This window comes from Streptomyces sp. NPDC032161 (assembly GCF_040636995.1).
Classification (GTDB): Bacteria; Actinomycetota; Actinomycetes; order Streptomycetales; family Streptomycetaceae; genus Streptomyces.
Genome location: NZ_JBEZVN010000007.1, coordinates 173015 through 230685 on the forward strand (window position 1 = coordinate 173015; position 57671 = coordinate 230685).

The 57671-nt window shown below is 70.6% G+C and carries 48 protein-coding genes, 1 tRNA gene and 1 pseudogene (2 of these 50 running past the window's edge); 16 read left to right on the top strand and 34 right to left on the bottom strand.

Annotated elements, in window-relative coordinates; genetic code table 11:
* Both AB0E67_RS17995 and AB0E67_RS18000 read left to right on the top strand, forming a co-directional pair.
* Positions 1–250, top strand: the 3' portion of a protein-coding gene (locus tag AB0E67_RS17995) for a metallophosphoesterase (protein WP_362027421.1). The gene continues 689 nt to the left of window position 1, outside the view; 250 of the gene's 939 nt are visible here — the last part of the coding sequence; its start codon lies off the left edge, out of view; it ends in the stop codon at positions 248–250.
* Between the two features lie 129 nt (positions 251–379).
* A tRNA-Pro gene (locus AB0E67_RS18000) sits at positions 380–453 on the top strand.
* 218 nt (positions 454–671) lie between these two features.
* Here the strand turns inward: AB0E67_RS18000 and AB0E67_RS18005 are convergent.
* The 7 genes from AB0E67_RS18005 to AB0E67_RS18035 form a co-directional block, all read right to left on the bottom strand.
* Positions 672–1211: a Pycsar system effector family protein gene (locus tag AB0E67_RS18005; RefSeq protein ID WP_362027424.1), complete on the bottom strand. Its 540-nt coding sequence runs from the start codon at positions 1209–1211 to the stop codon at positions 672–674.
* 88 nt (positions 1212–1299) lie between these two features.
* On the bottom strand, positions 1300–2709 hold the full coding sequence (locus AB0E67_RS18010; RefSeq protein ID WP_362027427.1) for a DUF4407 domain-containing protein: 1410 nt from the start codon (positions 2707–2709) through the stop codon (positions 1300–1302).
* 4 nt (positions 2710–2713) lie between these two features.
* The gene (locus tag AB0E67_RS18015) at positions 2714–3787 is read right to left on the bottom strand and encodes a hypothetical protein (RefSeq protein ID WP_362027430.1); all 1074 of its coding nucleotides are present in this window, start codon (positions 3785–3787) and stop codon (positions 2714–2716) included.
* Positions 3784–6060 carry a hypothetical protein gene (locus AB0E67_RS18020; protein WP_362027433.1) on the bottom strand — a complete coding sequence of 759 codons (2277 nt, stop codon included), beginning with the start codon at positions 6058–6060 and terminating at the stop codon, positions 3784–3786. Before AB0E67_RS18020 ends, AB0E67_RS18015 begins: the two co-directional genes overlap by 4 nt.
* Positions 6053–6865 (bottom strand): hypothetical protein, encoded by an 813-nt coding sequence (locus tag AB0E67_RS18025; protein WP_362027436.1) that lies wholly within the window; start codon positions 6863–6865, stop codon positions 6053–6055. Before AB0E67_RS18025 ends, AB0E67_RS18020 begins: the two co-directional genes overlap by 8 nt.
* A gap of 90 nt (positions 6866–6955) precedes the next feature.
* Positions 6956–7762 carry a Crp/Fnr family transcriptional regulator gene (locus tag AB0E67_RS18030; RefSeq protein WP_362027439.1) on the bottom strand — a complete coding sequence of 269 codons (807 nt, stop codon included), beginning with the start codon at positions 7760–7762 and terminating at the stop codon, positions 6956–6958.
* A gap of 339 nt (positions 7763–8101) precedes the next feature.
* Positions 8102–8701: a short chain dehydrogenase gene (locus tag AB0E67_RS18035; RefSeq protein ID WP_362027442.1), complete on the bottom strand. Its 600-nt coding sequence runs from the start codon at positions 8699–8701 to the stop codon at positions 8102–8104.
* A 121-nt stretch (positions 8702–8822) separates the two neighbouring features.
* Between AB0E67_RS18035 and AB0E67_RS18040 the strand changes: the two genes are divergently transcribed.
* On the top strand, positions 8823–9689 hold the full coding sequence (locus AB0E67_RS18040) for a LysR family transcriptional regulator (protein WP_362027445.1): 867 nt from the start codon (positions 8823–8825) through the stop codon (positions 9687–9689).
* 83 nt (positions 9690–9772) lie between these two features.
* Here the strand turns inward: AB0E67_RS18040 and AB0E67_RS18045 are convergent, their stop codons facing one another.
* Positions 9773–10276, bottom strand: a complete 504-nt coding sequence (locus AB0E67_RS18045; protein ID WP_362027448.1) for an FBP domain-containing protein — start codon at positions 10274–10276, stop codon at positions 9773–9775.
* Positions 10277–10630: 354 nt separating this feature from the next.
* On the opposite strand from AB0E67_RS18045, the gene AB0E67_RS18050 reads away from it, so the two are divergent.
* Together AB0E67_RS18050 and AB0E67_RS18055 are read left to right on the top strand one after the other, a co-directional pair.
* Positions 10631–10801: a hypothetical protein gene (locus AB0E67_RS18050; RefSeq protein WP_362027451.1), complete on the top strand. Its 171-nt coding sequence runs from the start codon at positions 10631–10633 to the stop codon at positions 10799–10801.
* Positions 10802–11405: 604 nt separating this feature from the next.
* Positions 11406–12209 (top strand): SGNH/GDSL hydrolase family protein, encoded by an 804-nt coding sequence (locus AB0E67_RS18055; RefSeq protein ID WP_362027453.1) that lies wholly within the window; start codon positions 11406–11408, stop codon positions 12207–12209.
* A 284-nt stretch (positions 12210–12493) separates the two neighbouring features.
* Here the strand turns inward: AB0E67_RS18055 and AB0E67_RS18060 are convergent, their stop codons facing one another.
* The gene (locus AB0E67_RS18060) at positions 12494–13330 is read right to left on the bottom strand and encodes a class I SAM-dependent methyltransferase (protein ID WP_362027456.1); all 837 of its coding nucleotides are present in this window, start codon (positions 13328–13330) and stop codon (positions 12494–12496) included.
* A 350-nt stretch (positions 13331–13680) separates the two neighbouring features.
* Between AB0E67_RS18060 and AB0E67_RS18065 the strand changes: the two genes are divergently transcribed.
* Positions 13681–15552, top strand: a complete 1872-nt coding sequence (locus AB0E67_RS18065) for a prolyl oligopeptidase family serine peptidase (RefSeq protein ID WP_362027578.1) — start codon at positions 13681–13683, stop codon at positions 15550–15552.
* A 368-nt stretch (positions 15553–15920) separates the two neighbouring features.
* Positions 15921–16889 (top strand): SURF1 family protein, encoded by a 969-nt coding sequence (locus AB0E67_RS18070; RefSeq protein ID WP_362027459.1) that lies wholly within the window; start codon positions 15921–15923, stop codon positions 16887–16889.
* A 128-nt stretch (positions 16890–17017) separates the two neighbouring features.
* Here the strand turns inward: AB0E67_RS18070 and AB0E67_RS18075 are convergent, their stop codons facing one another.
* From AB0E67_RS18075 to AB0E67_RS18105, 7 genes are all read right to left on the bottom strand, one after another.
* Entirely contained in the window at positions 17018–18652 is a 1635-nt protein-coding gene (locus AB0E67_RS18075) for a hypothetical protein (protein WP_362027462.1), read from the bottom strand.
* On the bottom strand, positions 18649–19227 hold the full coding sequence (locus AB0E67_RS18080) for a SigE family RNA polymerase sigma factor (RefSeq protein WP_073788253.1): 579 nt from the start codon (positions 19225–19227) through the stop codon (positions 18649–18651). The genes AB0E67_RS18075 and AB0E67_RS18080 overlap by 4 nt, the downstream gene beginning before the upstream one ends.
* A 488-nt stretch (positions 19228–19715) precedes the next feature.
* Positions 19716–20780 (bottom strand): aspartate-semialdehyde dehydrogenase, encoded by a 1065-nt coding sequence (locus AB0E67_RS18085; protein WP_362027465.1) that lies wholly within the window; start codon positions 20778–20780, stop codon positions 19716–19718.
* Positions 20777–22048: an aspartate kinase gene (locus tag AB0E67_RS18090; protein WP_351525212.1), complete on the bottom strand. Its 1272-nt coding sequence runs from the start codon at positions 22046–22048 to the stop codon at positions 20777–20779. The genes AB0E67_RS18085 and AB0E67_RS18090 overlap by 4 nt, the downstream gene beginning before the upstream one ends.
* A 600-nt stretch (positions 22049–22648) precedes the next feature.
* On the bottom strand, positions 22649–23308 hold the full coding sequence (locus AB0E67_RS18095) for a DUF5063 domain-containing protein (RefSeq protein ID WP_362027468.1): 660 nt from the start codon (positions 23306–23308) through the stop codon (positions 22649–22651).
* Positions 23309–23427: 119 nt separating this feature from the next.
* Entirely contained in the window at positions 23428–24027 is a 600-nt protein-coding gene (recR, locus tag AB0E67_RS18100) for a recombination mediator RecR (protein ID WP_073788246.1), read from the bottom strand.
* Between the two features lie 389 nt (positions 24028–24416).
* Positions 24417–24752, bottom strand: coding sequence for a YbaB/EbfC family nucleoid-associated protein (locus tag AB0E67_RS18105; RefSeq protein ID WP_362027472.1), 336 nt, complete (start codon positions 24750–24752; stop codon positions 24417–24419).
* A gap of 357 nt (positions 24753–25109) precedes the next feature.
* Between AB0E67_RS18105 and AB0E67_RS18110 the strand changes: the two genes are divergently transcribed.
* Entirely contained in the window at positions 25110–25892 is a 783-nt protein-coding gene (locus AB0E67_RS18110; RefSeq protein WP_362027474.1) for an SLATT domain-containing protein, read from the top strand.
* 253 nt (positions 25893–26145) lie between these two features.
* Here the strand turns inward: AB0E67_RS18110 and AB0E67_RS18115 are convergent, their stop codons facing one another.
* The 3 genes from AB0E67_RS18115 to AB0E67_RS18125 form a co-directional block, all read right to left on the bottom strand.
* Entirely contained in the window at positions 26146–26796 is a 651-nt protein-coding gene (locus tag AB0E67_RS18115) for a hypothetical protein (protein WP_362027477.1), read from the bottom strand.
* Positions 26797–27176: 380 nt separating this feature from the next.
* The gene (locus AB0E67_RS18120) at positions 27177–28028 is read right to left on the bottom strand and encodes a GntR family transcriptional regulator (protein WP_362027480.1); all 852 of its coding nucleotides are present in this window, start codon (positions 28026–28028) and stop codon (positions 27177–27179) included.
* Positions 28029–28330: 302 nt separating this feature from the next.
* Positions 28331–29707: an aspartate aminotransferase family protein gene (locus AB0E67_RS18125; protein WP_362027483.1), complete on the bottom strand. Its 1377-nt coding sequence runs from the start codon at positions 29705–29707 to the stop codon at positions 28331–28333.
* 670 nt (positions 29708–30377) lie between these two features.
* Between AB0E67_RS18125 and AB0E67_RS18130 the strand changes: the two genes are divergently transcribed.
* Positions 30378–32471, top strand: coding sequence for a protein kinase (locus tag AB0E67_RS18130; protein WP_362027486.1), 2094 nt, complete (start codon positions 30378–30380; stop codon positions 32469–32471).
* A 239-nt stretch (positions 32472–32710) separates the two neighbouring features.
* Positions 32711–33271: a DinB family protein gene (locus tag AB0E67_RS18135; protein WP_362027489.1), complete on the top strand. Its 561-nt coding sequence runs from the start codon at positions 32711–32713 to the stop codon at positions 33269–33271.
* Positions 33272–33410: 139 nt separating this feature from the next.
* Here AB0E67_RS18135 and dnaN read toward each other — a convergent pair whose 3' ends face one another.
* A complete protein-coding gene (gene dnaN, locus AB0E67_RS18140) occupies positions 33411–34538 on the bottom strand; it encodes a DNA polymerase III subunit beta (protein WP_362027492.1) in 1128 nt (375 codons plus the stop codon).
* A gap of 470 nt (positions 34539–35008) precedes the next feature.
* On the opposite strand from dnaN, the gene AB0E67_RS18145 reads away from it, so the two are divergent.
* Positions 35009–36892: a helix-turn-helix domain-containing protein gene (locus AB0E67_RS18145; RefSeq protein WP_362027494.1), complete on the top strand. Its 1884-nt coding sequence runs from the start codon at positions 35009–35011 to the stop codon at positions 36890–36892.
* A gap of 115 nt (positions 36893–37007) precedes the next feature.
* On the opposite strand, the gene AB0E67_RS18150 is transcribed toward AB0E67_RS18145, so the two are convergent.
* Both AB0E67_RS18150 and AB0E67_RS18155 read right to left on the bottom strand, forming a co-directional pair.
* Entirely contained in the window at positions 37008–37898 is an 891-nt protein-coding gene (locus AB0E67_RS18150; protein WP_351521161.1) for a glycoside hydrolase family 19 protein, read from the bottom strand.
* A gap of 165 nt (positions 37899–38063) precedes the next feature.
* The gene (locus AB0E67_RS18155; RefSeq protein WP_362027497.1) at positions 38064–39002 is read right to left on the bottom strand and encodes a glycoside hydrolase family 19 protein; all 939 of its coding nucleotides are present in this window, start codon (positions 39000–39002) and stop codon (positions 38064–38066) included.
* A 231-nt stretch (positions 39003–39233) separates the two neighbouring features.
* Here AB0E67_RS18155 and AB0E67_RS18160 point away from each other — a divergent pair.
* Positions 39234–39655: pseudogene (locus AB0E67_RS18160) on the top strand (phosphate ABC transporter substrate-binding protein); the annotation flags it as partial.
* Positions 39656–39707: 52 nt separating this feature from the next.
* Here AB0E67_RS18160 and AB0E67_RS18165 read toward each other — a convergent pair.
* A complete protein-coding gene (locus tag AB0E67_RS18165; protein ID WP_362027500.1) occupies positions 39708–41078 on the bottom strand; it encodes an AAA family ATPase in 1371 nt (456 codons plus the stop codon).
* Positions 41079–41198: 120 nt separating this feature from the next.
* Positions 41199–42482: an adenylosuccinate synthase gene (locus AB0E67_RS18170; protein ID WP_360113863.1), complete on the bottom strand. Its 1284-nt coding sequence runs from the start codon at positions 42480–42482 to the stop codon at positions 41199–41201.
* 186 nt (positions 42483–42668) lie between these two features.
* Here AB0E67_RS18170 and AB0E67_RS18175 point away from each other — a divergent pair, with 186 nt between their 5' ends.
* A complete protein-coding gene (locus tag AB0E67_RS18175; protein ID WP_362027503.1) occupies positions 42669–43631 on the top strand; it encodes a diacylglycerol kinase family protein in 963 nt (320 codons plus the stop codon).
* Positions 43632–43712: 81 nt separating this feature from the next.
* Here AB0E67_RS18175 and AB0E67_RS18180 read toward each other — a convergent pair whose 3' ends face one another.
* Entirely contained in the window at positions 43713–44258 is a 546-nt protein-coding gene (locus AB0E67_RS18180; protein ID WP_362027506.1) for a MarR family transcriptional regulator, read from the bottom strand.
* 117 nt (positions 44259–44375) lie between these two features.
* On the opposite strand from AB0E67_RS18180, the gene AB0E67_RS18185 reads away from it, so the two are divergent.
* The 3 genes from AB0E67_RS18185 to AB0E67_RS18195 all read left to right on the top strand — a co-directional run bounded on the left by AB0E67_RS18185 (position 44376) and on the right by AB0E67_RS18195 (position 47553).
* The gene (locus tag AB0E67_RS18185; protein WP_362027509.1) at positions 44376–45452 is read left to right on the top strand and encodes an ABC transporter ATP-binding protein; all 1077 of its coding nucleotides are present in this window, start codon (positions 44376–44378) and stop codon (positions 45450–45452) included.
* Positions 45453–45463: 11 nt separating this feature from the next.
* On the top strand, positions 45464–47083 hold the full coding sequence (locus AB0E67_RS18190; protein ID WP_362027581.1) for an ABC transporter permease: 1620 nt from the start codon (positions 45464–45466) through the stop codon (positions 47081–47083).
* A 143-nt stretch (positions 47084–47226) separates the two neighbouring features.
* Entirely contained in the window at positions 47227–47553 is a 327-nt protein-coding gene (locus AB0E67_RS18195; RefSeq protein WP_362027512.1) for a hypothetical protein, read from the top strand.
* Between the two features lie 146 nt (positions 47554–47699).
* On the opposite strand, the gene AB0E67_RS18200 is transcribed toward AB0E67_RS18195, so the two are convergent.
* From AB0E67_RS18200 to AB0E67_RS18240, 9 genes are all read right to left on the bottom strand, one after another.
* Positions 47700–48965, bottom strand: a complete 1266-nt coding sequence (locus tag AB0E67_RS18200) for a cytochrome P450 (RefSeq protein WP_362027514.1) — start codon at positions 48963–48965, stop codon at positions 47700–47702.
* A gap of 86 nt (positions 48966–49051) precedes the next feature.
* On the bottom strand, positions 49052–49768 hold the full coding sequence (locus AB0E67_RS18205) for a response regulator transcription factor (RefSeq protein ID WP_362027517.1): 717 nt from the start codon (positions 49766–49768) through the stop codon (positions 49052–49054).
* Positions 49765–51309 carry a histidine kinase gene (locus AB0E67_RS18210; RefSeq protein WP_362027520.1) on the bottom strand — a complete coding sequence of 515 codons (1545 nt, stop codon included), beginning with the start codon at positions 51307–51309 and terminating at the stop codon, positions 49765–49767. The genes AB0E67_RS18205 and AB0E67_RS18210 overlap by 4 nt, the downstream gene beginning before the upstream one ends.
* Before the next feature lie 326 nt (positions 51310–51635).
* A complete protein-coding gene (locus AB0E67_RS18215) occupies positions 51636–52511 on the bottom strand; it encodes an alpha/beta hydrolase (protein WP_362027523.1) in 876 nt (291 codons plus the stop codon).
* Positions 52512–52726: 215 nt separating this feature from the next.
* Positions 52727–54013: a kynureninase gene (gene kynU / locus AB0E67_RS18220; protein WP_362027526.1), complete on the bottom strand. Its 1287-nt coding sequence runs from the start codon at positions 54011–54013 to the stop codon at positions 52727–52729.
* Positions 54006–54854, bottom strand: coding sequence for a tryptophan 2,3-dioxygenase family protein (locus AB0E67_RS18225; RefSeq protein ID WP_360113839.1), 849 nt, complete (start codon positions 54852–54854; stop codon positions 54006–54008). Before AB0E67_RS18225 ends, kynU begins: the two co-directional genes overlap by 8 nt.
* A gap of 303 nt (positions 54855–55157) precedes the next feature.
* Positions 55158–55571: a DUF3151 domain-containing protein gene (locus AB0E67_RS18230; protein WP_073788317.1), complete on the bottom strand. Its 414-nt coding sequence runs from the start codon at positions 55569–55571 to the stop codon at positions 55158–55160.
* Between the two features lie 100 nt (positions 55572–55671).
* On the bottom strand, positions 55672–57441 hold the full coding sequence (locus AB0E67_RS18235; RefSeq protein ID WP_362027530.1) for an MFS transporter: 1770 nt from the start codon (positions 57439–57441) through the stop codon (positions 55672–55674).
* Between the two features lie 216 nt (positions 57442–57657).
* Positions 57658–57671, bottom strand: the 3' end of a protein-coding gene (locus AB0E67_RS18240; RefSeq protein ID WP_362027533.1) for a MalY/PatB family protein. The gene runs 1189 nt beyond the window's last position; only the last 14 of its 1203 coding nucleotides appear in the window; the start codon falls outside the window, past its right edge; its stop codon occupies positions 57658–57660.

Consider the following 57671-nt stretch of genomic DNA (forward strand, 5'->3'; position numbering starts at 1 on the left):
CCGGGACGGTTACCCCCTGATCCTGGCCGGTCACACTCACGGTGGCCAGCTCTGCGTCCCCTTCTACGGGGCCCTGGTCACCAACTGCGACCTGGACACCGATCGGGTCAAGGGCCTCTCCTCCCATGCCGCCGGTGGCCACCGGTCCTACCTCCACGTCTCCGCGGGCTGCGGCACCAACCGCTACACCCCGGTCCGCTTCGCCTGCCCCCCGGAGGCGACCCTCCTGACCCTGACGCCCCGCGACTGATGCCGTGCCCCACGCCCGGCGCCGACGGCGGCCGCCGGGCCCGGCCTCGTGAGCAGGACATAAACCGGATTTCGCCTGCGGGCCTGGGTGGGCTAAAGTAATCGATGTCGCCGGGAGACCGGCGACGATCGGGGTGTAGCGCAGCTTGGCAGCGCGCTTCGTTCGGGACGAAGAGGTCGTGGGTTCAAATCCCGCCACCCCGACAGGTGAAATACCAGGTCAGGGGCCTGATCCGCGAGAGTGGGTCAGGCCCCTGAGTGGTTTTCCAGCCGAGCAGACATCGGTCGCACACCCTCCAACGCATGGCCTCACCAGTGCCAGCGTCAGAGAGAGTGCCATCGCCGACGTCGGTGACTCCCGGGCGGGACCAGCGCTTCGCGTTGCCATCGGATGGCCTGCCCTCCGTCCTGTCCGGGTTCCGCTAAGTCGACGCTCCTGTCACTATGCCCAGCAGCGTGAGGGCGAAGAAGACCGCGGCCCAGGCCAGTGCGTGCCGTATACAGCGGAATTTGATCCAGGCGATGTGGGACAGGGTCGCCAGTTGGCTCAGGTCCCGGTACACGGGGTCGGTACGGTGGACCGCCCGCTCCATGTGTGTGACCGACATCGCCAGCCTCACGTCACCGAAGTAGTGAGTACGCGAGTGGCGGGGGCTTCCAAGCCGTGGAGCCACGGCCAGACCCAGCAGGACGACTGCTGGTACGCAGGCGGCACATCCCACCCAGAGAAGGAGCTGCGGCACGACGGGATAGTTCCGCAGGGCGATGATGCCGCTGCCGATCGCGCCGAGCAGGGCGGTCAGGGCGGCGCCCAGGGACGCCAGCATGAGGCCGGCCTTGTTGTCGGCCCTTGCGAGTTCCTCACGAGCCTCGGACAGCAGGACTCTCGCGAGTCGCGCACCATGGCCAGCCGCCGCGTTGGTGCCCATATCCGTGTCGGCGTCGCCTCTGGGTGTGGTCATAGCTCGCACTCCTTCCGTCAGTGTCTGGCGGCCGCCCCGGCGCGCGGGGCGGCCGTGGTGTTGTGTTCCTGGTGGAGGGCTGATGCGTTCAGACCGTCGACGAGCGGCGGATCTCGTCCTCCAGCGAGTTCACCGCTTGTCGGACCCGGATGTTCATCGCTGCTGCGTGCTCCCGGAACGCCGCCTCCGACTCGGCGCGGTGGCACCGGACCTTCTGTTCGACGGTGTCCTGGGCGATCTCGAGGTCTGCGATGGCCCGACGTTCGGCAAGCCGGACTTCCTCTCCATGAATCTTGACCGCGCTGTTGCTTTCGCTGGTGAGCATCCGGTCGTACGCGGTCTCGCCGGTCAGGTACTTCACCAGCACCGGGAGCACGTCCAGGAGCACGAACAGCAGGCGCACCAGCCAGATGCCCACGAACAACACCGGATTCCCACTCGCGAGTTCATCAAGCGTCCGGATCCGTTCCAGGACACCGATCTCCTTCTGCTTGGCGCGTTCCTCGTCCAGCCGCCGCTCGATGTCGTCGGCCCGTGCCTTGAGGAAGGAACCACGTGACGAGGTCAGCCCGGCCTCGATCTTCGAGATACGGGTGTTCATGCCAACAAGGCGCTTCTCGTTCTCACTGGTGCGATGGGTGGTCCGGTAGTCCTGTGCCTTGTCGCGCAGACGCAGGCACTCGGACGTCCGCTGATACAAGCCGGTGGCGGCTATGCGGATCAGTCGGCGGCATTCGTCCCGTACCTCGGAGTCGATGGCTTCCAGTCTGGTGGTGTCCCGGTCGACCCGCTTCTGCAAGGCGGCTGCGTCCGAACGCAAGGCGGTCAATTCCTCGACCCGTTCCGCTGGCGTCGCGCGGAAGGAGAGGACGTACCGCCTGTCGCAGCCTTTCAGGGCAACGATCTGTGTCGTGGGTGGCACCGGGTTGCAGCGAACCAGGTTCGTGCGCAACCTGTCGATGACGTCGGTGCGTTCGTCCGCGACGCGTTCCTCGATGGCTGTCTGGAAAATGCGCAGCACCAGCGGCTCGGCGATCACAGCACCGAGCAGCAGGGCGATCAGCAGGCGCGTGAGGAGAGGCCCGACCCGTCGCCGCATGTTCGGCTGCGGTGTGACCAACCAACGGTCGAGGTTGAGCACGAACAGCATCCATATGATGGTCGGAACCAAGGCAGCGACGGAAACCCCACCAAGTGCCTCAGCCGCGAAGTTCCACATGGAAAACGCTGCAATGACGGAGGTACCGAGCACCACCCCGCCGAGGGCCGTGTACTTGCTCCGCTCGTACTTGACTCTGGCCAGCAGTTCCTCGTCAACGCCGGTCAGGGCACGCAGACGTCGTGCGGCGCCGGAATCAAAGCGCCGACGGGTGGTCTCGGCCGGGGCACCACCGCCGGTATCGCGGAAAGCGGTTCGGTCGTTCGCAGTATGAGAAGCGACTCCATCGCCGGTGTTCTGGCTGCCCACCACGCCGGAAGCAGTCACATGGTTCGTCAAGGAGTCAGCCAATGAGATCGTCCTCGTCCTTGACGAAACCACCTTGCGGGTCGCACGAGCCGTCCGGGCCCGCTGCCGTACGGCCGGGACGTGCCTGTCCCGGCCCGACCATACGGGCAGTGTCCACAGCGGCTCCGATGCCGGGCGTGGCCTGGCCGCGCGTCTCGCGCAGAACCTGCTCCAGGACCTGGTGGTAGTCGACATACTCGCTGCCGCCCATCTGTCGCAGCAGCGTCAGCAGCATTTCGCGGCGCATCTGTGCGTCCGCCGTCTCCAGAGCCTGCGCGTGGGTCCGCTCCGCAGTGTCTGCCTGGTGACGGCGGGCCGACTCCTCGTCGGTGATTCGGTGGACGCGCGCTGCCACTTCGGTGACGTCGATCTCCTTCCGGGCAATACCAAAGGCGTCCACGTGGTCGGACCCCTGGGAGAGGAGTTCCGCGATCCGGAGTGCGTCCTGGGTCTCGAAGTCACGTTGTCCCCGCTGGAGTTCCCGGGCACGCCGCTCGTCACGCAGCTTCTGTTCCCAGTCCCGCAGGTCGTCCGACGCGTGTACCTCGGCATTGACGAACTCGACGCTCATACCTGCGACACGTGGGGGCACTATCGCACTGTAGGCAGTCATACGGTGGCTGGCCTCGATGCGCACCGCGTTGATCTCTTCCACGCGGTGCCCGGCGCTCACCCTCGGCAGGTCGCTGTCTCCCATCAGATAGGCCCGCAAGGGAACAGTGACGTCGACGATGCCCTGCCTGGCGATAACGGTCGGGTCGGTCACCTGACAGGTGAAGGAGGCCCGCATCGTGAAGTTGTCCGCCTCGCTCACCGACGGCAGTGGTCGCTCCACATCGACCAGGCGGGCCCGGGTGTCGACCAGGCTGACCGAAGAGGCGTCGAGCACGTCGGGGTGAGACGGGTCGAACACCATGCCCTCGGGAAACGTGCGGTAGTTCCCCCCGACCCTGAGGACGTATACGGCTCCGGGCGGCAGCGACGGCACGTCGTCGCGACGACGACGGCGAGACCACCACGTGCCCTGGACGGTGGCCAGGATGTGCTCGGCAATAACCGGGTAGTTCACTTGCTTCGGCCTCCTTGAGCAGAAGGGAAAGGAACGACGGATACGACGGAGGTGGTGGAATGCTGGGAGCCCGCCAGCGCCCGGCCTCGCAGGGATCCGAGGAGCACCTGCGCCAACTCACGTGCACCGGGGACCGCGTAGTCGGGGTGCTTCAGCGCGATGGACAGGTGGTAGCACAGGGCTGCCCACTGCCGTTGGCTCATGGCGTGCCGCATGGATTCCCCGAGTTCGCGTACGGCGCCGGTGACGGACGGATCGTCCCGCAGCTGCACCAGCGTCCTGCACAGTGCGCTGACCGCCCGGCTCCGGTTGGTGCTGTGCAGGACATCGGCCCACAGCGCCCCAAGATGGCGCTCACTGTCCGGGACGGCACGCAGCAGTGCGGCGGTGAGGGGCTCGGTGGCATCCAGCCGGACGGCTTCGAGGAGCTGGACAGCGGTCTTCAGCGCTATCGATCGTTCCCGGGAGCCCGGCGCTGCCTTCGCGATCACGGTCCGTACATACCGGAGGATGAACAGGACGCGTTCGGAGTCCTGTTCAGCGGTCTGCAGCAGCAGTACCAGGGAACGGCGCGCAGAAGACGCAATCCGCTCGCCCCGGTGCGTCAGGAACCACAGCCAGTTGAGTGCCTCCAGACGGTAGAACGAACCCAGGCGACCGGTCAGTGCCATGGCCGCTGTCACGGCACGCCCGGCACCACTTCTGTCTACCCAGCCCAGGACGATGTTCAGGGCCTGCGGGGCGAGATGTTCGACGTCGCACATGAATTGGAGCGTCAGCGCTGCGGTCACCCGCTGGCTGGTGATGCCCTCGGACCACACCTTCAGCAGGTTCTCATCGACATCGACCAGCGCGTACCGGGCCAGGAGTGCGACGCCCCGGGCCACCTCCGTCCGGGTGTCCAGGTCGCCCTGCAACGCGAGATCGTTCAGCCACTGGCGCAGCGGATACCAGAGCCCGTAGCCGTACAGGTCGTGCAACTCTGCGATCACGAGCTCGCGGATGCGCGGCGAGGTGAAGACCAGGCGCCGCTCACTGCGGCCGGCATCCCGGCCCGGGCCAGGACGGTACTCGGTCGTCACGAGGCCCACTGCTCGATCTCTCCACCGTGCCCGGGACTGGTCGGCCACCGCGCCGCCCAACGACGTCCCTGTCGAGCCGTCCGGTTCCACGACCGGCGTCTCGCCGCTCTGCTCCCAGCTGCGCACATGAGCGGCAAGGGCGGCGCACTCCTTCTCGAATGTCCGCTCCGGGATGCCCTCCAAGAAGGCCAGGGCGGCGAGCGGAAGCAGGTCGTCCGCGGAGGGCTGCGTACGGAACCACTCCTGGACCTGCTCCCGGTGCCGGTCCCGCAGTGTGTCCAGCGCGGCCTCCAGGCCTTCCTGGGACAGAGCTACGGCCGCAGCGACGACGTCTGCCGGCCGCTGCTGTTCGCCGACCCGCTCCAGCAGTTCCCTCTCGGCGTCCGGCTCGACGCCGACATGCGGCAACTCGGCCCTGCAGTGTTCAAACAACTCCAAGGGGGCCGGTGCCTGCCACGACACACAGTGTTCCCTCAGTGCCAGCCGTCGGCGGGCCGTATCCCCTGCCGTGATCACCAGGTACGACCCTTTGCGGCGAAGCTCCTCACTCAACCGCCCGATGCCGAACGCCTGCACAGCCCCGATGTGCAGCTCGCCGACGTAGTCGAGGATGACGTACCCCTGTCCCGGCCTGAGGTCTCGCGAAACAGCCAGCTCGGCAAGGGCGTTGGCGGGCGACAGGCTGCGCAGTCTGGCTTCCTTGCCCAGGATCTCCCTGAGCAGAGCAAGGGAGCCAGCGCCCCGGCCGCAGTGGTTCGGACCCGTCAGCACCACGAGAGCGTTCTCGCGCAGCTTGCCGAACGCCTCGTCGTAGCAGGGCTGCGGCGGAACGAAGAACCGCAATGCCCGGTCCGTCTCCTCAGGGACTATGGTGCCGGGGGCGAGTCCGGAAGATGAGACGGCGCCGAAGCCGAAAGCTGCTCCAGAGGCATCGACGACACCATAGAAATTGTTGTTGACAAGCTGGTGGACGCGGCGCAGATCGTCATAGCCGCGGTCGTCCTCCTCCCGTTCGTCCTGCTCCTTGCGCCGCTCGAGGTCTGTGTCCGCTTCGGGATCCGGGCCGAGAGGATCTTCCCCAGCCTCCGGCGCACCACTAGCGCCGTCCTGCGTGGATGGTGCGACATCCTCGTCGAAGGTGGGACCGGACGGCACGTCCGGCACGTCGTCCGGATTTGAAGTCTCAGCCACCAACGCTCCCGAATCCGAAGACGGAACCCCGGGCGTCCATGGAGCCCTCCACGTTGGTGACATTGATCGATTCAGCCCGGTATTTCTGGCTGATCCCCCTGCCACCATCAGCGCCGCATGCGGCGACCGGTCCGGCCTGGCTCCGCGCAGGCTCCTCCGGCGCCGGAGCCGCAGGCTTCCCCGCTTCCACGGTTCCGGGCTGGAGTGAGGCAGTGGCCGGTGCGCCAAGCGCGGGCACACGCAGCCAGGCCGTACCCTCGTACTCCTTCACCTGGACGGATACCTGGGCGAAGTCCTCAACTCTCAGGGTTGTATGCCCGCCTGCCACCGTGGACCGGAAGACATCATCGGACAGCAACAACGCCAAGTCAGCATGAGGCCGCACGACCAGTGCGTCGTAGAGCTGAGGCGCGTTCAGCAGACGCGCCGTAGCCACGACGGCCGAACCGGCAAAGCCGTTCTCGGCCAACTCCACCAGGCCCAGGTGGATAACGGACCGTAGTCGCATCCGTGCCTCAGGCACCCGTTGGACGTTGTACTCACGCAGCTCGGCAACGAGGTGGCGGATGTAGTCGTCGACCAGACGTGACTCAGCACCGTCCAGAGGTCGCACCGCGAGCTGCTCGTCTCCCTTTCGCTGAATGTGCCACTGGGTGCGGTCGAGGCCGGCGCCCCTGGCAGCACGATCGAGGAGCCGCGGCAGGTCATGCTGGATTTCGGACTGCCTGCGGTCGTTCTTGCCGCCATACGCCTGTGCGTCAACGGCTATGCAGGTGCATGGATAGAACCCGGCCCACTCAACCACCCGATCATTCCTCTCTGAGCGAGGCATGGGCACGACGCCCACGAAGTGCTGCCCGAGAGGCTAGGAGAGAGAGCGTGCAGTGATCCCGTATCAATACGGGTTGTCAGCAACGACTTTGGCGAATTCGAGCAGTTTCGGAACGTCACAGATGGTTATGCTTCGGTAACTGCGCTCCACCAGCCCCTTGGCTGCCAGCGTGGCCAGACTCTTCTCAGCCGTGTTGAGGGCGAGTCCGGCCAACGACGCAAGCTCCCTCTGAGTGAGCGTCACTCCGAGCTCGCACCGTTTGCCGCCACCGTCCGGCACGGGCTGTGCGTAGGCCTGACTCAACTCGGCCAGGACCCGGGCCAGCCGGGTCAGCGAGTCGTACGCTTGAAAGTCGATCCGACGCCGGTTGGCCCAGCGCAACCGGGCACACAGCATGTGAAGAATGGCCCGCATGGCATCCGGGTGGCGGGTAAGGAAGGTTTCCAGCGCCCGCGCCTGGATGATCCGGGCGGTCACATCGCTGCACGCGATCACCATGCCGGACCTGGGGCGCTCCTCGAAGGCTGCCATCTCACCCACCAGGTCACCCGCTATACGGACGGCAAGCAGCATGTCGTAGCCGCTCTCCGCGCTGGCGACGACCTTCACGACACCGCTCGTGATCAACAAGATGTGCTTGCCCTCGTCTCCCTGCTGCAGCAGCGCGCGATGGGGCGGATAGGCGATCAGCGTGCCTTGCCCGAGCAGTTCATCGCGCGTCGTACTTCGCAACCGGCCGAGAAAGGTGGACGGCGGCCACCTATGGTTCACCAGTACCCCCGACGATCTCATTCCGCGGCGCAGCGGACGGTTCAAGTGCCTGACCATGCTGCCGTCGAGTCGTGTACCGGAAGATCGGCTGGTCGGCATGTGGCCAGTTTTAACGCTCCGCAGCCGAAGTTGACCGAATAGGCATTCTTTACGAGAGCAATTGGTTCATGGACAAGGAGGGAGAACCCCGCCCCCATGCCAGAGCCCACGGGCCTGACCGATCAGTGCTCTCGCAAAGGAAGGAGGTCGCTGGTCAGCCAGGTTTTCGGCGGGACCGTGAGCGGATAGAGGCAGCACCGGCCGACAGTAGCGATCCGGAGCGGCTGTATAAGCAAACATAGCTGGCTGCGTGTCAGGGCTTCTCCGGACGGCGTGAGCCGCAGCGGTCCGCCGCCGTGTGCTCGCGAACTCGAAGCTTCGAGGTGTGGTGGTCCAGGCCTACCAGATCCGGTAGACCTGCCCTGTCTGCGCACCCTCGATCGAGCGGACATACGCCGTCGCCACCCGGGCCACCGGGACCGCTTCCATGCCGACGAAGAAGGGTCCGTAGGCGGGCAGGGACTCCTCGGCCACCGTCGGGCTCACCGCGTTGATGCGCTGGGGCGGGAGCTCGATCGCGGCGGCCCGCACGAACGCCTCCACCGCGCCGTTCGCGGCGGACGCCGCCGCTCCGGCCACCACCGGCTGCTCGGCGATGATTCCGCTGACCAAGGTGAACGAGCCGGTCGGGGCCACATGCCGGGCACCCTGGCGCACCAGCTCCAGCTGGCTCAGCGCCTTGCCGCGGAAGGTCGTCACGAAGTCGTCGGCGGCAAGTTCGCCCAGCGGCCGGAACACGGCGTCGCCCGCCGTGATCGCCACCGCGTCCAGCGGGCCGGCCTCCGTGTACAGCCGGGCCACTGCCTCCGGGTCGGTGACATCGGCCACCAGGTCGCCGCCCGAGCGGCCCACACCGATCACCTCGTGCCCGCGTGCCACGAGTGCCCGGCGCACCGCGCCGCCCAGCATGCCGCCCGCGCCGACCAGAAGAATCCTCACAGCCCACCATCCATCACGCATCGGAGAACGAACCCGGGTGATCCGCCCGGGCATCCCCGACGCTACGGACCACGTTCCGGGCCCGGAAATGCCGTTTGGGCAGGGACTATGCTCCACAGGCATGGACAATGTGGAGCTGCGCCATCTCAGAGCGCTGGATGCGGTGGCCGCAGCGGGAACCATCACGGCCGCAGCGACGCGGCTGCACATGACGCAGCCCGCCCTCTCCCGCACGCTCACCCAGCTGGAGGCGCGCGTCGGGGTCCGGCTCGTCGACCGCTCCTCCCGGCACCTGGCCCTCACCTCGGCCGGAACGACCCTGCTCGGGCACGGGCGCGCGATCCTCGCCCACCTGGACGCGGCCCTTGCCGAAACCCGTACGGTGCCCCGCCCCCTGCGGATCGGGTACACCTGCGCGGTGCTCGGACGGCAGACCGTCCCGCTGCTCCGTTCCTGGCGCCGCGCACACCCGCACGTCCCGCTCGACGTGATCCGGCGGGACAACAGCACCGCGGGCCTCGCCACCGGGGACGCCGACGTGGCGATACTCCGCACCGTCCCCGCCGAGCCGCGCATCCGCACCGAGGCCCTCTACACGGAGGACCGGGTCGCCGCACTCCCCGACGACCACCCGCTCGGGGACCGGGACCAGGTGCTGCTGGCCGAACTCACCGCTCACCCGGACCTTCCGCTGGCCCTGTGGCCCGACACTGGTACCGCCTCACCGGACCTGTGGCCGCCGCAGCACCGCCCGGCCCGAACGGTCGAGGTGGGCAACGTGGACGAGTGGCTGAACCTCATCGCCACCGGCGGTGCCTTCGGCCTCGGCGCGGGCGGCACGGCGGAGAGTCACGGCCACCCGGGCGTCCGCTTCATCCCGGTCTCCGACGCCCCCGCCGCCACGGTCTACCTCGCCCGCCCCATCCACCCCACGCATCCGATGACGGAGGACTTCCTCGCGGCGGTTCGGGACGTGGTGAGCGGCTGAAGCCGGAGCCTGTGCCCGCTCCTCGCGCCCTGCTCGGCACGTAGGCGGGCGGCGTCAGCGGGCAGTCGTCGCGTCCGCCCGGTTCACCCCGCGGTGACCTTGGCCGCGAAGGCGTCCAGGTTCTCCGACATCCGGGCCAGGCGCTCGTCCAGACCGAGGCTCTCCTCGTACCGTCCGGCGCGCAGTTTCGGTTGCCGCTTGCCCCGCACGTACAGGGGGCAGGCGAGGTCCGCGCAGATGTAGATGCCGATCGTGTTGCCCTCGCGGCCGCGAGTGCCCGCCAGCGGAGCGGCGAGCAGAGTGACACCGGAGGAGGCGTGGCCGGTCAGGCAGATCTGGCAGAGGCTGGACTTCACGGCGCTGGTGCGCCGCATCGAAGGCACCCGCAGCGAGATCCCCACCGGGCCCTCCGCACGGGGCAGCACCAAGTGGGCCTTCAGCGGCGCTCCGGGATCCACCCATCCCAGGAAGTCCATGTCCTCCCAGGGGAGTTCGGCGAAATCGAGTGGCAGCCGGAGCCGGGCCGCGTCCCCCTTGGTGCAGTTCACGAAGGATGAACGGATCTGTTTCTCACTGAGCGGTTCCACAGCCGCCGACCATATGCCCAACGGGGGCGAACCGCATTCGAATATCGGCGGGAGCGTGCGGACCGGATCGCGGACGGCGAATGAGGCGTCGCACCGCCTGACGCACGACCTGCCCCGTCCTGCCGCCTGCCGCACGACCTGCCCCGCCCTGCCTTCTACTCCTGCCCCCGGCCCCTGCCGCACCGACCGTCGCACCACCTGCCGAGATCGGCACCCAGGGCACCGCCCCGGCGCCCGCCGCCCGCCGCCCGTCTGGAAGCACCCCTGCGACTCACGCCCGACATGCATATTTCGTACGTATATGCGAATCTGAGAGTGGCCCATCGTCCGAGATCCGCTACAGGAGGCACGATCGTGGGCAAGAAGCAGAGTCGGCAGAATCGCGGCGCCCGCACCGGTGGCCACGAACGCAGTACCGCTCCGGACACCAAGGAGAAGACGCAGCCGATCCCCACCGAGGGCACGGTGCGTTCGATCTCGGAGCAGGTCTCCCACCGGAAGCAGCGGAGGTTCGGCCACAATTGATCTCCGCAGGCCGCGACAACTGAACCCGTAGTTCCAGGCCCTCCGCCCTCCGCGGCGGCGCCCCGCGCAGGGGTGCCGCCGCGGAGGGCGGTTTTTTGATGCCCGCACCCGGCGGCCGGGCCCCGATGATTGGACCTTCCGCCGCCCGGGCCTCCCCCCGCTCGGGCCTTCCCTCGCCCGGCCCCCCTGCCGCCCGGCTCCGCCGACGCCCTGCCCCTCCCTCCCGTCACTTGGACCCCCGCAGCTCGGGGGTCCTGCCGCGTCGGGGCCTGCCACGTCGGGGTCCTGCGGCCCCGGGGGCCCGCCGCCTCTGGGCCTGCCATCCAAGGCCGATTCCGGCCTTGACGACCGGCCCCGACGCCCGGCACACCCCTCGCGGTGGCTCGACGGACGGCTGGGCGAGGTCGGCAAGTGAGCCGAAAAACACCTTTCTCAGGTGCGACCAGAGGTTTATCTACGCGCGGAGCTCGCACACCCGAACGATCATTCGGGCATATCAGACCAGTTCTTGCGCAGCTATTACCGGCCAGTACCCCGAGCTGCTAGAAACATGGCGCCCCATCAACCCCCCACCCATTCCCCACACTTCGGAGGGCTGACAGTCATGTCAGTACGGCGATTCTGGGCGTCCGCTTCCACTCTGGTCCTCGCCGCCGCGGCTGCTCTGGGCGTCGCCCAGCCGGCCTCGGCGAACTCCGCAGCCACCGGTGGCTACGTCGCTCTCGGCGACTCGTATTCCTCCGGCGTCGGCGCGGGAAGCTACCTTTCCGACAGCGGCGACTGCCGTCGCAGCACCAATGCCTACCCCTACCTCTGGGCCGCCGCCAACTCGCCCTCCTCGTTCACCTTCGTCGCCTGTTCAGGCGCCACGACGAGCTCCGTGGCGAGCACCCAGCTGGGTGCTCTCAACTCGTCCACCGGTCTGGTCAGCGTCACCGCGGGCGGCAACGACGTGGGCTTCGCCGATGTCATGCAGGACTGCGTGCTGTCCAGCGAGGCCACCTGCCTGAGCAGTGTCGGCTCGGCCGTGTCCCAGGTGCAGAACTCCCTGCCGTCACGCCTGAGTTCGCTCTACGGTTCCATCAAGACCCGTGCCCCCAAGGCTCATGTGGTGGTGCTGGGGTACCCGCGCTTCTACAAGCTGAGCGGCAGCTGCGTCGCCGGGCTCTCCGAGAAGAAGCGCGCGGCCATCAACAACGCGTCCGACGTCCTGAACGGGGTCATCGCCAAGCAGGCCGCCAACGTCGGGTTCACGTACTCCAGCGTGGTGGACGAGTTCACCGGGCACGAGCTGTGCTCCGGTGACGCATGGCTCCACAGTGTGTCGATCCCGGTCTACAACTCGTACCACCCCAAGGCGGCCGGGCAGTCGGGCGGCTACCTTCCGGCCTTCCGCTCGGCGGCGTAGCAGGCAGCCAGCGGCAAAGCCCGAGGGCCGAATTCACAGGGCCGAAGGCCCAAGGCTGGAAAGCGAAGGGCGAAAAGTCGAAAAGTCGCGTGCGGAAAGCGCGTGCGCCTGGGTACGGCGGGCGGGCCGGCCGGAAGCATGAGCCTCCGGCCGGCCCGCCACGGCCTTCGACCTCTGCCTCTTACGGGTCCGCGCCCGTACGCTCGGCGGCCCCGGCCGGAACCGGCCCGTGAGCGGGCGGGAAGCGGGTGGGCAGGGGGAGAGAGCCGGGGCGCGATGGGCCGTCAGGAATCCGACGGGCGCGACGCCTTGATCGAGTACATCAGCGGGATCCGCGGGCGGTCGGCGGGGAAGCGGTAGAAGCCGTCGCCCTGCCGCTCCAGCGCCGAGAACCGGGCGAAGAGCGAGACGTCGTGCTCGTGCAGGAACTCGATCCGCAGGCCCGTCGCGGCCAGCGCCGACACCACATCACCGATCGGGTGCTGCCATTCGACACTGCGGTTGTGGACGGTCGGCGCGTCGAAGTCCGTGTACGTGCCCGGGGTTTCTTCCACCCACGCGTCGCGACAGAAGTAGTCGTGGACGATCTCCCTGCCGGTCGAGTCGTCGAGGCAGTCGGTGATCGGATGGAACTCCGCGAGGTAGAGGAAACCGCCCGGCGCGACGAGCGACGCGGCAACCTCGGCCCAACGCCGAGTATCGCGAAGCCAGTTCAACGCGCCGATACCGGTGTAGACGATGTCGTACGAGGAGTCCGGGACGGCCTCGGCGGCGTCGTGGACGTCGGCGGTGACGAACGCCGCCCGTTCTTCGGGAAGTCCGATCTCGCGGGCCAGGCGACGCGCCGTCTCGACAGCCGGTTCCGAGAAGTCCAGCCCGACGACGCGCGCCGCGCCGTGCCGGGCCCAGGAGAGAGTGTCCACCCCGATATGGCACTGCAGGTGCAGCAGCGACTTGCCCGTGACGTCACCGACCTCCGCACGCTCGAAGTCGCGCAGGGCGTCCTTGCCCGCGCGGAAGGAGTCGAGTTCGTAGAAATCGCTCGCGGTGTGGATGGGGACCCGTTCGTCCCAGCGTGCGCGGTTGGCCTGGCGCCAGTCGGCGGGGGTCTCTGCATGCATGCCGCGGAGGTTATCCACAGGCTGAGGACGATGCGAACGAATTGTCGGCGTTCCGGCGCAGAATGGGGACCATGACTGAGATCACTGGCTCGACGGCTCCCATCTCTCGGGCGACCGCCCCCGCGCCCACGACCGAGTCCGGACAGGCGTCCTCGGCCGGGTCCGGGCAGGCGTCCTCGGCCGAGCACGGGCCGACGTCCCCGGCCGTGCCGGGGCGTGCGTCCGCGACCGATGCGCCCGTGGCGGGGACCGAGAGCCCGGTCGCCGACGGAGTCGGAGCAGCGCCGGTCGGCGATGCGGCTGGAGCGCATGCGGTCGGCGACGAGGGCGAGAAGGCGGCGGGCGCGTCCGTGCCGGTGTGGGAGCAGCGCTTCCGCGCGCCCAGGGTGTCGCTGCCCGACTGGGCCGAGGACGCGCCTGACCGCGCGCTGTTCGTCTCCAACGCGACAGGGACCTACGAGCTGTACGCGTGGGACCGCGCCACCGGTGAGCAGCGCCAGGTCACCGACCGGCCGAACGGGACGACGGAGGGCGTGCTGACGCCGGACGGCGAGTCGATCTGGTGGTTCGACGACACCGACGGGGACGAGTTCGGGGTGTGGATGCGTCAGCCGTTCCACGGCGCCGACGGCGAGGGGCCCGCGGACGAACCGGCAGCGCCCGGTCTCGCCCCCTCGTACCCGGCGGGGCTCGCGATCGGGCGGGACGGTACGGCGGTGATCGGCCGCTCGACCGACGAGGACGGGACGACGATCCATGTCGTGCGCCCCGGGGCCGCCCCGGTCGAGATCTATCGCCATCGCGAGTCGGCGGGCGTCGGCGATCTCAGCCATGACGGGATGCTGATCGCTCTGGAGCACACCGAGCACGGCGACGCGATGCACTCCGCGCTGCGTGTGGTGCGGCCCGACGGGTCCACGGTCGCGGAGCTGGACGACACCGAGGGAGGCACGAAGGAGCTGGGGCTGTCCGTGCTCGGCTTCGCGCCCGTCGCCGGTGACAACAGGCTGCTGGTCGGACATCAGCGTCGCGGGCGTTGGGAGCCGATGATCTGGGATCCGGTGACGGGCACGGAGACGGACCTCGGGATGGATCTGCCGGGCGATGTGGGCGCCGAGTGGTATCCGGATGCCTCCGCACTCCTGGTCGTACACGGGTTCGAGGCCCGCAGCGATCTGTGGCGGTACGAGCCGGGAGCGGGCGCGCCTCCCGTCCGGGTGGAGACCCCCGCGGGCTCGGTCTCGGGTGCCACGGCCCGGCCGGACGGCACGGTGGAATACCTGTGGTCGTCGGCCGCGCAGCCGCCCGTCATCCGGTCGACCTCGGGCGCCGTGGTGCTCGATCCGCCCGGCCGGAAGGCCCCGGCGTCCGTGCCGGTGGAGGACGTATGGGTGGACGGGCCCGGGGGCCGGGTCCACGCACTCGTGCAGCGGCCCGCCGCCCCGGCCGAGGGGCCGTTCCCCACGGTGTTCGAGATCCACGGAGGGCCGACCTGGCACGACAGCGACGCCTTCGCGTCCGGGCCCGCCGCGTGGGTGGACCACGGCTACGCGGTCGTCCGCGTCAATTACCGGGGTTCCACCGGGTACGGCCGAGCCTGGACGGACGCGCTCAAGCACCGGGTCGGCCTGATCGAGCTGGAGGACATCGCCGCGGTGCGGGAGTGGGCGGTGGCTTCGGGGCTCGCGGACCCGGCGAAGCTGGTTCTGGCCGGTGGCTCCTGGGGCGGCTATCTGACCCTGCTGGGCCTCGGCACCCAGCCGGAAGCCTGGGCGGTGGGCCTGGCGGCCGTGCCGGTCGCCGACTACGTCACGGCGTACCACGACGAGATGGAGGACCTGAAGGCGCTGGACCGCACCCTGCTGGGCGGCACGCCGGAGGAGGTCCCCGAGCGCTTCGCGGCCTCGTCCCCGCTGACGTACGTCGACGCCGTCCGGGCGCCGGTCCACATCTCGGCGGGGGTCAACGACCCGCGCTGCCCGATCCGCCAGATCGAGAACTACGTGGACCGGTTGAAGGGGCGCGACGCCGTGCACGAGGTCTATCGGTACGACGCGGGGCACGGCTCGCTGGTCGTGGAGGAACGGATCAAGCAGGTCCGCCTGGAGCTCGACTTCGCCCGGCGCCACCTGGCCAAGGACGCCCCTGCCCCTGCCCCTGCCCCTGCCCCTGCCCCTGCCCCTGCCCCTGCCCCTGCCGACACTCCCACGTCCGGCGGCTGAAGAAGGCACGGCGGCCGGAAGCCTGAAGAACGGTAGGCGGAGGACGGGAGACGGAAAGCGGGCGACGGATAGCGCAGGACGGGAAGTGGAGGACGGAAAGCGGGGACAGGAGGCGGAAGGCGGAAGGCGGGGACAGAAGCCGCGCCGGGTGGTGGGGACGACGCGCCGTGCGGGGGGCTCGGGGACGGTACCGTACGCGGACCCGGAGCGCGTCGGCCCCTGTCCGGCGTTACCGCGCCGGACCGCGCCCGACGGGGGCGGACCGTGGGCGCGAGGGGGCTGGACGTGGGTGGCGGGTCGCGGGGCGGAGGGAGCGTGGGCGGGACCCCGCGCCGGGGGACCGGAGCGAGGGACCGTACCGTGGAGGGGTGTACCGGTTCCTGCTGACCCCGCGATGGTGGGGGATCAACCTGTTCGTCGTGCTGGCCATCCCCTTCTGCGTCTTCATGGGCACCTGGCAGCTCGGCCGCTTCGAGGACCGTGTGCAGACGCACAACGCCGCCGAGAAGCAGCCCGCCCCGGGCACCAGGGCCGCGAAGCCGATCGACGACCTGCTGCCCGTCGACACGGCGACCTCCGGCCGTCCTGCCACCGCCACCGGTCGGTACGCCGACCAGTTCCTGGTGCCCGGACGGGAGTTGGACGGCAAGGACGGCTTCTACGTCCTGAACATGCTGCGTACGGACAACGGCAAGGCGCTGCCGGTCGTGCGCGGCTGGTTGCCGGGCAAGCCCGGCCACACCGCCGTTCCGGCCGCGCCGACCGGTACGGTCACGGTGACCGGCGACCTCCAGGCGTCGGAGAACGCCGGCACCGCGGGAGCCCATGCCACGGGCGGGCTCCCGGACGGCCAGCTCGGCATCATCGGCGCAGCGTCCCTCGTCAACCTCGTCCCGTACGACGTCTACGACGCGTGGGTGACGCTCCAGGACACCGGTGGCAGCGGCGTCGGTGCTCTGCGCCCCGTACCGGCCACCGTGCCGCAGGGCACCGGGCTGGACCTGAAGGCGTTCCAGAACCTCGGCTACACCGGTGAGTGGTTCGTCTTCGCCGGGTTCGTGCTCTTCATGTGGTTCCGGCTGATCCGCCGCGAGGCCGAAGCCGCGCGCGACCTGAAGCTGGGAATCGGCGCAGAAGCGGACACGGACGCGGGCACGGACGGGAGCACGGCTGCGAGCACCGACGCGGATGCTGATGCGGGTACAGATGCAGGTAGGAACGCGGATGCGGATGCGGCCGAGAGCTTGAGTTCGGGCGTGGGTGCGGGTGCCGCTGTCGCCGGGCCCACCGACCACGGCGTTCGGCCCGGTTCCGACGCGAAGACCGGCGGCGCCTGAACCGTCCGCATGTGCCCGGAGCCCGGGGCTTGGAGGCCGACGCCCGAAGTACGGGGGTCGGGCAGCGACAGGCGCGTGGGCACCTGGTGAACGTGAGGGCACGCGCAGGCTCGGCGCGTGCCCACGTGTCACGTCGTGGGGGCCAGCACTCCGGTCCGGTAGATCGTGCCGGCACAGGCGTTGGCGATCTTCGTCTCCGCGACCGGTGCTCCCGCCTCCGGGGTGTGCGTGACGGCGACGCTGCCGTCCTGCAACCCGCCGTCCTCTCCGCCGAGCTGCGCGACCGTCGCCACTGCCCCCTCGCCGGAACCCGTACCCGTGCCCGGACCCGCGCCGGCCGCAGTACCTCCGCCGGCGCCGCCCGTGCCCTCCGTCGGCGTCGGGCTCGGCGAACCCCCGACAGTCGGACAGGTGTCCCTCGGCACCCAGGCGAACCTCACCTCGTACGTCATGGACGGCTTCAGCGCCACGGCGTCCTGTTCCTGCGAGGGGTCGGGCAGTCCGGCCGCCGCGTCGCCGGCCGCGTGCCGGACGACCGTGATCTTGGCCGGGTCCGCCGCCCCCAACGCCTGGAAGCCCACGCTTCCGCCGCCGCTCACCGAGCACTCCGTGTCGGAGACGTTGGCGATCCGGAACGTGCCGTACACGGTGCCGTCGGCGCCCGCCGCGCCCGTCTGGGCCGAGGCGACACCGAGTTGTCCCGCGTCACAGGCCGGCGGGGCGGACGCCAGAGATGCGGCCGGATCGGAGACTCCCCCGGCCAGGTCGCCTTCGGTGCCCTGCCCACCGCTGCCGGACGGGCTGCTCGTGCTCACGGGATGGTCCGGATCCCGGTCGTCCTGGCCGTCGGTTCCGCCGCCGGGGGCCTTCCCGCTGCTTCCCGAGCCGTTCTCCGTACCGTTGCCGCCCTGCGCCTGTTCGCCGTGCCCGGCTATCGCGGGGTTGGCGGTGTTCGAACCGTCGGAGTTCGCGACGTGGACGAACGCGGGGATCGCGGTGCCGATGAGCAGCGCCGCCGCCGCCATTCCGACGACGGCCTGCCGCCGCCTGGCACGACGGGCGGGCACCGCCCGCTGCAGGTGGCCGAGGACGCCCTGGCCGGGCTCGATGTGCTGGACCGCACCGTGCAGCATGCGGCGCAGCGCGACCTCGTCCAGGAAGTCCGGCGCCTCCGTGCCGCCGTCACCGCGCCGGGAGCCGAAGCCCACGACCGTCACGGAACCCGTGTGCGTAGCGTCGCCACCGCCCGCGCCCACGTGCATGCCCGCATCCGCGCCACGGCCCGGGTCCGCCTCCGCCCCCGGGCTCACGTCCGCCCGTGCATGAGCCTGCACCTCGGGGCCCACACCGTCGTGACCCCGCACCTCGGGTGCCATGTTCCCGGAAACCGCGCCCCCGGGGCCCGCGTCCTCGTGTGTCCGTGCCTCGGGGGCCGCGTCCGCGTCCCCGTCCGCCGTCGCCCGTGCGTCCATGCCGGGGGCCCCGTCCGGGGCCACGGCGCCTTCCCGCCCGTCGTTCACCATTGCGTTTCCAGTCCGGTCGGTCCCGGGCCCCTGCCCGCTTCCGCTCTCTCGGCCGCCCTCGCGCCCGTTCTCCGGGGCGACCTCGCCACCCTCGCGGCCCACGTCGCCGACACCGCCGTCGCGGCTCATGTCGCCACCGCCATCGCCACCGACGCCATCGTCGACGCCACAGCCCTCACCGCCGCCATAGCCATCGCCGTTGTCATCGCCGTTGCCGTTCGTGCTGTCGCGCCGGCTCATCCCTGTGCCTCCATCACGACGCGCAGCGCCGCGATCCCGCGCGACCCGTAGGCCTTGACCGATCCCAGGGATATGCCCAGCGTCTCGGCCACCTGAGCCTCCGTCATGTCCGCGAAGTAGCGCAGCACCAGCACCTCCCGCTGGCGTCGTTGCAGCCCGCGCATCGCCTTGATCAGGGCGTCCCGCTCCAGTTGGTCGTACGCGCCCTCCTCCGCGCTCGCCATGTCGGGCATGGGCTTGGAGAGCAGCTTCAGCCCGAGGATGCGGCGGCGCAGCGCGGAACGCGACAGATTGACGACGGTCTGACGCAGATACGCCAGGGTCTTCTCGGGGTCCCGCACCCGGTTGCGCGCCGAGTGCACGCGGATGAACGCCTCCTGCACCACGTCCTCACAGGACGCGGTGTCGTCGAGGAGCAGCGCCGCGAGGCCCAGCAGCGAACGGTAGTGGGCGCGGTAGGTCTCGGTGAGGTGGTCGACGGTGGTTCCGGCTGCCACGCTCTCCTCAGCGCCCTCGCGCTGCGACGGCAGCTGTGTCGTGGGACGCGCGGCAGGCATGGGCGCGATCACCGGCATGCCGCCGGGCCTGCGGGGCCGCCTGAGCGGTCGCACCGAAGCGCCGCGCAGGGGGCCCACCACTGTGATGTCGAGAACCTCTGCCACGCCAGTTGGACACGTTTCCCCCCGTCAGGGTTGTACGCGCGCGACACCGCGTTCGACGCGGTGCGACATGCCCTCATACGTACCCGCTCTTCCCCAAATGCCCCGAATGTGCGCCCCGTCGTGCAAGAAGTCATCGCATAGACGTGCACGTTCCGGCCGACGGTTGCAGCAGGCCGAAAGGTCATCGTCGGATACCCCGACACCCCAGCTCAAGAGATTCAGACTTTCAACTTGCTCACAGGGCATTCACAGATCGTACAAATCAGGTTCGACCAGGCTTGATCAGACACCCTGATCGAACACCTCGACCGGACGCCTCGACCGAACGCCTCGACCGGACACCCTGATCGGACACCTCGAACGGACACCTCGGTCAGGCACGGACGCGAGGAAGGACGTGATCAGGCACGGGGAAATTCGGCGGCCACCGCTTCGGCGATCTGTGCCACGTTCAGCGCGGCCCCCTTGCGGAGGTTGTCGCCGCAGACGAACAGCTCCAGCGCGCGGGGGTCGTCCAGGGAGCGGCGTACGCGCCCGACCCACGTCGGGTCGGTGCCGACGACGTCGGACGGCGTCGGGAAGTCCCCCTCCCCCGGGCTGTCGTACAGCACCACGCCCGGCGCCGTCGCCAGGATCTCGTGGGCCCGGTCGACCGCGACCTCGTTCTCGAACCGTGCGTGCACGGACATCGAGTGCGTCGCGACGACCGGTACGTACACGCAGGTCGCCGCCACCCGCAGGTCCGGCAGGTCCAGGATCTTGCGGCACTCCCCGCGGATCGCGAGTTCCTCCGACGACCAGCCGTCGCCGGCCTCGGTCCCGGCCCAGGGCACCACGTTGAGCGCCACCGGTGCGGCGAAGGGCCCGCCCTCCGCGTCCCCCACGGCCCGGCGCACGTCACCCGGCTTCGTGCCCAGTTCGGTGCCGGCCACCAGCGACAACTGTTCGCGCAGCGCGGCCACCCCTTCGCGGCCCGCACCGCTCACCGCCTGGTACGAGGAGACGACCAGTTCCCGTGCCCCGAACTCGGCGTGCAGCGCGCCGACCGCGACGATCAGCGCGAGCGTGGTGCAGTTCGGGCTCGCGACGATGCCGCGCGGCCTGATCCGTACGGCGTGCGGGTTGATCTCGGGCACGACCAGCGGCACGTCCGCGTCCAGCCGGAACGCGGCGGAGTCGTCGACGACGACCGCGCCCTTGCCCGCGGCGACGGGCGCCCACTGTGCGGACACCTCGTCGGGCACCAGGAACAGCGCCACGTCGATGCCGTCGAAGACGTCCTCGGTGAGCGGAAGGACCTCGCTCTCCTCGCCGCGCACGACCAGCTTCCGGCCGGCCGAACGCGGCGAGGCGATCAGTCTCACCTCGCCCCACACGTCCGCGTGCTGCGAGAGGATCTGGAGCATGACGCCGCCGATCGCCCCGGTCGCTCCGACGACCGCGAGCGAGGGGCGGCGGGCGGTCATCGGCCGGTGCCTCCGTAGACGACGGCCTCGTCGGAGTCGCTGTCGAGGCCGAAGGCGGTGTGCACGGCGCGCACGGCCTCGTTGACGTCATCGGCACGGGTGACGACCGAGATGCGGATCTCGGATGTCGAGATGAGCTCGATGTTCACACCGGCGTCCGACAGCGCCTCGAAGAAGCCGGCCGTGACTCCGGGGTTGGTCTTCATGCCGGCGCCGACCAGGGAGATCTTCGCGATCTGGTCGTCGTAGCGCAGCGACTCGAAACCGATGGTGCCGCGGTTGCGCTCCAGGGCGTCGATGGCCTTGCGGCCCTCGGCCTTCGGCAGCGTGAACGAGATGTCGGTCAGACCGGTCGACGCGGCGGAGACGTTCTGCACCACCATGTCGATGTTGATCTCCGCGTTCGCGATCGTGCGGAAGATCGCGGCGGCCTCGCCCGGCTTGTCGGGCACGCCGACGACGGTGATCTTGGCCTCGGAGACGTCATGGGCGACTCCGGAGATGATCGCGTGCTCCACCTTCTGGTCCCCTTGCGGCTCGTTGCTGACCCAGGTCCCGCGCAGCCCGGAGAAGGACGAGCGGACGTGGATCGGGATGTTGTAGCGGCGTGCGTACTCCACGCACCGGTGCAGGAGCACCTTGGAACCGGACGCGGCCAGCTCCAGCATGTCCTCGAAGGAGATCCAGTCGATCTTCCGGGCCTTCTTCACGACCCTCGGGTCGGCGGTGAAGACCCCGTCCACGTCGGTGTAGATCTCGCAGACCTCGGCGTCCAGCGCGGCGGCGAGCGCCACCGCGGTGGTGTCGGATCCGCCCCGGCCGAGGGTGGTGATGTCCTTCTTGTCCTGGGACACGCCCTGGAACCCCGCGACGATCGCGATGTTCCCCTCGTCCAGCGCCGTACGGATGCGGCCCGGCGTCACATCGATGATGCGCGCTTTGTTGTGGACCGAGTCGGTGATGACGCCCGCCTGGCTGCCCGTGAACGACTGGGCCTCGTGGCCCAGGTTTTTGATCGCCATCGCCAGCAGGGCCATGGAGATCCGCTCTCCCGCGGTCAGCAGCATGTCGAACTCGCGCCCCGCGGGTATCGGGGATACCTGCGCGGCGAGATCGATCAACTCGTCCGTCGTGTCGCCCATCGCGGACACCACGACAACCACCTGGTTGCCGCTCTTCTTGGCATCGACGATTCGCTTGGCGACGCGCTTGATGCCCTCGGCATCGGCTACGGAGGAGCCTCCGTACTTCTGCACGACAAGGCCCACGTGCGCTCCTCGCTCAGTCCGTTACTCGGTCGACTCAGTTTAACGAGCGGCCCGAAATCGCCCCGTCCTTACCACATGGTGAGATGTCCTGCTCAGCACGTGATCACCGGTGTGTCGCTCCAAGCCGCTCGTACGGGCTGTTGCCCGCCGATCGGAGCCGCACTCCCGGGTGTGGCCCACCCCACACGCACGGCGGGTCGGGCCGCGCCTGCGAGGTGCCCCCTCCAGCCTGGACCGGAACCTCACCGTCCGCCCGTCGAAGGCTCACGCCGGTGGCTCCCGTCGGCGGGACGCGTGCCGTGCTTGCCGCACATTCCGCAATCCCGCACTCCCACGTGTGGGCACGCATTGCCGCACGTGGGCGTTACATCGCCGCATCGCCGCACGTCGCCGCAGTTGAGAGCTGCGGCACATGGCGTCACACGCCGGGGCGGTCGCCGCGCAGCGTCCGTCCACTCGCCGGACCGGCCGTCTCACCTCGCAGCGAGGCACGGCAGGGGAACGCAGGGGGACACCTCACCCGCAGCGCGGTAGGACGAAAGGGCGCGACAGGGTGCCTCGCCCCGCAGCACGGTTCGGCAAGGGGCGCGAAGAGACGTACTACTGCACCGGGCGCAGACCCAGCGGACCCGCGATCTCCTCCGCCATCACCCGGCCCGCCTCCTCGGCGAGCTCCTCGTCGGCGGTCTCCGAGTCCGTGTCCAGGCCGTCCAGCTCCTGGAGGGGCTGGTTCAGGCGGATGTGGGCGATCAGGGACTGGAGGGCGCGCAGGGTGGCGGACGCGGTGGAACCCCAGTTGGAGAAGTACGAGAACTGCCACCACCACAGGGCCTCGGTGACGCGGTTCTCCTCGTAGTGGGCCAGGCCGTGGCGCAGATCGGTGACGAGGTCGGCCAGGTCGTCCGAGATGCGGGCCGGGACCGGCGCCTTCCGGGGCTCGTACGGGTCGAAGACCTCGGAGTAGACGTCGATCGGCTCCAGCAGGACGGCGAACCGCTCGCGCAGCCCGTCGGCGTCCGGCTCCGCGCCCAGGTCCGGCTCGTAGCGCTCCTCGGGGACGATGTCCTCGTACGCGCCGAGCCGTCCGCCCGCCAGCAGCAGCTGGGAGATCTGGAGCAGCAGGACGGGAACGGCCTCCTCGGGCTCCTCGACCTTCGACACCTCGGTGACCGCGACGATGAACGTCTTGATCTGGTCGGCGATCTGGACGGCGAAATCGCCCGGGTCCTGCGTGACGGAGTTCAGCGTGGCGTCAGACATCGAGGGGACCTCCCGTGGGCACGGTCGCGAGCGGTGAGTAGAACATAGCGTCGCTGAACGTAAAAACACCGCGCGTCGCGACGACGGTCACCATCGGTACATCGGGTGACATGAAAGCGTCACACATCGAGCAGACGCCTCCCCTCGAAGGCGCGGCCCAGGGTGACCTCGTCCGCGTACTCCAGATCGCCGCCCACCGGCAGACCGCTGGCCAGTCTCGTGACCCGCAGGCCCATCGGCTTGACCATCCGGGCCAGGTACGTCGCGGTGGCCTCGCCCTCCAGATTGGGGTCGGTCGCCAGGATCAGCTCCGTGACCGTGCCGTCGGCGAGCCGGGCGAGCAGTTCACGGATGCGCAGATCGTCGGGGCCGACGCCCTCGATCGGGCTGATCGCGCCGCCGAGCACGTGGTACCTGCCCCGGAATTCGCGGGTCCGCTCGATCGCGACGACGTCCTTCGGCTCCTCGACCACGCAGATGACCGCCTGGTCGCGGCGGGCGTCCCGGCAGATGTTGCACTGCTCCTGCTGGGCGACATTGCCGCAGACCGAACAGAACCGGACCTTGTCCTTGACCTCCAGGAGGGCATGGGCGAGACGGCGCACATCGGTCGGTTCGGCCTGCAGGATGTGAAAAGCGATCCGCTGCGCGCTCTTGGGACCGACGCCGGGCAGCCTGCCCAGTTCGTCGATGAGGTCCTGAACCACGCCTTCGTACAACGGAAACGCCTTCCTCTTCCACTCCCTGTTCCCGTCCCCGGACGGGCCGCGGGCGGGTGGGCCGCGGGCGACGGGCCGAAGGCCGCACGCCGCGGGCGGCGCACGACCGGCGGTCCATCGCGTGCGATGGGCTATGAATACAACCTACGAGCTCGGGCCGCCGGTCAGAAGGCCCACGAGCGGCCGGACGACGACCGGGAGGCGTCCTGGCCACGCCCGGACGACGACCGGGAAGCGTCCTGGCCACGCCCGGACGACGACCGGGAAGCGTCCTGGCCGTGCCTGTGCGACAACCGGGAAGCCATCCGGGCCGTGGCCCGGACTTGCCCGGACGACGGCCCGGAAACGGGCCCCCACCGAGGCCCGAGCGGCGCTCCGGAGGCGGTCGGTCAGAAGGGGAGGCCGGGCATACCGCCCAGCCCCTGGGCGAGCGGGCCCAGCTTCTGCTGCTGGAGCTGCTGCGCGTTCTCGTTCGCCGCCTGAACCGCGGCGACGACGAGGTCCGCGAGCGTCTCGGTGTCCTCCGGATCGACGGCCTTCGGGTCGATCTCCAGGGCACGGAGCTCACCGGAGCCGGTCACGGTCGCCTTCACCAGACCGCCACCCGCCTGGCCCTCGACCTCGGTCCTGGCCAGCTCCTCCTGAGCCGCGGCGAGGTCCTGCTGCATCTTCTGCGCTTGCTGCAGCAACTGCTGCATATTGGGCTGACCCGCACCGGGAATCACGGTCACTCCTGGCAATTCGACGACAACACGTTTCGGTAAGTCGAGCCTACGTGGTCACCGCACGGTGCGCCCCACCCACTGGCGAGCAACTCTTTCGAGTGAGTTTGAGTCAGCGCCGACATGACGCCCATACCTGATCACAGGGCCCCCGCACCCGGGCATAACGCCATTTCGACCCCGCGGCCCACCATTCGGCGGTAGGAAGGGCATGCGCGTCAGGGCACACGGGCGCACCGCCCGTCACGCAAAGTTACGTAAGCGGGACAGTCGGCCGCACCGGAGAGCAGTGATCAGCCCACCGCCGAAACCACCGCCGCACATCAGGCGTCATTAAGCAGAACGCAGAGGAGTACCCCGGTGAGTCAGCCGGAGATGCAGCCCGAAGGACCCCGCAACGAGCCCGGTTCGGCCGGCTCGGCCGGCTCCTCCGGTTCGGGCTCCGGCGCACGTGGCCGGGGCGGGGACTTGACCGGTACGCCGTTCCCGCTCGGCGACTGGGGTGAACCCGCCGAGCGTCTCGACGAGCTGTACCGCTGGGTCGAGGCCGAGGCACTGCGCACCGCCGACTGGTATCTGAACGACCGGATCCGGAAGCGGCGCGCGGCCAGGACGCTGCGGATCGGTACGGCCGCCGGGGCGGTCGCGGGGGCCGCCCTGCCCCTGCTCGACCTCACCGGGACGCTCGCCGGGGCGGCCGGGTGGGGCTATCTGTCGCTGTTGCTGGGGGCCGGGTGCATGGCGTGCGACCGGTACTTCGGCCTCACATCGGGCTGGATAAGGAATCTCGCCACTGCCCAGGCCGTGCAGCGCCGCCTCCAGGTGCTCCAGTTCGACTGGGCCTCGGAGTCCGTACGGGAGGTGCTGGGTCCGACCGAGGGGACGGCCAGCGAGGCGGCCGAGCGCTGTCTCGGGGTGCTGCGGCGGTTCTCGGAGGACGTCACGGAACTCGTCCGGACCGAGACCGCGGACTGGATGGTGGAGTTCCGGGCCGGGCCGGCGCCGATGGGCCTCCAGGCCCTGTCGTCCGGTGGCGGGGGCGGCGGGCGGACGGACCACGGCACGCAGCCGGGGCGGTTCCCGATGCAGACGATCGCCCGGCCGAACATGCCGCGGCAGCGGCCCCCGGAGTCCCCGCGGTGACACCACCGCGGGGCGCCGGAGGAGCCCGGCCGGGCAGGGCGGTTCGGACGCCGGCCCCGGCCCTTGCCCCAACCCCGGCCCCGGCACTGACCGGCCCCGGCAGTGCCGCCCCTCAGCCGTGCCGTCCGGATGCCGGTTCGGATGCTGGGGCGGGGAGCTGGAGCGGGTGCCAGAGCGGGTGCCCGGGGTCGGATACCGGTCCGTGAACGGCCCGGACGCCGGTCCTGAATGCCGCTACGGGGCGGTGAACGGGTCAGCTGAAGACGATCATCGAGCCCTGGGCGAGGCTGCGGGTGGCGGCCGCGTGCAGGCCCAGCCAGACGTGCCGCTCACGGGCGAACGGACTGTCGTCGTACGGGATCGGGCCCGCCGGTTCCTCCAGCTCGGTCGGCGCCACGGGCGGCAGTGGGGCGGCCGGCGGGTTCGCCGGGTCGATGCCGAGGGACGGGGCGACGAACTCCAGCTCCCTCAACAGTCCGTGGCTGGAGCCGAGGGGGCCGCCCCCCGCGAGCAGGTCGTCGTCGGAGAGCGGGGCGGCGAAATCCAGCGGAACGTACGCCCCCGCGTGATCGTAGTGCCAGACCAGATGGGACTGTCGGGCCGTCGCCTCGAACATCTCCAGCAACTGCTCGTAGTCACTGCCCAGTTCGTCGACGGGCGTGACGGCGAGGCCGCTGAGCTGAAGCAGGTAGGCGCGGCGCAGGAAGTGCAGGGCGTCGTAGTCGAAGCCCGCGACCGGGGCCACGTCACCGGTCAGGCCGGGCATGTACGCGTACACCGGAACGGGCGGCAGTCCGGCCCCGCCCAGCGCCTTGTCGTAGGCGGCGATCTCTTCGGCGAACGGATTGTCGGGGCTGTGGCACAGCACATCGACGAGGGGGACCAGCCACAGGTCACAGGCCACGAAGTCTCGCTCTCCCGCGGGTGCGCATCGAAATATTCACAACAGTCGCAACAGCGTAATGCGGGCGGCACGTCGCGCACAGTGCCAGGTGGCCCGCAGGAGGAGCCGGGCGAGCACCCGGACATCCACCGGGGCGCCCGCCGGGACGTCCTTCGGGAGCGTGACGGGATCCGGTCGCGCCGTTTTGAGGGAGCGGCAGAACTGATGGCACGGCAGGTCCGATGCGTCGACCGACGGACCTGTCGGCAACCGGCAGGTCCGATGGCGCCGGGCAGTCCGATGGTGCCCGGCAGTCCGATGACGCGCGGCAGACCTGATGCAGCAACAGGCTCGTCGCCGCACAGCCGGACTTGACTGCGCGACAGTTGCCGTACGGGCCGTCAGGCCGCCGGAAAGCCCGGTCCCGAATCTTCGGAGCAGGCGGGGCCGGGGACGTCGGCGTCGGCGGGGTCGACGGAGCCCGGAGCGGCAGGGGCGGGAGCGACAGGGACGGGAGGGACGGGAGCGGCGGGGGCGGACGCGCCGGGATGCACGAGTTTTCCGGCCGCGAGACGGTCCGCCCAGCTCAGCGCGTGCGCGTTGTAGTCGTCCATCACCGCGCGCACCGCGTCGTGGTCGCAGAGCGTGATCGCCGCGACGAGTTCCGGGTGACCGTGCCAGAGCCAGTCGCGGGCGCTCGTGTCGTGGCGCAGGTACGGCACGGCGAACACCCACGCCTGGACGCGCAGCCGGTGCAGGAAATCGTTGATGTACGCGTTGTGGACGAGCGCGCCCAACTCCCGCCAGAAGCGAAGGTCGTAGCCGATGAGGATGTCGAGGTCGCCGCCCTGCGCCGCCCGCGAGGCCTCCTGCGCCCTGCGGCGCACGGAGACCAGACCGTCCTCGTACACCACCGCCCGCGCGGCCGTCCGCCCCGCGCCGTACCCCTGGAAGACGTCGCGAATGAGCCCGTCGATGACCAGAGTGCGGGCCTCGACCATCGACCGGTAGTCGGCGACGGTGAACTCGCGTACCCGGAAACCGCGGTGTTGATCGGATTCGAGCAGCCCCTGCGCCGAGAGGTCGAAAAGCGCCTCACGCACCGGCGTCGCCGAGACACCGTACTGTTCCGCGATCTGCTTGACGGTGAATTCCCGTCCCGGCTCCAGTCGTCCGGCAAGCACCTCGTCGCGCAGCGCGTCCGCGATCTGCTGCCGCAGCGTGCTGCGGGTCACAGCTCCGCTCGCGCACATGGCGCCCCTCCCCTGCTCTCCGCCCTCCGGCAACCTTAAGGCAGGGGTCGACCTGCCCGGATCCGGGCAGAAGGGGAGACGCCGGAAGGGCGAGCGGGCGAACGATCCCGGCCACCGGCCCCGTGCGGGGTCGGTGGCCGGGAGAGGCGGCCGCGCCGGTGCACGCGCCCGGGGCCCCGGTGCGTGCGCCATGCGGCACACTCGCGCACTCGCCGTATGACGACGGGCTCGTTACACGGTGTACTTGTTGCACGGCGTCCTTGTCACACCGCGTACTCGCTGGCCGCGTGCCTGCTGCGCACCTACTGCGCGGTGTACTCGTCCGCGACCGACAGCGCCGCGTCGAGGGCGGCGAGGCCCGCCTTGGCCTCCTCATCGGTGATGTTGCAGGCGGGAACGGCATGGGTGCGGTTCATGTTGATGAAGGGCCAGAGGCCGTTCTTCTTCGCCGCCGCGCCGAAGGCCGCCATCGGCGCGTTGGCCTCGGGGCTCGGGTTGTACGGGACCAGCGGCTCGCGGGTCTCCTCGTCACGGACCAGCTCCAGCGCCCAGAACGCGCCGAGACCGCGGACCTCGCCCACCGAGGGGTGGCGCTCGGCGAGGTCGCGCAGGCCGGGGCCGAGTACCGTCTCGCCGATGCGGGCGGCGTTCTCGACGACCTTCTCGTCCTCCATCACGTGGATGGTGGCGACGGCCGCCGCACAAGCCAGCGGGTGACCGGAGTAGGTCAGTCCGCCCGGGTAGGGGCGGGTCTCGAAGGTGGCGGCGATCTCGGCGGAGATCGCGACCCCGCCGAGCGGTACGTAACCGGAGTTGACGCCCTTGGCGAAGGTCATCAGGTCCGGCACGACGTCGAAGTGGTCGGCGGCGAACCACTTGCCGGTACGCCCGAAGCCGGCCATCACCTCGTCGAGGACGAAGACGATGCCGTAGCGGTCGCAGATCTCGCGGACGCCCGCCAGGTAGCCGGGCGGCGGCGTCATGATGCCCGCGGTCCCGGGGACCGTCTCCAGGATGATCGCCGCGACGGTTCCGGGGCCCTCGAAGGCGAGGGTGTCCTCCAGGTGCTGGAGCGCGCGGGCGCACTCCTGCTCCTCCGTCTCGGAGTGGAACGGCGAGCGGTAGAGGAACGGGGTCCAGAAGTGGACGACGCCCGCCGAGGCGCTGTCGGACGGCCAGCGGCGCGGGTCGCCGGTCAGGTTGATCGCGGTGGAGGTGGCACCGTGGTACGAGCGGTACGCGGAGAGCACCTTCGTGCGCCCGGTGTGCAGCCGCGCCATCCGGATGGCGTTCTCCACGGCCTCCGCGCCGCCGTTGGTGAAGAAGATCTTGTCCAGGTCGCCGGGGGTGCGCTCGGCGATGAGGCGTGCGGCCTCGGAACGCGCCTCGATCGCGAACGCGGGGGCGAAGGTGGCGAGCTTGCCCGCCTGCTCCTGGATCGCGGCGACGACGGTGGGGTGCTGGTAGCCGATGTTGGTGTAGACGAGCCCGCTGGTGAAGTCCAGGTAGCGGTTGCCGTCGTAGTCCCAGAAGTACGCCCCCTCGGCGCCGGCGACGGCGAGCGGGTCGATGAGTCCCTGGGCGGACCAGGAGTGGAAGACGTGCGCACGGTCTGCGGCCTTCACGGCCGCGCCGGCGGCGGGGTCGACATGCGGGGCATGCGAGGCATGAGGGGTCATGCGGCGAGCGTAGATGCGCCGGGGGCGGGTCGACATGGCCACCTTGTATGGCGTGCGGCGCTTTGGTGGGCAGGGTGTCGCGTCGCGGCTCCGTCCACTCGGTGTCGCGTCGCGGCTCCGCACACTCGGTGTCGCGTCGCGGCTCCGTCCACTCGGTGTCGCGTCGCGGCTCCGTCCACTCGGTGTCGCGTCGCGGCTCCGTCCACTCGGTGTCGCGTCGCGGCTCCGCACACTCCGACACCGTGACCGGCGGCAACATGCTGCTGGTCACCGGCGTCGGCGTGAGCGGCCATGCCGCGCCGTTCCGTCTCTCCCATGCCACTCCCCGTGTGCGCCGTGCCGCGCGGCCCCGTCCCCATATGCACGCCGCGATATTCCGCGCCGCCATGCCCCCCTCACGCCACTTCCCGTGTCGCATGCCGCACCTCGTGACCACCGCGCCACTCCTCGTGTCCGGTCGCGGCCCTCAAGCGGGCACCGGAACGGGGACGGAGCGGGGACCGGAGCTCGGAGCCGGGCGAGGGGCACGGAGCGAGGACGGGGACGTAAAGCCGGGACAGGGGTGAGGAGTTGCCCGCGGAGGGGCCCGGATCCGGCTCCTTCGGAGCGGCATGGCGCGCCGCTATCCTCAACGCGTTCCGGCGTATTCGCCGCAGGGGGAGGACACACCATGGACAAGCTCGGGCCCACCGACCCGCAACGCATCGGCGGCTACCGACTACTGGGCCGGCTCGGCGCCGGAGGGATGGGCCAGGTCTATCTGGCCCGTTCCGACCGCGGCCGAACCGTCGCGATCAAGCTGGTACGCGGCGAGCTCGCCGCACAAGAGGAATTCCGCGACCGGTTCCGTCAGGAGGTACGAGCGGCGCGCCAGGTCGGCTCGGCCTGGACGGCCCCGGTGCTGGACGCCGACACCGAGGCCGCCGTGCCCTGGGTGGCGACCGGCTACGTCGCCGGGCCTTCCCTCCAGGCCACGGTCTCCGGCCGCCCTGGCACCCCGCCCGCCCCCGGTGTCGCCTCGCGATCGACACCGGGGGCGGGCGCATACGGCCCGCTGCCCGAGCGCTCGGTCCACGTCCTGGGGGCCGGGCTCGCCCACGCGCTCCAGGCCATCCACTCCGCCGGACTCATCCACCGTGATCTGAAGCCCTCCAACATCCTGCTGACGATCGACGGTCCGCGCGTCATCGACTTCGGCATCGCCCGGGCCCTCGACACCGTCACCGACGGCGGCCTCACCCGCACCGGGGCCCTGGTCGGTTCGCCCGGCTTCATGTCGCCGGAGCAGGTGCGCGGCGAACGGGTGACCCCGGCGTGCGACGTGTTCTGCCTCGGCTCGGTACTGGCGTACGCGTCGACCGGCCGGCTTCCGTTCGGGACGTCCGACAGCGGTGTGCACGCGCAGATGTACCGGATCGCCCAGGAGGAACCGGATCTGGCCGGCGTCCCGGTGGACCTCGTCGAGCTGGTCCGGGACTGCCTGCGCAAGGACCCGGCCGCCCGCCCTTCGACGGACGCGCTTCTGGAGCGTCTGGCGGACGACGACGCGACGGAGCCGTGGCTTCCGGGCGCGCTCCTCGCCCAGCTCGGGCGCCACGCCGTGGAGCTGCTGGACACCGAGGACCCGGAGGAGAGGCCCGAGCAGCGACCACCCACCGATCCGTCGGCCACGGTGCCCACCACACCCGGCGCGCCCACCGCCCCTCCGGCCACTTCCGCGACCGGCACCTCTCCAGCCACTTCCACACCCGACGCCCCTCCAGCCGCTTCCCCACCCGGCGCCCCTCCGACCGCTTCCGCATCTGCCACATCCCCCGCCTCCCCCGCCTCCTCCGTTCCTTCCGCCCCCACCACCCCCGCCGGATCCGTCGCATCCGCCGAACCGGGCTCGCCGGTCGACGGGCCCGACCCGACACCGCCCCGTGCCATGCACTCGATGCCCGCCGTGGTCGGCACCCCCGCGCCCGTACCACCCCCCGCACCGGACTCCCACGCGTACGGCTACCCACCGCAGCAGCACGCGCAGCCGCACCCCGGACAGTCGGGGTTCGGTACGCAGCGGAGCGGTACCGGGTACGGATATCCGCAGCAACACCCGTACCAGCAGCCCGGATTCGGCTCGACTCCTCCGTACGGCCCGCTCCGCACCCCCGCCTCCCAGCCCGCCCCTGAACCCGCGCGGCGGGGCAAGGGGGCGACGATCGCGCTCGTCGCGGTGGCCGTGCTCGTCGCGATCGGCGCCGGCGGGTCCGTCTACGCGCTGATGAACGACAAGGGGCAGAAGCCCGTTCCGTCCCCGACCGTGTCACCGCCACCCGGGACGTCCTCGGGTGCGAACGGCGGCGACGGCCGGGCATCCTCCGATCCGGACGATTCGTCCTCCGACGACCAGCGGAGCGGCAACGGCCCCATACCCTCCGGTTTTCTGGGCAGTTGGTCGGGTTCCATCGACAATCCCTCGGGCCGTTCGACCCGGGAACTCGTCATCCGACAGGGCGCGGTCGGGCAGACCGTGCTCACCCTCACCGCGGACGGACCGCTCGACGGCGGCGGCTCGTACCACTGCGTCTTCGAAGCCGCCTTGACCACCGAGCCGTCCCCGTCCGGTCCGTTGGAGGTCGACGCGTCCACGGTGGTCGCCGGTGAGCCGATGTCGTCCTGCGCGGCGGGCAAGCCGACCGTACTCACGCTGCTCCCGGACGGTTCGCTGCACCGCGAGAACACGGACGGCAGTGGTCAGTTGACATACAAGCGGGCCGACTGACGTGTATGGACCGGGCGTTGTAGCAGGGCGTCGTGACCAGGAGCGGCGAATTCACCGGCCGAGGAATCATCCGGCGGGCCTTGCCCCTCGTCGGCGAGGAGACGACGTTCCTGGACGGGAACGGCTCACGGACAGGACTCCGGCCCCGGCGCCGGCCCCTCACCCTGTCGCCACCACGGCGCCGCGTCGGAACGAGAACACGGTGGCGGCCCCGGCTGTCACGGACGAGCATGGGGTGCATGACCGACCAACCCGCACGATGGAGCCAGGCGACCGTCTACCCCGACATGTGGGTCGATCCGGACGACGATCCCCGCGACAACGAAGGTCCGGGCCCGGAAGGCGAGCTTGCGACACTGCATGGCTTCCTGACGGACTATCGCATGACCCTGCGGATGAAGTGCGAGGGCCTGGAACCGGAGCAACTGGCCCGCCGATCGGTTCCGCCGTCGACGATGTCGCTGCTCGGCCTGGTCCGGCACCTCGCCGAGGTGGAACGGGACTGGCGCAACTGGATCGTCGACGGTGACCCGCTGCCCAAGCTGTACGGCGGGCGTGACGCGGACTTCGACGGAGCCGTCGCCGAGCAGGCGGTGGTCGACGCCGCGTACCGCGATCTGGAGCGCGAGCAGGCCGCGACCGACGCCGCACTGGCCCGGCACACGGACCTGAGCGAGCGCATGGGGAAGGACAGCATCGCGGTCCGGGAGCTGATGGTGCACAGGGTCGAGGAGTATGCCCGTCACTGCGGACACGCCGACCTGTTGCGCGAGTGCGTCGACGGAAGAGTGGGCCAGTGACCAGGGCGGGGACGCACCGCACTCGGTGATCGGCCACCGATCCGCCGAGCGGCACGGACGTCGTGGGCGTCATGAACGGATGACGGGGCGCTCGGATATCCAGTGGCCGATCACCGCCTCACCGCCTCACCGAGTATCCCTAGACCAGCGGCTTCACCGACATCAGAAGATGCTGGTGAGCAGGGGTCGTCGCCTGCCCGAGTGCGTCCTCCCGGGACGGCCAGCCGGTGATCATCGCGCGCTGCCCCGGACCCATCAGGTCGAGTCTGACCACCGGTGCGTGGAGCGAGGACAGCGCGTTCGACAAGTACACCGGGTCGAACGCCACCGTCATCTCGTCGGCGCCGACCAGCACGACGTCCAGGCGCTGGGAGGCCACATCGTCCTCGTACCCCGCCTGGAGCAGCAGCGACCCGCCCGAGAACGTCAGTTGCAAGGGACTGCCTCCCTCGGCGACCATGGCGACCCGAGCCACCGATCCGGCCAGCTCCTCCCAGTCCGCGACCACGCTGACCGGGTCCGCCATCGCAAAGAGCCTGTCGTGGCGCGGCAGTCGGCCGTCGAGCAGTCGCACCGTGGACTGCGCGCCACCCTGCTCGAAGCCGGCGGAACCGCCGTCCAGGGCCAGTCGGCACGCCCCGGACCGGTCGAAGGAACGGGTGATCTCGGACAACCTTCGGGCGGAGACCAGCACATCTGCCGAGACGTCCTCCGTGACCGGCTTCCACGTGAGCGTGCGCACCGCGAACCGGTAGCGGTCCGTCGCGGCGAGCGTCATCCGGTCGCCGTCGAGCGCCAGTCGTACACCGGTCAGCGTCGGCAGCGAGTCGTCCCAGCCCGCTGCCACCGAGACCTGGGCGACCGCGTCGGCGAGCTCCTCCGCGTCCACCTCTCCGAGCACCGGGGGCAGGTCCGGCAATGTCGGGTAGTCGTCGAGCGGCAGCATCGAGAGCCCGAACCGGGCGCTGCCTCCGGTCATGGAGAACCGTGACCCCTCGACCACGCACTCCACCACGCCGTCGGGCAGCACCCGGCCCACGTCGACCAGCCGCCGCCCCATGACCAGCGCCTTTCCGGGGCGCACAATCCCCGCGTCCACCTCGATGCACGCGGACGCCTCGTAGTCGAGGCCCGATATGCGCAGTCGGCCGCCCTCCGCCTCCAGCAGCAGCCCACCCAGCAGCGGAACGGTCGACCGGTTCGGCAGCACCCGGGCCGCCCAGATCACGGCGTCGGTCAGCGCTCCGCACTCGATACGGAATTCCATGGCGATGGTCTCTCCCGGTCGGCCTCGCTCGCATTGCTGGTCGTGAGCAGAGCCTAGGGACCACCACTGACAACGGACCGATGCAGCGACTGCCGAAGAAGCGGCTGCCGAAGTACCCGCCACGGGCAGCGGGCCGGAAGAGACCGCAAGCGGCTGGAAGCGGCCGGAACCGGCCGGAAATGGAGGAACGGTCGCGGCCGACGACAGCGGCCACCCCCGTGAGCCGCTGCCGTCGCCCCCGTGTCCCTCCCCTGAAGGGCGCCGCAACCGTGTTCGGACTCTATGGCGTCGGACAGACGACAGAAAGATTCAGTTCGCACTGCGTGGGCCGCCCGAGGTATCAGTTCGCACAGTGAAACCGGTACGCTGCGCTCCGGTTTTGGCGGGCGCAGACGCGCGGAGACACAGAAGCGCGAAGCGCGAGGGCGCGTGGACGCGGAGGCGCAGAAGCACGGGAGCGCGGCGGCGCGATGAGCGGAGGACAGGTGCACGGGCGGCAACGGGCCGACGACGTACTGAGGATGTACCGGCTGGCCCGGACCGGTGGCTCGCGCGAACTCCTGCGCTGGGTGTCCGGCCGGGCCGAGGGCTGGGCCGGGCTGCTCGACGCGGACGGCGGCATCCTGCACGGCGCGACCAGGGCCACGGACGGCACCGACGCGGGGACTTCCGCCCGGAACGGCACCGGAACAGGGGCCGGTACAGGAGCCCGGAGCGAGACGGGGACGCGGCCAGGAGCCCGGAACGGAACGGGAACAGACACGGGGACGAGGACAGGGACAGACACGGGGACCGGGACAGGGACAGGGACAGGGACCGGGACAGGGACACGAACGGCGCCAGCAGCCCGGACGGCAACGGGCACCGGCAGCGCGGACACCGACGACGCCGTACGGGCCGGCGGGGCCGGCGGAACCCCGGCCACCGGGAGCGCCGCGTGGGCCGTCGAGGCCGCCGCCCTGGCTGCCGACGGCGCCAAGGAGCTGGCGTCGCTCGGCGCGCGCTCCTTCTCCTTCGACAGGGGCCCGCACACGGTGCTGCTGTTCCCCCTGGACGGCCCGCCCGACACCGCCGCCGCGCTCCTGGCCGTCGTCGCCCCGCGCCCGCTGCCGGAAGGGCTGGCCACGCTGGTCTCCGACGTCGCCGTACCGCTCGCCATGTGCTGGGCGGTGGAGACCGTGGAGCGCACGCGCCGCCGTGTCGATCTGGCGGAGTCACGCAACCGGGAAGCGGTACTGCACCTGCTCATGACCGGCCAGCTGTCCATCGCACATCAGGTCGCGGGGGCGCTGAAGCCCGAACTGCCCGACCCGGTACGGGTCTGCGTCGTGGAATGCCCCGTGGGCCGTCGGGACGAGGTGGCCAGGGTCTGCGCGGAGATCTCCGGCGGCAGGTCCTGGATCGTACGGTGCCCGGTGTACGCGCGTCATCTGATCCTGGTCGTACCGACCGGTCCGGACGCGGCCGATCCGCCGGTCGGACGCCGCGTCGCCGACGCGGTGGACGAGTGCGTCGTCGGGGCGAGCGAGGACGTATCGCTGTCCGACACGGCGACCGGATACCGCCAGGCGTTCCACGCCCTGGCCGTGGCCCGCGGACTGCCCACCCGGCACGCCCGGTTCGGTTCCGCGCCGGAGGCGGCCCTGGTCGTCGGCGCGGCCGGTGCGCAGTGGGCGGACGCGCTCCTGAAACCGCTGCTCACCCATGTGCCGAGGCGCAGCCACGACCCGGGCAGCCAGGAACTGACGGCGACGCTCTCCTCCTGGCTCGCCTTCTCCTCGCACGCCACGCAGCATCTGAAGATCCACCGCAACACCCTCGCGGCGCGACTCCGGCTGATCGGCGAACTGCTCGACCTCGACCTGAACCGGCTCGCCGACCAGGCCGCCCTCGACCTCGCCCTGCGCATCCGCGCCACACCTACGGCGCCGCGCACACCCGCCCCGCCCCGAACGCCCACCACACCCCGGACACCCCGGACACCCCGGACACCCCGGATATCTCAGACACCCCAAGCACCCCTCGCGCACCGACTGGACGCCCTGGACGACGTCCTGAGCGGACCGGCCGTCCGGGAATGGGCTGTGCACCAGTTGCGTCCGCTCGCCGAGGCGGGCGTCCCCCGGAGCACCCGCGATCCGCGCACCACCCTCCGCGTCTGGCTGGACTGCGAGGCCCAGCTCGCGGGCACTGCTGCTGCGTTGGGCATATCGGTACCGGGTGCGCGCAAGCGCCTCACGCGCCTCGAATCAGTGCTCCAGCGCTCGTTGCTCCAGGCGCCGAGCGCCCGTTACGACCTGTGGCTGGCCTTCCGTGCCCTGGAGATCGCGGAAGAACCCGGCGAGCCCTTCTGAGCCCGCGAGCCGTTCCCGGACACACGTCGGGGGCGTGCCCGGTCGAACCGGACACGCCCCCGACGTGATGCCGATGTCGCCGGTCCGCAGATCAGCAGGCCGACAGCTCAGCAGGTCAGCAACTCAGGTTGTTGCCCGGGGTGGTGCCGAGGATCTGCGTGAACGCCTTGTAGCGGTCGATACGGCTCTGGACCTGGGCCGGGTTGCCTCCGTTGCACTCCAGGGATCCGTTGATGGAACGGATGGTCTCGCCGAATCCGGCACCGTTCACCATGGCCTGATGGGCGGTCATGGTCCCGGGGCCGTTCTGGGTGTTCCAGTACCAGAGGCCGGTCTTCCAGGCGACCGAGGCGTCCTGCTCGACCAGGTACGGGTTGCGCAGCAGGTCGATGCCGAGGGCGTCACCGGCCGCCTTGTAGTTGAAGTTCCAGCTGAGCTGGATCGGGCCCCGCCCGTAGTACGCGGCCTGACCGGCCGGGCAGCCGTAGGGCTGGCTGCTGTCGCAGTAGTGCGGGTAGTTCGACGTGTTCTGCTCGACCACGTACACCAGGCCGCCCGTCTCGTGGCTGACGTTGGCGAGGAACGCCGCCGCCTCCTGACGCTTGACGGTGTCGCTGCCGGTGTTCGCGAAGGCCGGGTAGGCGCTCAGCGCGGCGGTGAGCCCGTTGTACGTGTAGAAGGGGTTCCGGTTCGGGAACATCTGGTTGAACTGCGCCTCGCTCACGACGAAGCCCGACGGATTGCCCGGGTCGGTCCCGCCGCCTCCACCGCAACTGCCTTGGTCGGCCCAGACGTCGGAGCTGCCGGGAGTTTCGTTCTGGGTCCACCACTTGGCGGTCCAGTTGTGCCCGTTGTGGGAGACCGTTCCGCCACCGGTGTAGACGGACGAGGAGTTCCAGGGTGCCGCGCAGTCCGCCGCCGCGGCGGCGGTGGTGGCCGGGAGGGCCACGACCATGGCGGCGACCGCGCCCAGCGCGGCAAGCAGGCCCATGACGCGTCTGATCACGTGATCACTCCTTAGGTGCGGCGCACCGAAGCTGGACGGTGCGCCGCCATGGGGGGTGACGGCCACTCAAGCGCCGCTGGTCCAGACCTGTCAAGGTCTGGACCACTCCCGGAAGTTCTTGCGAATATCTGCCTTCGCCCCGGACCGCAGAGGACGCGCTCGCTATCAGCAGGTCAGCCGCGCGCCCGGCGCCGTACCGAGGATGCCGGTGATCCGCTCGTACGCGGCGACCCGTGCCGCGACCGAGCCAGGGTTGCCGCCCTCGCACTCCAGGGCTCCGTTCAACGAGCGGATCGTCTCACCGAAGCCCGCACCGCCGACCATGGCGTCGTGCGAGGTCATGGTGCCGGGACCGTTCTGGGTGTTCCAGTACCAGAGAGCGGTCAGCCAGGCGACGGCCGGATCCTGCTCGACCAGCCAGGGGTTGTGGAGCAGGTCGATACCGAGTGCGTCGCCCGCGGTCTTGTAGTTGAAGTTCCAGCTGAACATGATCGGGCCGCGGCCGTAGTACGCTGTCCGGCCGGCCGGACAGCCATAGGGTTGGCTGTAGTCGCATTTGCGCCAGTAGTTGTGCTCGATGATCTCCCTCACGTACCTCAGCCCGACCGATTCGAAGTCGGCGTGGCTCAGGAACGCAGCGGCCTCCCGGGCGCGCGTCGCGGGCGTCCCGGTGTTCGCGAAGCGCGGATAGGCGTGCAGGGCGACGATCAGACCCTGATACGTGTAGAAGGGGTCCCGGTTCGGGAAGATCCGGTCGAACTGCTCCTCGCTGACGACGAAGTCGGAGACGCCGCCCGTACAGGCGCCCTGATCGGCCCAGACGGTGGTGGCGCCTGGATTCTCGTTCCGCGTCCACCACTTGGCCGCCCAGTTGCGCCCGTGGTGCGAGACGACGCCACCCGCCGCGTACGAGGTCGAAGAACTCCACACCGGCGCACACTCGGCAACGGAGTCCGAGTTGGCCGCAGTTGGGGATGCGGTCGCGGTCCCGGGAAGAAGAACCGCCGTCGCGACGACGGCACCCAGTGCGACCAGAAGGCTCTTGATGCGGTTCAGCGCTTCACACTCCTTCGGTGGGGCGCGCCGAACGCGTCGGCGAACCATCTGCACGTCCCCGCCACTCAAGTCCGGCCACTCTGCACCTGTCAAGGTCTAGACCAACGAACCTGATTCGGGAGACCCGGAATCGGCCACTCCACAAGGGTTGCGCGACCCCGGTCGACCCCGGTCGACCCATACGCGTCAGGACACGGTCCGGCCGGAAAACGGCGGACGAACGTCGGCCGACGACCCCACCCTCTCCCCCTCGCCCACCGCCCCGCGCTCGTACCGTGATTCCAGCGCCGCGTCCTCGGCCACAACGAACCCGCCCAGTCCTCCCGCGACTGCGCCACGAAGGACGATGCGCAGGCCCCGGTCATCCGCTGCGAACTCGACTCCACCGAACAGGTGCTGTCCGCGTCGGCCGGCTCGACGGAGCGATCGGCTACAGCGAACTGCGGGCTGGCACCAAGCTGTCGGGGGCGCACCAGCTCGCCATCGACTTCACCGTCCCGTCCGTCGACACGATCGGCACCGGCACATACCCGTCCCGGGAGATCGAGTACGCCTACACCTACGGCCAGCCGCCCGCCGACTCCCTGGCGTCGAGCTTCCTGAACTACATGGGCCGGGGCAACGGCCAGGACGTGATCCGCCCCCACGGACACCTCCCGTGCGCGGCCCCGAAGGGGCTGCTCATCTGCGGCGCGGACTGAACGGCTGACGTACGGCCCCGGGACGAGCCCAGTGGGAGAAACGCCAGGACGATCAGGCCAGGTCCCCCATCCACACCCGACGGCCCAGTTCGTCCAACTCGGTCTTCAGCCGACGGCACTCCGGCAACGCTCTGCCCAGCAGACGCCAGTACTCAGGGCCGTGCCCAGCCACACGAACGTGGGCCAGTTCGTGCGCCACCAGCCGTCGTCCGATCTGCCCCTCGGAGACCTTCGGCACCGCGCCGAAGGCCCCCGCGAGGTACGAGGCCATCAGATCTTCCTCATCCGTGGGATCCCAGTCCGCGACCGAAGACAGCTCCGTCGCACCACGCTCGTCCTTCTCGGTGAGCCAGAGCTGCCCCGGTTCCAGGAGTCGACCGCCTCCCGGTGTCCGCAGCAGGGAAGGATCGTGACCGGTAAAGACCAGCTGGGCGCCCTTGGGATTCACCCACGGAGCCTGGAAGAGGCGTACGACCTCTGCTGCGAAGCGCGAGTGCAGGCTGGCGTCCAGTTCGTCGATGAGGAGGACCGCTCCCGTGTCGAGGGCGAGCAGGAGCGGACCGATCAACGCGAACCAGGAGCGGGTGCCCCAGGACTCGGAAGACCAGTCCATCGCCGTCCGCTCACCACCGCCCGCGTGGATCAGCTGGACCAGAGGGCGCCCGGATGACGACTGCTCGACCTCCACACCCACGATGCCGAGGTCGGCGACCCTCAGCAGTTCCTCGGCCCGTCGCCGGAAGCCTTCGCTCCGGAGGAGCTTCATGGCCGTGTAGTCCTCGCGCTGGGTGCGCTCGGTCTCGGGAGTGACGTCCCAGAGGTTGTTCTTGAACCAGTCGAAGATCGGGGTGAGCTGTTCATGGCCGTCATTCGCGGCACGCGTCAGGAGGAGGGCGTCCTGCCTGGTGGTACGGGCCAGTCGTGTGCGGTCGTGGAGCCGGTCACCGGGAAAGTCGAAGACCTTGTCACGTCCGGCGTCCCGGTCGAACCACACCTGCCGGCGGCCCTTGGGATAGGCGTAGAGCCATTCCGCCTCGACCCGCCGTGCGCCCAGCTCGAACCCGTACGTCCAGCGGACACCGTTACCGAGGACGAAGTCCGCCTCGTACAGGGACGTCTCCGACGCGGCCTTGGGATCCAGGGCGAACTCGTCACGGGGAATCCCGTCGTAGGACGTCCAGTCGGCGTAGGACCTCAGGACCGCGTGACGCATGTTCTTGAGCGCGGCGATCACATTGGACTTACCAGAGGCGTTGGCTCCGAAGACAGCGACGACGGTGTGGACAGGAAGTCGACTGCCGTCCGAAAGGGCCAGTTCACGCGCTGCGGCCCGCTCTCTCTCGCTGTCCTCGGGTGCGACGAACGACAGCTCCTGCTCGTTGCGCAGGGACCGGACGTTCGCCACCCGAAATCTCAGCAGCATCCTGGCTCCTTCATGGCGGACAGACTAGTCACACCATCCGGCCCGCGTACGCGGGTGTGCGGCGGCGGTCGAAACATGGCGTCCGGTCGGCCACCGCCGCACAGCTCCCGGCGGGAATCCCTACAGGAAGGAGTTGATCTCGATCGTCTCGGTGCGGCCGGGGCCGACGCCGATCGCGGAGATCGGTGCGCCGGACATGTCCTCCAGCGCCTTCACGTACGCCTGCGCGTTCTTCGGCAGGTCGGAGAAGGTCTTGGCCTTCGTGATGTCCTCCGACCAGCCCGGCAGCATCTCGTAGACCGGCTTCGCGTGGTGGAAGTCGGTCTGGCTGTACGGAAGCTCCTCGACGCGCTTGCCGTCGATCTCGTACGCGACACACACCGGGATCTGCTCCCAGCCGGTCAGCACGTCCAGCTTGGTGAGGAAGAAGTCGGTGAGGCCGTTGACCCGGGTCGCGTACCGCGCGATCACGGCGTCGAACCAGCCGCAGCGACGGTCGCGGCCGGTGGTGACGCCGCGCTCGCCGCCGATCCGGCGCAGCGCCTCGCCGTCCTCGTCGAACAGTTCCGTCGGGAACGGGCCCGCGCCGACGCGCGTGGTGTACGCCTTGAGGATGCCGATGACCCGGCTGATCTTCGTCGGGCCCACGCCCGCACCGGTGCAGGCACCGCCCGCCGTCGGGTTCGACGAGGTGACGAAGGGGTACGTGCCGTGGTCGACATCGAGCAGCGTGCCCTGACCGCCCTCGAACAGGACGACCTTGCCCTCGTCGATGGCGTTGTTCAGGACCAGCGTCGTGTCCGCGATGTACGGCTTGATCTGCTCCGCGTACTGGAGCATCTCCTCGACGATCTTGCCGGACTCGATGGCGCGCCGGTTGAAGACCTTGGCGAGGAGCTGGTTCTTCTGCTCCAGGGCCGCCTCGACCTTCTGCTCCAGGATCGACTCGTCGTAGAGGTCCTGGACGCGGATGCCCACCCGATTGATCTTGTCGGCGTACGTCGGGCCGATACCGCGCCCGGTCGTGCCGATCCGGCGCTTGCCGAGGAACCGTTCCGTCACCTTGTCGATCGTGACGTTGTACGGGGTGATCAAATGGGCATTGCCGCTGATCAGGAGCTTGGACGTGTCCACGCCGCGCTCGTTCAGCCCACTCAGCTCGGAAAGCAGGACCGCCGGATCGACGACGACACCGTTCCCGATGACCGGGGTGCACCCCGGCGACAGGATTCCGGAGGGGAGGAGATGGAGTGCGTATTTCTGGTCACCGACGACCACCGTGTGGCCGGCGTTGTTGCCGCCCTGGTAACGCACCACGTAGTCAACGGACCCACCGAGCAAGTCGGTGGCCTTTCCCTTGCCCTCGTCACCCCACTGAGCACCGAGCAGCACAAGTGCGGGCACAGGCGTACACCCCTTCCGGGCGGGGCATGTCCAACGTCAGGGGGCGTACATGAACGTCGTACACGCCGTACGACGATGTACGGCACGGCCTGAACCGTCGAACCGGGTGCCCCGGAATAGACGAAGCCCCTGGCGCAATAGCGAAAGGGGCTCTTGCACCAAGATGCTACCCGAGGAAGGACCGAGGTGTCGGCTGCCCAGCCCCCCGGCGACGGTGCGCACCAGCTGCTGGTGGTCATCGATCCGGTGGCCCGCCGGACCGACGGCGAGTCCGTTCGCATCGCGAAGGACGTGCTCAGCGCCGGTTCGCATGCCAAGATCTGCCTGCCCGAAGGGCCCGAGGAATTCGCACGGGCCTTGTCCCGCAGGGGTGTTCGACGCCCGGTGGTGGTCGGCGACGACCTCGCGCTGCGGCGGGCGGTGGCCCTGCTGCACCGGGAACGGGACCCGGCCGACAAGTCGCTCGCGCTGATCCCGGTCGGCTCCGCCGACGCGCTGGAACTCGCACACTCGCTCGGCGTGCCGCGGGGCGCGGTGGCGGCGGCGCGCACCGCCCTCGACGGGGCCGTGCGCAGGCTCGACCTGCTGGTCGACGACAGCGACGGCCTGGTGCTGGGCGCTCTGCACATCCCGGCCCACCCGACCCACCCCGCTCATCAGGCCCATCAGACCCATCAGGCCCACCTGCTGGATCGCACCCCGGACCGGGCCCCGGGCCATGTCACGGGCAGTGGGGCGCCGCCGGACGCGGCGACCGCCCCCACCGGGGCCACGGCCATGTGGGACACCTGCCGCTCGCTGGTCCGCGCCCTCGTGCGCCCGACCCCGTCGAAGCCCCCGGACCCGCCCCGCACGCACCGGCTGCGGGTCGAGGCGGACGGCGTCCTGCTGAACGACCTGGACCGCCCGGTCGAGTCCGTGACCGTGACCTCGTGCGGCGACGACGGCCTCGCGGAGGTGGTGATACGTCCTCCGGAGGCGGACCCGGTCATGGCGGAGGCGAAGGCGGTCACGGTCTCGGGCGCGGACTTCCGCTACCGCGCGGACACCCAGGTCGGCGGGCCGGTCCGGACGCGTACGTGGACGGTGCGGGCAGGGGCCTGGGGACTGATGCTGCCGGCCGAGGCAGGGGCGTCGGCCGGGGGATAGACCCCGGCAAGGCAGTGCTGGGGGCGCCCGGGCGCCGGGAGCGAGGGTCGAAGCTGCCGGTCGTCGGGCACCCCGTGGTCGTCAGGCGCCCCGGTGGCCAGAGCCCCGGCCCTCGTCGGCGGTCGGCAGGTCGAGCGTCTTGCGGTGCTGGCGCCAGCGGTCCATCATCCCGGCCAGCTCCACCTGCACGAACTCGAAGAACGCCGCTGTCTCGGCGAGCCTGGCCCCGGCAGGGGTGTGCTCCCCCAGGGTGCGGGCACCTTCCTTCAGGGTGTTCTCCCAGCGGGTGAGCACCCGGTCACGGTTGGCGAAGGTGGTGTACCAGAGCTCGTTGTGGAGGCGGTAGCGATCCCGCCGCGAGCCCGGCTCGCGCTCGCGGCCGACCATGCTGACCTGCGTGAGGTAGTTGATCGCGCCGGACACCGCAGCGGGGCTGATCTGCAGTGCCAGGGCGAGCTCGGCGGACGTCATCGACCCGTCGTCGTCCGCGAGGAGCGCGGCGAAGACGCGGGACGCCATCCGCTGCATCCCCGCCTCCGTCATGTCTGACGCGAACCGCTCCACGAACCGCGAGACGGCCTCCGTGTCCCGCTCTGTCCGCGCGCCCTGTTCGGTTTCGCTGGTCATCGCCCGATCGTCTCCCCTGTTTCCTCGGCCCCCACCGCTTCTCCGGCTTCGCCGTGGCTCCAACTTTATACGCTTCCTTAACTTCACAAATTTGTGAAAGTAGCGTACGTTCAGAACATGACGCAGGCAATCAGGGTGGCCGGGCTGTGCAAGTCGTTCGGCCGGACGCGCGCGCTCACCGGCCTCGACCTCGCGGTCGAGGCCGGTGAGGTTCATGGCTTCCTCGGGCCCAACGGCTCCGGGAAGTCCACCACCATCCGGGTGCTGCTCGGACTGCTGCGAGCCGACTCCGGCACCGCTCGGCTGCTCGGCCGCGATCCATGGGGCGACGCGGTCGAGCTCCACCGGAGAGTGGCGTACGTCCCGGGCGACGTCACGCTGTGGCGCAATCTGTCGGGCGGCGAGGTGATCGATCTCTACGGGCGGCTGCGCGGCGGCCTCGACCGGACCAGACGGGCCGAGCTGGTCGAGCGCTTCGAACTCGACCCGACGAAGAAGGGGCGCACGTATTCCAAGGGCAACCGGCAGAAGGTCGCCCTCGTCGCCGCCTTCGCCTCCGACGTGGATCTGTTGATCCTCGACGAGCCGACCAGTGGCCTCGATCCGCTGATGGAGGAGGTCTTCCAGGACTGTGTCGCCGAGGAACGCACGCGCGGGCGCACGATCCTGCTGTCCAGCCACATCCTCAGCGAAGTGGAGACGCTCTGCGACCGGGTCAGCATCATCCGTCAGGGTCGGACGGTCGAGACCGGTTCGCTGGCCGGCATGCGTCACCTCACCCGTACGAACATCACCGCCGAGCTGATCGGCCCACCCGACGGGCTCGCACGCCTTCCCGGCGTCCATGACCTCCGGGTGCAGGGCCTTCGCGTGACGCTCCAGGTCGACACGGACAAGCTGGACGCGGTGCTCAGGACGCTCTCCGCATCGGGCATCCGGACTCTGACGAGCACGCCGCCCACGCTGGAGGAGCTCTTCCTCCGCCACTACACGACGGACACGGCGGGCGCGGCCGACACGACGGACACGGCAGATGCGACGGAAACAGCGGACACGACGAATACGGCGGGCGGAACAGACGGCGGGGCGGAGAGCCGGACGAAGAACGGCGCGGGCGGGCCGGACGGCGCGGATGGCCCGGACGGCGCTGGTAGGCCGGAGGGCGGCGAGGGCGTGGGGGTGACGGTGCGGTGACTGCTGTGACCATGACCGTGCCGACCGGTGCCGGGCCCCGGACCGGCTCAGTGGCCCGGCAGTTCGCGGGCACGGGAGCGCTGCTGCGGCTCGCGCTGCGGCGCGACCGGATCATGCTGCCGATCTGGGTGCTCGTGCTCGGCGGCTCCTTCTCCCCCGTCGCCGGCTCCTTCGCCTCGCTGTACGACACCGCCTCCGGTCGGGCCGAGCTTGCCGCGTCGATGAACGGCAACAGTTCTCTCAGGGCTCTGTACGGGCCGGTCTTCACCGACTCCGTCGGCGGTCTCGTCAGCTGGCGGATGGTCTGCTTCGGCGGGGCGCTGGCCGCTGTGATGAGCCTGATCGTCGTCGTGCGGCACACCCGTGAGGAAGAGGAGACCGGGCGTCAGGAAATGTTGTCCTCCGCGATGGTGGGGCGCCGTGCCCCGCTGACGGCCGCGCTGCTCACCGCGTTGATCGCCAACGCCGCGCTGGCGCTGGTCGTCGCGGCCGGCATGGCCGGCTCCGGCGCGGGCGGGTCCGGCGCGGTGGCGCTCGCGGCGGCGGTCGCCGGGACGGGTGCGCTGTTCGCCTGCACGGCGGCGATGGCAGCTCAGTTCACCGAGAGCGCGCGGCTCGCGAAGGGGCTCACGGCGGCGGTGATCGGTGCCGCGTTCGTCCTGAAGGCGGCGGGCGATGCGGCGACGGACGACGGTTCGTCGGTCCTGACCTGGCTCTCCCCCCTCGGCTGGGCGGAGAACGTGCGGGCATACGCAGGGACACGCTGGTGGGTGCTGCTCGTCATGGCGGCCGCGATCACGGTCCAGGCCGTCCTGGCCTTCGCCCTGGCTGGGCGGCGCGATGTCGGCATGAGCTTCCTGGCGACCCGGCCCGGGCCGGCGCGGGGGCGGATATCGTCCGCCTCCGGGCTCGCGCTGCGGCTCCAGCGGGGAGCGCTGATCGGCTGGACGCTGTCGTTCGCCGCGGTCGGGGTCGTTTTCGGCGGGCTGACCGACGGGGCGGCGGACCTGGTCGGCGACAACCCGAAGACGCGGGAGATCTTCGAGCGGATGGGCGGTCAGTCCGGTCTGACCGACGCCTTCCTCGCGGCGATGGTCTCCATGCTCGGCATGGTCGCCGCGCTGTACATCGTGGCGTCGGTGCTGCGGCTGCACGGCGAGGAGACGGCCGGGCGCGCCGAACCGGTGCTGGCGTGCGGGGTGGGCCGACTGCGGTGGGCGGCGGGGCATCTGGTGGTCGCGTTCGGCGGGGCGGCCCTGATCATGGTGGTGGGCGGAGTCGGCCTGGCCGCCGGGTACGGCCACGACCTCCCGGCCGTGCTGGGGGCATCGCTGGTCCAGTTGCCCGCGATCTGGCTGCTGGGCGGCGTCACGGTCCTGCTGTACGGGGCGCTCCCGAAGGCCGCGGCGGCCTCCTGGGGCGTGGCCGGGACATGTCTGGCGCTCGGGTGGATCGGGCCCGCGCTGGATCTGCCCCAACCGGTGATGGACCTATCGCCGTTCACCCACCTGCCGAAGCTGCCGGGAGGTACCGGGATGGAGTGGGGCCCCGTGCTCGCGCTGACGGCGATAGCGGTGGCGCTGGTGGGCGCCGGGGCGGTGGCGCTGCGACGACGCGATGTCCTGACCTGATGGCGCGGCAAGGAGATGAAGAGGCAGTGAGATGTGGAGGCGAAGGGACGAGGAGCAAAGAGAGAAACGGTGACGCAGTGACACGGTGATGCGGGCAGGGCCCGGGTGCAACCGCCCTGCGGCCCGCCCGCGTCACTCCGGTCATGGAGAACCGGGGCGAAGCCGTTCGCGGAATCGTCGGCTGCCTCGCAGCCGCCGTCGGTGGAGTGGTCGGCCTGCTCGCCTGGGCCCCGTACGGCCGACACGGCATCTTCGGCGGCTTCGAAGGGGAGTCGGAGTGGAACGTGCTCTGGCTGGGGCTCCCCGTCATGGTGCTCGGCGGCATCACGACCGGGATCGCTCTCTTCGCCCTCCTGTGGGGAAAGTGGCGGTCGGCCCTCGGGGCGGCGGCGCTCCTCGCGGGACTCGCGGCCTTCGGGCTGGCCTTCGACGTGCTGGCCGGCCCACCGGTCTGCGGACCCGGATGCTGAGCAGGAGCTGACAGAGCAGGAGCCGCCGTGTCCCGCGTATCCGGGCCGGGACAAAGGATCCGGGAAACCGGGCCGGGCACAGGGGCCGGGGAGCCGGGACCGGGTTCCCGGGACCGGCGCGTGTGCCCTGTCGCCCTTCGCTCGGGTCACAGCTCGACGCGGAGTTCCTTCAGTCCCCTGATCACGTAGCCCGGGTTCCATTCCGGCTCGGCCACCAGCCGGAGGCCCGGGGCGCGGCGCAGCAACTCGCCGAAGGAGGCGGCGAGTTCGACCCGGGCGAGCGGGGCGCCCAGACAGAAGTGGATGCCCGCGCCGAAGGTGATGTGCGGATTCTCGCGTCGGCTCAGGTCCAGGGCGTCCGGAGCCTCGAAGCGGGCGGGATCACGGTTGGCGGAGCCGAAGAGCAGGGCCACTTCGGAGCCGCGCGGCACGACCGTGCCGTCGATCTCGATGTCGTCGAGGACCCAGCGCTCGAACATCTGGAGCGGAGTGTCGTACCGCATCAGCTCCTCGATCGCCGTCGGCAGCAGTCCGTGGTCGGCGCGCAGGGCTGCGAGCTGTTCGGGGTGGCGCAGCAGCGTCCACCAGCCGTTCACCGTGGTATTGACGGTCGCCTCGTGTCCGGCGTTGAGAAGCAGTACGCAGGTGGAGATCATCTCCTGTTCGCTCAGCCGCTCCCCCTCGTCGTGGGCGGCGATGAGCGCGGAGACCAGATCCGTACCCGGGTTCTTGCGCCGCTCCGCGATCAGCTCGCGCAGGTACGCGGAGAAGTCGAGCGAGGCGCGCACGGCGGCACGGGCGGTCTCCTCGGACGGGTTCAGCTCGAACATTCCGCAGATCGCCGCCGACCAGGGGCGCAACGGGCCGCGGTCGGACTCCGGGATGCCGAGCATCTCGGCTATGACCGCCACGGGCAGCGGCTCGGCGACCGCCGTGAGCAGATCGCCGCCGCCCGCCTCGACGAACGAGTCGACCAGCTCGGCGGCGAGCCGCCGTACCGTCGGGACGAGCCGCTCGACCGTGCGCGGGGTGAACGCCTTGGAGACCAGGCGCCGGATCCGGGTGTGGTCGGGCGCCTCCAGGTCGAGGAGGCCCTGCCCGTTGAGAGTGTGGAAGGGCTCGTGCTCGGCGGGCGGCGGGGTGCGGCCGAACTCCTCGTGGGTGAAGCGGTGCAGGTACGTACGGCCCAGGCGGCGATCGCGCAGCAGCGCGGACACATCGGCGTGGTGCGGGACGAGCCACTGGTCGCTTGGCTCGAAGTAGTGCACCCGTCCGGCCGCCCGCAGCGCGGTATAGGCCGGGTACGGATCGGCGACGAACGCCGGTGACCACGGGTCGAAGGACGCGTGGGAGCCGGAGGGCTCGGACGACCGGAAGGAAACATCGGCCGTGGAACGGGAAGACGGGCTCATACAGGGACGCTAACCGGCCAGGTCGCCGTCGACCAGCCCCGTGCCCGGCCGGGCCTCTCCGCCCTCGGCCGTGGCCGGGTGCCGGCTCAGGACGGGGTGACCAGCCTGGCCTCGTACGCGAAGACGGCGGCCTGTGTGCGGTCGCGCAGCCCCAGCTTCACCAGGATGCGGCTGACATGGGTCTTGATGGTGGACTCGGCGACGACCAGGTGCGAGGCGATCTCCGCGTTCGACCGGCCCTGGGCGATGAGGACGAGCACCTCCGTCTCGCGTTCCGTGAGGTCCCCGACCCGGGCGAGCGCGGGCGGACGCGGGGCCTCGGCGAGCTTGGCGAACTCGTTGATCAGCCGCTTGGTGACGGTCGGGGCGAGCAGCGCCTCACCGGCGGCCACCACCCTTACGCCATCGGCCAGTTGTCGGGCGGAGGCGTCCTTGAGGAGGAAGCCGGACGCTCCGGCGCGCAGCGCCTGGTAGACGTACTCGTCCAGGTCGAACGTGGTCAGCACCAACACCTTGGCGTCCGCGTCGGCGGCGACGATCTCGCGGGTGGCCTCGATGCCGTTGAGTTCCGGCATCCGGATGTCCATCAGCACCACGTCGGGACGCAGCGCCGCGACCTTCGCGATGGCCTGGCGACCGTCGACCGCCTCGCCGACGACCTCGATTCCCGGCATGGCGTTGAGCAGGACCGAGAATCCCTCGCGGACCATCATCTGGTCGTCCACGATCAGCACCCTGATGGGCGGGTCGCCGGGGAGCGAGCCGGAGCCGGAAGCAGAAGCGGAAGCGAAGGCCGAGGTCATGCCTGTCCCACCCGACCCGCCTGTTCCGCCTGTCCCACCCGACCCACCTGCTCCGCCCGCTCACCCTGCTTGCCCTGTTCATCCCGGTGTGCCGCGTCCGCAGCGCTCACAGCCTTCACCCGGTCCACCTCGTTCCCCTCCGTCGTTCGCTTCGCCCGCGTCTCCCGGGTCGCCTCGGTAGCCGCCGCTCCCTGCGTCACCGGCATCACCAGGGTCGTCTCGCTCATGTCGCGCGCCGTGCTCGGTTCGGGGTCGAGTGCCACGGGGATGAACGCGGCGATCTCGTAGCCGCCCTCCTCGGTTTCCCCGGCCGTCATCGTGCCATTCAGCATCGTGACCCGCTCCCGCATCCCCGTGATCCCGTGGCCGGCGCCCGGCGAAGGCTTCACCGGGGCGGTCGGCGGCCCATTCACGACACGCAGCCCCAGCCCGCCGAGCACGTAACCGATCTCCACCTTGGCGGTCGCGCCCGGTGCGTGCCGCAGCGTGTTGCTGAGTGCCTCCTGAATGATCCGGTACGCCGAGAGCTCGACGCCCTGCGGCAGTTCACGTATCGCGCCGGTGACCGTCTTCCCGGTCTCCAGCCCCGCCTCGCGCACATTGGCGAGGAGCCCGTCGAGCTGGGCGAGGGTGGGCTGGGGAGCGTCCGGCACCTGCTGGTCGTCGGCCCGTACGACGCCGAGGACCCGACGCAGCTCGGTGAGGGCGGAGACCGCGTTCTCGCGGATCGTGACGAACGCCTGCTCCAGCTCGGGCGGCGGGTTCTCCACCCGGTACGGGGCGGCCTCGGCCTGGATCGCGACGACCGACATGTGGTGGGCGACCACGTCGTGCAGTTCCCGGGCGATGGTGGTGCGCTCCTCCAGCAGGGTGCGCCGGTCGCGTTCGACGGCGGTCACCGTGCGCTGCACCGTGACCTCGCGCTCCGCGTCGCGACGGATCTGCACCACGGCGACCAGCAGCAGTGCGAACGCGGAGGCGAAGGCGAGGGGACCATTGGCCCCCGTGGAGTGCCAGCCTCCGAGGCTTTCCAACAGGGCGCCGTACAACCCGGTGATCCCCCACATCCAGGCGGCGGTACGGGGCCGGGTCCGGGCCGCGACCACCACCAGCACCACTAGGTGCGAGAGGAGCGTGCTCGGCGTCCACGGCCAGCCGTCGCTGCCGAAGATCGCCGCGAACGGGGCGAGTGCCAGCGACGCCCAGAACGCACCGACCGGCCGGACCAGCGTCATCAGCACCGTGGCCGCGGGAAGCAGCACGGTCACGACGCCCCCGACCATGAAACGCAGACCCGAGGAATCCTCCGAGGCCAGGCCCATGACTGCCACGAAGAACGCGGCCACGCCGACCAGGGCATGAGGCGTCCAGGCGGCCCGCGCACGCATCCGGCCCGGCAGCCTGCCGGTCAGCAGCCCGTCCGTCCGCATCCGTTCCAGCGGACGGTAGGCGAAGGCGTTGCTGAAGAGATCCTGTCGCAGTCCGCCCAACGCCCTTGCGGCCAGCCTGAACTCGGGGCTTCTGGTTTTGGTCTCGGTCACGCTTCCACGGTAGGCGCCGGTACGGCCCGGGACGTCAGCAGTGATGCGGATCCTGAGCCGTCCATCGCAAGTACTACGGAGCGGTTCGTGTAGCCCGTTCATCGCCGAGAGAATCGACTACGGAACCCGTTCCCGGGCGATGCGCGCGTGAGCGGGTGCGGCACCGGCCGACAGCACGGCACCGGCCGGTGGCACTGGACCAGCCGGTCGTACGGAACCGTCTTGGCCGCTCGGGACCGGCCGGTGGGGCGTGGCAGAACGTGGTGCCCAGCGGGGACGTCTCCGTCGCAGGAACGTTTCCGCCACGGGGACGTCTCCGTCCCGGATCACCAGGCCAGTTGCGCGAGTTCCTCCGCCACCACCGCGCACGCGTCGCTCGCCGGGTCGATCAGCGGGAAGTGGCCGACCTCGGGCAGCAGGGTCAGCCCCACCGTCTCCCCGGCCCGCGCCGCCGCGTCGACGAACGCCTCCGCGACGGGTTGCGGCACATCGCGATCGGTGGTGCCCTGCACCACGACCGTCGCGATGCCGGTGGGCAGCAGCACGGCCGGGTCGGCGTGACGGGACCGTTCCTCGAACTCCTCCTCGCGGCCGAGGAACTGACCGACCGCCCCCGAACACACATCGAGCTCGACGGCCCTGGTGAAGTCCGCGATCGGCGCGAGGGCCACGACACCCCGCAACGGGGGCGGCGCGGGCAGCCGCCACGGCGACCCCTCGGGCAGCACGTGCCGGGCGGCGGCCCACAGGGCGAGGTGCCCGCCCGCCGAATGCCCGGTGAGGACGATCCGCCGTACGTCGGCCTCCGGGAGTTCCCGGGCCAGCAGGGCCGGCAGCGCGTCCATCGCCGCGGCGGCGTCGTCGAACGTCTCGGGCCAGCGGCCCGCGACCGGCCCGTCCCCCCGCTGCTGCGGGATCTCGCCACCGCGCCGGTACTCGACACTGGCCACGGCGAACCCGCGCCGCGCGAGGAAGTCCGCGAACGGCGACACGTGCCGGCGGTCGTACGACGCCCGCCAGGCGCCACCGTGCAGGACGACCACCACCGGCGCCCCGGTCCGGCCGTCCCGCGGGGCATAGAAGTCGATCAGCTGGTCGGGGTGGTTCCCGTAGGCGGCGGACGCGTCGGGGGCGACCGGTGGATGAGAGAAGGCCGATTCGGTCTCGGCTGCGTCCCGATCACGCGCGGCAGAATCCGACATGCTGCTCCAACCCGTCCTGTCCGTCTCGTCCGTTGGGCCCGACTGCCCGGGAGTCGATGGCGTGTACTCGACGGTCCGCCAGTCCAACTGGCCTGACCTGCGGGGACGGTACCAGTACCGATGGTTCCCGTCCCCGCCGACGGATCAGGACAACACCCGGCCGGTCCCGGGCACTCGGTTACCCAGTGCCCCTCCCGGCACTGTGACGACACGGCCTAGGCCTCGAGCCGCCGTCCGTCGAGTACTTCGCCGAGCACCCGCGCCGCCCGCTCGACGTCCGCGAACCCCACGTACAGCGGGGTGAATCCGAACCGCAGCACGTCGGGACGCCGCAGGTCACCGACGACGCCCCGCTCGATGAGGGCGCCCATGACCGCCTCCGCGTCCTCGCACCGCAGCGCGACCTGGCTGCCGCGCTCCGCGTGCGCGACCGGGGTGAGGGAGGTGACCCGGCCCTCGGGGACGTACGCGGCGACGCACTCCAGGAAGAAGTCCGTCAGCGCCAGGGACTTGGCCCGTACCGTCTCGATCGACACCCCGTCCCACACGTCCAGCGACGCCTCCAGCGCGAGCATGGAGAGGATGTCGGGGGTGCCGACCCGGCCCCGTACGGCGCCGTCCGCCGGAACGTACCCGGGCGTCATCCCGAACGGGTCGGCGTGCGACGTCCATCCGGGCAGGGGCGAGTCGAAGTCCGCCTGATGGCGCTCGGCGACGTACAGATAGGCGGGCGAACCGGGGCCGCCGTTCAGGTACTTGTACGTGCAGCCGACCGCCAGGTCCACGCCGTGCGCGTCGAGCCCCACCGGCAGGGCGCCCGCGCTGTGGCACAGGTCCCAGACTGCGACGGCGCCCGCGGCGTGCACGGCGTCGGTGAGCCCGGCCAGGTCGTGGAGCCTGCCGGTGCGGTAGTCGACGTGGTTGAGCAGGACGGCCGCGGTACGGGGACCGAGGGCGCCCGGCACCTCTGCGGGGGCGGTCGGGACGAGCCGGTGGCCGGTCATCCGGGCCGCGGACGCCGCGATGTACCCGTCCGTGGGGAACGTCGTCGCGTCGACGAGGATCTCGTCACGCCCCTCGGGCGCCAGCCGGGTCGCGGCGACGAGGGCCTTGAAGACGTTCACGCTGGTGGAGTCGCCGACGACGATCTGTCCGGCGGCGGCGCCGACGAGCGGGGCGATGCGGTCGCCGATCCGCTCGGGCGCGGTCCACCAGCCGCTCTCGTCCCAGGACCGGATACGCAGCTCCCCCCACTCACGGGTGAGCACGTCCTGGAGCCGGCCGGGCACATGGGCGGGCAGCGCACCGAGCGAGTTGCCGTCCAGGTAGACGGTGTCGTCGAGCGCGAACAGTTCGCGTCGGCCGGCCAGTCGGTCTGCGGCGTCGAGCCCGGCGGCCCGCGCGCCGAACTCCTCGGACGCCCAGGCGCGGACGTCGGATGCGGGGGCGTGCCCGGCGCGGACGCCGGATTCCGGGGCGTGCCCGGCGAAGGTCTCAGACATGGCTGCGCGCACTCCACAACTCGGGGAAGACGTTCTTCGTGGCCCGCTTCTCCAGCCAGGCGACCCCGGCGGAACCACCGGTACCGGTCTTCGAGCCCATCGCGCGCCGGGTGGCGACGAGGTGGTCGTTGCGCCAGCGCCACACCAGTTCGCCGACGTCGGTGAGCGCCTCACCGAGCCGGACCAGTTCGTCGTTCTGGTCGGGATTGGCGTAGATCTCCGCCCAGACGGCCTCGACCTCGGGCGACGGCTCGTACTTCTGCGTCAGGTCACGTCCGAGCACGGACTGCGGTACGGCGTGGCCGCGCCGGGCGAGCAGGGCGAGCGTCTCGTCGTACAGACTCGGTTCGGCCAGCGCCTTCTCCAGCTCGGCGTGGACGCGGGGTGCGCCCCGGTGCGGCACCAGCATGGACGCGGACTTGTCGCCGAGCAGGAACTCCATCCGCCGGTACATCGCCGACTGGAAACCGGAACCCTCGCCGAGGGCGCCCCGGTAGGAGTTGAACTGGGCGGGGGTGAGCTGGGCGAGCGGCGTCCAGGAGGCGTTGAGCGCCTCCAGTTCGCGCACGGACCGCTTCAGCGCATCGCGCGCGACGGTCAGCCGGTCCTCGCGCAGGGCGTGCGCGGCGGTCTCCCACTCGTGCACGATGACGGTGAACCACAACTCCATGACCTGGGTGGTGACCAGGAAGACCATCTCGCCCGGGTCGTCGGAGAGAGGGTGCTGGAGGTGGGTCAGGACATCCGCCTGGACGTAGTCCTCGTACGGAGTCGTTCCCGCGAAGTCGAGATGCGGGGTCTCCGCACCGGTGGCTTCGGGGTCGGGGTGAATCGTCGACATTGCTGTCTCCTCGACACGAGCTTCCGGGTAGCGGTCCGCCCCTTCCGTGAGGTGGTGGAGCTCCGGTCCCCTGTCGGCATCCTAAACGGAGGCCGGGAGAGCACGCAGGCCCCGCGGACGTGGGTGCCACCGTCCGCGGGGCCCGGAATGCCGAGTGCGTGAGGGTGCGCATGGACGCATCGGGTACGCGTACGTTCCGCACGCGTACCCGCACACGCTCACGCGCGTACGCGGCACACATCGCCCGCGCGGGTGCCCTCGGCCGGGCGGTCCCGGGTGCCCCGGCCGAGGGGCTCGGATACCTCAGCCGAGGGTCTCGGCGGCGGTCGGCGATGAGTCCCGCAGGAACGTCGTGCAGCGCTCGTACTCCTCCTGCTCACCGATCGCCCCGGCGGCGCGTGCCAGCGCGTGCAGGGCACGCAGGAAGCCGCGGTTCGGCTCGTGCTCGAACGGCACCGGGCCGTGGCCCTTCCATCCGGCCCGGCGCAGTGCGTCGAGGCCGCGGTGGTAGCCGGTGCGTGCGTAGGCGTACGACTCGACGACGCGACCGCCCTCGAACGCCTCGTCGGCGAGCTGCGCCCAGGCCAGGGAGGAGGTCGGGTACTTCGCGGCGACATCTGCGGGGGCCGCGCCGCTCGCGAGCAGTTCGCGCGGCTCGGGGTCGTCCGGCAGATGGGTCGGGGGCGGTCCCCCGAGCAGGTTCTCGTGGATCGACATGCGTTCAAGTGTGCCTGGCACATGCGCGTCGGGGGTACCCGGGCGCACGGCGATGAGGCGGTTCACGCCGGTGCGTGCGGGCACTCCCCGTTGCGGGGGTTCACGTCGGGTGTCGTCCGGCGTCTCCCGCGCCTCCCGCGTCCCCCGGCCCTCCCGCTCCTTTGCCACGAGCGGACTCGTCACGCGCCGGCTGCTCACGCGCGGGTTCCCCGTGCGCAGGTTGCACAGGCTCCTCGTGTGCGGACTCGTCATGCGCGGATTCCTCGCGCGCGGACTCCTCGCGCGCGGGTTCCAGGGGCGGGGCGACGACGCCGCAGTGCACCGCGCACTCGGGCCGCACCCGCCCCTCCGGCCGCGCCCTTCCCCGGCCCTTCCGCCACCCCGTCCAGTCCTTCCACCGATCCACCCTCCGGCCCTCCGGTTCGCCTCTCCCCTCCGCCTCCCTCTCCGCTGCCGGCACCGGCGGGTTCCGTACGGCCGCCCAGGCGATCAGCGAGCCCAGCACGAGCAGCCCGGCGCACATCGGCATGGCCCGCCGGAACGTCACCGCGAACTCCTCGGCATTCCGGTACGCCTCCGGCCCCATCCCGGCGAGCAGCGGCAGCGCGGCCACCGCGATCAGCCCGGCGGCGCGGGCGGCAGCGTTGTTGATGCCGCTGGCGAGACCGGCCCGTGCGGTGTCCACGGAGGCCAGGACGGTCGCGGTGAGCGGTGCCACGAGGGTGACCATTCCGGCGCCGAGCACGGCGACGGCCGGGAGAACGTCCGTGAGGTAGGCGGAGACGGAGTGCGCCCCGGGCCGGACCCGCAGCATCAGCAGCATCCCGGTGGCGGCGACCAGGGGGCCCACGCCGAGCGGGATACGGGGGCCGATGCGCTGCCCCAGCTCGCCCGAGGAGGCGGAGAAGATCAGCATCAGCAGGGTCATGGGCAGCAGGGCTGTGCCCGCGCCGAGGGCCGAGTACCCGGCCACGACCTGGAGCTGGATCGCGGAGAGGAAGAAGAATCCGCCCAGCGCCGCGTACACGCACAGGGTGATCACGTTGACGACGGTGAACTGCCGGGAAGCGAACACGGAGGGCGGCAGCATCGGGTTCCGCCGTCGGCGTTCCACGCGTACGAACGCGGCCCCGAGGGCGACCCCGGCGACGGCCGTCCCGATCACCACGCCGGACACGCCCCGGCCGGGGGCCTCGATCAGCGCGTAGGTCACCAGGGCCAGGGCGAGCGCGGCGAGCACGGCGCCCAGGACGTCGAAGCGCCCGTGGGCGTGCGGGTCGCGCGATTCCGGTACGTGGCGCAGCGCCACCGGAACGCAGATCGCGGCGAGCGGCACGTTGAGGAGGAACACCCATCGCCATCCCGGCCCGTCGACGAGCCAGCCGCCGACGAACGGCCCGACGGCGGCCCCGATCCCGCCGAACCCCGACCACAGCCCGACCGCACGGGCCCGGTCGTCGGGGTGGAAGCTCGCCTGGATCAGCGCCAGCGAACCGGGGGTGAGAAGTGCCCCGCCGATGCCCTGGAGTGCGCGGGCGATGATCAGGACGACGGCGTTCGGCGCGGCCCCGCACATCACGGAGGCGGCGGCGAACCAGACGATCCCGACGACGAAGACCCTGCGCCGCCCGAACCGGTCGCCGAGGGCACCGCCGAGGAGGATCAGCCCGGCGAGGGTCAGCATGTAGGCGTTGACGGTCCATTGCAGGGCGGCCAGGTCGGTGCCGAGGTCCTTGCCGATGCGAGGCAGGGCGACGTTGATGACGGTGGAGTCCAGCAGGGCCATGCTGGAGCCGAGCACGGTGGTGAGGACGACCCACCGCCCCGCAGGGGAGGCGACGCGGATGGCTCCCGTCTCTGCGTCAGGCATATGAGCAGCATCCCCGCTCGGGGCCGCAGCAGCCATCGGAGCGAACGCGCCCGTACGCATTCAAGCGAATCCGCCCGTGCCCATTCACACGGGCGGACGGAACCACCCCCCGAGAACTCCAGAAGCCACGAGGAGCCGGGCCCCATGCCCCCGGAACCTCCGGTCCCCTGGGACCGCGCCGGAACTCCGGAACCCCGCGCTACGGCAGGACCCGACCTACGAAACGCCTC

Bases quoted from the DNA above. Each gene is read 5' to 3' on its own strand.
- AB0E67_RS18005 (WP_362027424.1), bottom strand. From the start codon at position 1,211: ATGACCACACCCAGAGGCGACGCCGACACGGATATGGGCACCAACGCG.
- kynU (WP_362027526.1), bottom strand. From the start codon at position 54,013: ATGTCTGAGACCTTCGCCGGGCACGCCCCGGAATCCGGCGTCCGCGCC.
- AB0E67_RS18055 (WP_362027453.1), top strand. From the start codon at position 11,406: ATGTCAGTACGGCGATTCTGGGCGTCCGCTTCCACTCTGGTCCTCGCC.
- dnaN (WP_362027492.1), bottom strand. From the start codon at position 34,538: ATGGAATTCCGTATCGAGTGCGGAGCGCTGACCGACGCCGTGATCTGG.
- AB0E67_RS18080 (WP_073788253.1), bottom strand. From the start codon at position 19,227: ATGCCGGTGATCGCGCCCATGCCTGCCGCGCGTCCCACGACACAGCTG.
- AB0E67_RS18145 (WP_362027494.1), top strand. From the start codon at position 35,009: ATGAGCGGAGGACAGGTGCACGGGCGGCAACGGGCCGACGACGTACTG.
- AB0E67_RS18075 (WP_362027462.1), bottom strand. From the start codon at position 18,652: ATGAGCCGGCGCGACAGCACGAACGGCAACGGCGATGACAACGGCGAT.
- AB0E67_RS18125 (WP_362027483.1), bottom strand. From the start codon at position 29,707: ATGACCCCTCATGCCTCGCATGCCCCGCATGTCGACCCCGCCGCCGGC.
- AB0E67_RS18230 (WP_073788317.1), bottom strand. From the start codon at position 55,571: ATGTCGATCCACGAGAACCTGCTCGGGGGACCGCCCCCGACCCATCTG.
- AB0E67_RS18185 (WP_362027509.1), top strand. From the start codon at position 44,376: ATGACGCAGGCAATCAGGGTGGCCGGGCTGTGCAAGTCGTTCGGCCGG.
- AB0E67_RS18135 (WP_362027489.1), top strand. From the start codon at position 32,711: ATGACCGACCAACCCGCACGATGGAGCCAGGCGACCGTCTACCCCGAC.
- AB0E67_RS18215 (WP_362027523.1), bottom strand. From the start codon at position 52,511: ATGTCGGATTCTGCCGCGCGTGATCGGGACGCAGCCGAGACCGAATCG.
- AB0E67_RS18190 (WP_362027581.1), top strand. From the start codon at position 45,464: ATGACCGTGCCGACCGGTGCCGGGCCCCGGACCGGCTCAGTGGCCCGG.
- AB0E67_RS18200 (WP_362027514.1), bottom strand. From the start codon at position 48,965: ATGAGCCCGTCTTCCCGTTCCACGGCCGATGTTTCCTTCCGGTCGTCC.
- AB0E67_RS18235 (WP_362027530.1), bottom strand. From the start codon at position 57,441: ATGCCTGACGCAGAGACGGGAGCCATCCGCGTCGCCTCCCCTGCGGGG.
- AB0E67_RS18180 (WP_362027506.1), bottom strand. From the start codon at position 44,258: ATGACCAGCGAAACCGAACAGGGCGCGCGGACAGAGCGGGACACGGAG.
- AB0E67_RS18030 (WP_362027439.1), bottom strand. From the start codon at position 7,762: ATGCCGACCAGCCGATCTTCCGGTACACGACTCGACGGCAGCATGGTC.
- AB0E67_RS18155 (WP_362027497.1), bottom strand. From the start codon at position 39,002: ATGGTTCGCCGACGCGTTCGGCGCGCCCCACCGAAGGAGTGTGAAGCG.
- AB0E67_RS18060 (WP_362027456.1), bottom strand. From the start codon at position 13,330: ATGCATGCAGAGACCCCCGCCGACTGGCGCCAGGCCAACCGCGCACGC.
- AB0E67_RS18120 (WP_362027480.1), bottom strand. From the start codon at position 28,028: ATGTGCGCGAGCGGAGCTGTGACCCGCAGCACGCTGCGGCAGCAGATC.
- AB0E67_RS18165 (WP_362027500.1), bottom strand. From the start codon at position 41,078: ATGCTGCTGAGATTTCGGGTGGCGAACGTCCGGTCCCTGCGCAACGAG.
- AB0E67_RS18095 (WP_362027468.1), bottom strand. From the start codon at position 23,308: ATGTCTGACGCCACGCTGAACTCCGTCACGCAGGACCCGGGCGATTTC.
- AB0E67_RS18085 (WP_362027465.1), bottom strand. From the start codon at position 20,780: ATGACCGCCCGCCGCCCCTCGCTCGCGGTCGTCGGAGCGACCGGGGCG.
- AB0E67_RS18130 (WP_362027486.1), top strand. From the start codon at position 30,378: ATGGACAAGCTCGGGCCCACCGACCCGCAACGCATCGGCGGCTACCGA.
- AB0E67_RS18205 (WP_362027517.1), bottom strand. From the start codon at position 49,768: ATGACCTCGGCCTTCGCTTCCGCTTCTGCTTCCGGCTCCGGCTCGCTC.
- AB0E67_RS18040 (WP_362027445.1), top strand. From the start codon at position 8,823: ATGGACAATGTGGAGCTGCGCCATCTCAGAGCGCTGGATGCGGTGGCC.
- AB0E67_RS18225 (WP_360113839.1), bottom strand. From the start codon at position 54,854: ATGTCGACGATTCACCCCGACCCCGAAGCCACCGGTGCGGAGACCCCG.
- AB0E67_RS18195 (WP_362027512.1), top strand. From the start codon at position 47,227: ATGGAGAACCGGGGCGAAGCCGTTCGCGGAATCGTCGGCTGCCTCGCA.